This is a genomic window from Desulfogranum japonicum DSM 18378 (assembly GCF_000429945.1).
Classification (GTDB): domain Bacteria; phylum Desulfobacterota; class Desulfobulbia; order Desulfobulbales; family Desulfobulbaceae; genus Desulfogranum; species Desulfogranum japonicum.
This window is the reverse complement of the sequence record NZ_AUCV01000019.1, coordinates 57672-115342: the sequence shown is the minus strand read 5'-3', so window position 1 is coordinate 115342 and position 57671 is coordinate 57672. Positions and strand designations below refer to the sequence as shown.

The window sequence follows — 57671 nt, the reverse complement described above, 5'->3', positions numbered from 1 at the left end:
CTCAGAAACGGCATCTGGAAAGTTGTTAATCGAGCCAAGCTTTGGAGCCTACTGGGAACACGCATCTTTGATCAGAACCTCGATACGTTTAAATCGCTTGCTGTTTCTGTACTAAAAGAACCAGACCCCGCTTTTGAACTGCCCGCCGAAGAACGTTATGCGGCAAACATTCATGGTAAGGTGCTGAATTGTTCACACGTGTTGCGAAAAGGTATTGCCGAGGGCTTGGCCATTCTGGGTAGCCAACCGGAGGCGTGTGCTAACTGCTCGCAAGGAAAAGCTGAAGCAACCTGCATATTGGTGATACGTGAACTTCTGACCGATGCTGACTGGATTTTGTGGGGCAGCCTGAACGGTTTGCTGCCTACTCTGGCCGAAGCTGCCCTAGGTGAATTTCTTGATGCTGTCGAGAAAGCGATGCGTCTGACACCCTGTCCTTTTGATGAGCTTTTCTCCCAGGAAGGCAACGGCATCACCGGAGGCAATTATTTAACCGGCCTGCTCTGGGCGTTGGAAGGGCTGGCTTGGGATGAACAATATCTGGTTCGTGTCTGTGTTGCGCTTGGTGAACTTGCCAGCCATGACCCCGGCGGTCAGTGGGCAAATCGTCCATCCAATTCGCTTGCAACCATTTTGCTGCCCTGGCTTCCGCAAACGCTGGCATCTATTGACAAACGTAAGGTGGCGGTGCGGACGATACTTAATGAATGGCCGGATATCGCCTGGAATCTGATCATTCAACTGCTGCCCGGTCAACACCAGATCTCCTCTGGATCGCACAAACCAAGCTGGCGCAAAACCATCCCCGATGATTGGGAAAAAGGGGTTACTCATCAAGAATACTGGCAGCAGGCATCTTTTTACGCGGAACTTGCGGTGGTTGCCGCTGGTCAAGATCCCGCTCGGCTTTCCGCATTGATTGATCATTTTGATAACCTGCCAGAACCCTCTTTTGATCAGCTTCTCCAGGCTCTTGCCTCCCAACCCATTATTGAACTATCAGAAGAGCAACGACTTTCGATTTGGGACCATCTCACGAAATTCACAAATAGGCACCGACGATTCTCCGATGCGAATTGGGCCTTGCCCGACGAACTGATTACCCGCATTGAACAAGTTGCCGAGCAACTCGCCCCAACTAACCCGTTCAATTTATATCAGCACCTTTTTTCAGATCGTGACTTTGAACTCTACGAAGAGAACGGCGACTGGGAGGAGCAGCGAAAGAAACTCGACACCCGGCGCGAAACAGCCATTTCGGAAATCTTTCAGCGAGATGGCGCAGAAGGTGTTGTCCGATTTGCCGAATCTGTTGCTTCACCCGGTCAGGTTGGGCAGGCGCTTGGCGTTCTTGCCGATTCAGTCATTGAGCAAACCCTTTTGCCTCCATTCCTGGATTCAGCGGACAATAAGCACAAAGCATTGGTGAGTGGTTTTATCTGGCGGCGTTACCATCTCGAAGGCTGGGAGTGGAGTGACAACCTGGATAAATCAGATTGGACGCCCGAGCAAGTAGGACAATTCCTGGTTTGTTTGCCTTTTGCAAAAGAAACATGGGATCGCGCTTCCCAATGGCTTCAGGCGCACGAGAATGAATATTGGACCCGCACCGGCGCGAATGCCTATCAGGCCGATGGCGATCTTGCCATTGCGATTGAGAAACTAATTGAACATGGCAGACCACACGCGGCAATTAACTGCCTGGACAGGATGCGCCATGCCAAGCAGCCAATTGATAGTGATCAATGCGTTCGAGCGTTGCTTGCCGCGCTTTCCTCGAGTGAGCCCAGCTACGCCATGGACGGGTACCACATGGTCGAACTGATCAAGTTTCTTCAGGAAGAGCCTTCGGTGAATCAGGACGACCTTTTTAGAGTCGAGTGGGCTTATGTTCCCTTGCTTGATCGTCATAGAGGTGCCGCCCCCCAACTCCTTGAAAGCAGACTGGCCAATGACCCAGAGTTCTTTTGCGAGGCAATTCGACTGATCTACCGATCCAAAAACGAAGATCAGCCGTCTAGAGAGCCAACCGAGGAATCAAAGGCAATCGCAACAAATGCCTGGCGGCTCCTGTATGAGTGGAAGACACCGCCGGGAACACAAAAAGATGGAAAGTTCAGTGAAGAGCACTTCAGTGAATGGCTCCAAAAGGTAAAGGAAATATGTTCTGAATCCGGCCACCTGGAAGTTGCACTCATCAATATTGGCGAAGTATTGATTCATACCCCAACCGATCCAGGCGGCTTATGGATACACCGCACTGTCGCTGCCGCACTGAATGACCGCGAAGCTGATGACATGCGCGACGGTTTCAGGACAGGGACATACAACTCGCGGGGAATTCATGTCGTTGACCCAACCGGAAAACCGGAGAGAGAACTGGCTGAACAGTTCCGAAATAAAGCCGAGGAAGTAGAGAACGCAGGGTTTCAACGATTTGCCGTTACCTTGAGAGGTTTAGCGGACAGCTACGACCGCGAGGCTGAACGGATAATTAACGATCACAAAGACCGGGAAGACTAGTAATCTAAACGTCTAACAACCGCATAAACTCGGACTGGCTATTTCGCTGCGCTCCATTGCCAGCCGGTTATGCGAAGCGTTGTCGACTCCGCTGCGCGGACTCGACAATGGCCGAGCTGAGCGGAATCCGCTCAAGCGCTTGGTAATCGCTTCGCTGCGCTACGCGACAACCAATCACTCGAGCGGACGATTTTACCGTGATAATCAGTCCGCAAGCGGCCCATTATCACGGCAAAATCGCCGCTCAGCTCGGCCATTAGTGCGTCAGGCGCAGCTTGGCGCTTCTTGCAGGGTGACCTGCTATAAAGCAGGAAGTCCCTGTCGGGCAAATCCTAGCCAGCAGCCCGTACCGAGTGTTGCGCGACTCGCGGAGCCATTTGGCGAACAACAGTCGTGAAGCGTACACAGGGAACATTGCAGGCCGCATGGGAGACGTACCTCCCTTAAGCAATTCAGCCTCGTCAGAGTAAAATGCAGTTGGCGACGATTTTAACGTATCGGAAGCCAGAACAAAGGAATCGTTACGGCAAGATTCTGGAGGAACTGCCGGGGTCATAGAGCGTGGCATGTAATGAGAGAAGTGTCAGGAACCCGGAGTTTACGCTTACCTGGGAGGCCCTTTTATCTCCTCTCAAAACTGAGGTAAGATGTATCAACCACAAGAAGAGCATCTGATGGGTAAAAGGGAGTCAGATCATTCCATAGTACTCTGAGACGGTAGGGCCGATCACATGGGGAAGGGAATGACAGTAGTATGTAGCCCGCATAAGGAAACATATGCAGATAAGATTTGCGAGAGGATGGTCGGGTAACTGGCCGTTCTACCTCGATTCCTTTTTGAAAACATATCCATGCCCTTCCATTGACTTTTAGACAGAAAATGACTAGACTGACTAGTGTAAAGTCAAAATAGGAGGTGTTATGAATACATCATGGAAATTACAGGATGCAAAAGCAAAATTCAGCCAAGTCGTAGATGATGCTTTAAAGGTTGGTCCTCAATATGTAACCCGCAGAGGGCAAGAAGCTGTAGTCATACTATCCGTAAAGGAATACAAAAAAATTACGTCAAAGAAACCACCTCTCAAAGAGTTTCTCCTAAACTGTCCAAAAATCGACAGTGACTTTGAATTTAAAAGGCAAAGAGATTACTCAAAAGGTGTTGAATTTTGAACTACTTATTAGATACTTGCGTTATATCAGAACTTGTTCGGCCTACCCCAGATGAAAATGTTATAAATTGGTTAAACCAAACGCCCAGTGAAAGATTATTTTTATCAGTCATCACTATTGGAGAAATACGTAAAGGAATTACAAAACTTCCTGACTCCCAAAAGAAGAATCAACTCATTGATTGGCTAAACACTCTACTCGAAAATTATGAATCACGAATCTTCCCAATCAATTTAATCGTTGCAGAAACTTGGGGAAATATACAAGGCCACGCTGAAACAAGAGGGACACCTCTTGCTTCCGTGGATAGTTTAATTGCAGCTATTGCTCTTACAAATAACCTCATAATTGTAACAAGAAATGAAAGTGATTTTACTGCAAGTAATGCCACCATTTTAAATCCCTGGAAGATTATAGGGTAACCAGGCGCTCAACAACGCTCCGTTGCACTACGCTCGGACCCGGCAAACAATGCCGGGCCGGTTAGCTCTACGTTGGTGCGCCAGGCGTAGCTTGGCGCTTTTTGCAGGGTGCCCCTATAAGTGTGAAATCCCTTGTCGGGCAAAGCCTAGCCAGCAGCCCGTACCGAGTGTTGCGCGACTCGCGGAGCCATTTGGCGAATAAAGATCGTGAAGCGTACACAGGGAACATTGCAGGCCGCAGGGGAGACGTACCTCCCCCTTAAGCAATTCAGCCTCGTCAGAGTATAATGCAGTTGGCGACTATGTTAACGTATCTGAAGCCAGAACAAAGGAATCGTAGTGGCAAGATTCCCAGGATCTGCCGGGGGCCAAGAGAGTGGCATGTAGTGAGAGAAGCATTAAGAACTGGGGAGACTCTTCCACCTCCTCGATAGTCAGGGGTAGGGCAGTACAATCGCCAAAAGGCTGTCCAACGGGTAAATGAAGTGAAGGGAGTCAGATCATCTCATAGTACTCTGAGACGGTAACGCCGATTACATGGGGAAGGGGATGACGGTATTGCGTAGCCCTCAAAGGAAATTTGTACGGATAAGAAAGGCCGAATACTGCAAGCAAACCTCACTGAGGGGAACAGCAAAGAGAGTGTATATATACTCTTGTACGAAGCGAGCAATATCGAGGAGCCTTGTGCGGGAAAACCGCACGCAGGGATCTATAAGGGGGGTGGTCGAGTAACTGGCCGTCCTACCTCGATGCCCTCGTCCTCGTAACGTTTGGCTATTTTGCTGTTCCCGTGAAACCTTATCGCAGAAAGAAGCATGATGAGCCGTGGCCACCTTTGTTCGTGCGCCTTGAGTGTCTGGCGGTAGATGACAAATTTCCCAGGGCGCACCGGCAGCGGAACGAGTGTATTTACCGCACCACGAAAGCGCATTTCGGTCGCGCTTCACGCCACCTATTTCGTTCCCATGTCACTCTGTGGGAGGATGTTTTCTTGATGATCTTGTCGTAATTCAATCAAATGGCTCCGATGATCTCCATTTTTTCTATCCTATGTTCATAAAAAGATGAGCCCCAAAATTACACACGTAAAACTTGACACGATATGGCATCTCTGGGGTATGATCACGAGATGTGAATTGGGATTTTTGGTGAAATGTTGAACACAGAACAGAGGTCCACGTTTGTAAAGGTAATCTCTGGCTGAAGCTAAACGAGGAGGAAAGGATGGCACACAGGACACACTCGGAAAACGTTCCGGCAGCGATGCGTGATATCTATACGCAAATTGTCGGATTAACCGATACGTTTTCGTCGGAGTATCTCACACCGGAATACGCGCAACTTATCCGATACGCGACAGCAGCCTTGTGTCGAAAACGGCCGTCACCTCTTCTGAAGGGCAAGGCCAATACCTGGGCGTGTGGCATTACGCATGCGATAGGATTCGTGAATTTTCTGTTTGATCGGAGCCAAGAGCCATCAATGAGCGCCACCGATCTCTACGCAGCCTTTGGTGTTGGTAAAAGTACCGGAGGAGCCAAATCAAAAATTGTACGTGACCTGCTCGATATGTATCAGCTTGACCCAAATTGGTGCCTCCCAAGCAAGCTTGATGAGAATTCAAGAGCATGGATGATTACGGTGAATGGATTCATTCTTGATGCCCGCTCTGCTCCGCGTAACATCCAGGAAGCCGCGTATGCCAAAGGACTTATCCCGTACATCCCCGAGTAAATCTCTGATGTATGGAAGATATGATGGAATGGGTTAATTCACGATGATACGATTTGTTAATCATAGTTATTACAGGAAGTTATGGCGATTTGAGGGCTAATAAAAAAATGGTGCCGCCCCTACCCGCGCTCGCGAATTTTAGTATAATTGCCCGCCATAAACGTTTCGTGGCAATTCGGGCTTCATCCTGCCGCTCAGGGCGTGGGTGGGCCGCACATATTGGGCGTTAACTGTAAAAAAATATGATCGTCAAACTTGTCAAAAATATTTCAGAAGAGGATCGATTTATAATTAAAGATCTGAAAATAGGAAAAGACTATGAAGTGATTGGAATCGAAGCAGACGATTATAGGATAATTTGTGATACTGATAAAGAACCTTACCTGTATCCTTTTGATTGTTTTAAAATTGTAGATGATACAAAACCCTCTTTCTGGGTCACAGAGTTCGGTGAAGATGGAGAAGAATATTCTTGCCCTATAAAATGGAATCAGGTTGGTTTCTTTGAAGATTACTTCGATGAAGTTAAAGAGGTAAAAGAACAATTCTGGGCCGATTATAAAAAATTCTACAATAATAACAGCAATTAACAAACGTTCATCGTTCCGGGATAAATCCGAAACCATGGGATGTGACTAATCACTGAAATTGGTTGTTGTTACCTAGCGGGTGAGGGAGGTAACTCCCAAATCCCGCCTGTCCAAAGCTGAGCCGGCAGAACAGTAGTGAAACCTGAGGGCCAACCCGGTAACGGGAGTTCGAAGCCAGGTGAATCAAGAATACAGGGTCTGTATTGAGCCCCGAAACATGTATAGTTGTGGTCCTGAGGATAAGTCATTATTCTTCACACAGTGCTTGATGATTGGTTTGGGAAGGAGGTGCAGCCGAGGTTGAGCCGGCGCAGCTTTATAGTGCTTTCTGTCGATGATTTCATCATTGGCAGCAATCCTTACCTTGCAGGCTTACAGGTATCCTCAAGTTGTACTTTGCGGGAAAACTCTCATCGTGGTCTATGTAGTTCAACTCCACGTTCATGTCGACGTCGTTGCCATGAATCGCGGTGCTGACTGCGTCAAGCACAGTGAACACCGCAACCAAGCTACGTTTGCTTGCACTCTACGGCGCTGGTCAGCACCACGATTAGGTACCAAAAATATTAGGAAGATATAGATGCAAACAGATTCTAAAAAACACGGCTCCTCGCTTTATCAATGATCCCTGAGTTCAGGTATCAATCTGAAAATTCAGGATAATGCTTAGTGATGCAATCCGGGCAAATACTGTGACTAAAATTGGCATCTGAATGGTTTTGAATATAGACTTCGACTTGATTCCAATATCCTTCGTCGTCTCGAATTTTCTTGCAGAATGAGCATATTGGAAAGATTCCTCTAAGAACGGTAACTTCTCTTAGAGCTTGCTGAAGGGTATCTATGGTTTGTTTAAGTTCAATCAGAATCGGATTGGTGACTCTAAAAAAAAGACTCACCCCAAATACGATAAAAATCATGGCTAGCAAACCAGTAATGCCTGCAGCTCTATAAAACGGAGTTCTTACTTCTGATAGATCTATTTTTGCTACAATCCCAAGGTTTAGTTCATTTACAGGTTCATGAGCTGCAATAACTGTCTCTCCTCTATAATCAAGACCAATTACCACACCTGATTTACCAGATAGTGCCAAGCGCATAGGCTCAGCGAATGTAGATTTCCAGGGAACAGGTTTAGGGTTATCAAGATCATAATGACGATGGTTGAGCAAAAAAACAATTTGTTGTTTTTGTTTTTCCGCAAGAGTAAATTCTCCGGTGATTCCAAACCCTTGGTAATTAGAGTGAGCGTTCTTAATCTGTTGAAGCGTAGCCTGTTTGGGGCCAAGCGGGTAGGCATTGCTATATTTTTTGTCAAAGTTGGCGACTGCTTCGATTAATCGTGCCTGGCTTTTAGCCGTTTCAGAAAGTCTTATAGTTTCCTCTTTGATGGCAGTTCTATACAATATACCTATAGATGTCATCGTGGTAACAATAACCAAAAACGACATTATTGTGATCAATAATAAAACTCTCTTTTTTGGATTCAATTCATTCTCTCCTTCTTAAGGGAATGCGTAACTACTGGAGGCACGGGTGAATTTATACTTATTGCCAGTTGGTTATGAGTGTTTCCGGTGAGTTGCAAATACATTCAACGGCTTCATTGAAGTCTACGCAACTCGTGGGTTAGAGTATAATAATGGGAAGGGAAATTCCCCCTACTATCCATATAAAAGCTGCAAACACGGAGAATTTGAAGATATATGTGCTTATCTGGATTGCATCATGCTCTTTATGTTCATGATGTTTATAATCAGTATTTTTTTTTGTCGACCACCAGATCCAGGAAAGAAACGCCGAAATACCGAGAAACAATATGTTAAGATAAAACCCATAGTTAATCGCAAAATGATTTCGATTGACCAACGTGTCCGTTCCTGTCGGGTGTGGTAATATATTAAGCCCGGCAAGGGAATAGTGCAGGAGCAGGGAAACTATAATCAAGCCACTGAGAAGCATAGCAAGTATATAAAAGGCCATTTTCCATCCATAATATTTTGCATTGATTCGCAGCACGGGGAACACTACGAGATCGGAAAAAATAAAGGCCATTACACCGGCAAAACTGACTCCATTGTCATAGAGGAGCGCAGCCAGCGGGATATTGCCCATTGATCCGATAAAGGTGAAAAATGCCACAACTGGACCGATCAAAGCCTGGAAAAAGATAGCCCCGAAGCTTGGATTTTCTGCTTGGCTGCCTCCTGTCCCGATAAAAAGGTGTGTGAAAAAAGTATCAGGAACAAAAGCAGCTATAATGCCGGCAATAGTGAACCCGATCAAGACGTCTTTCCAGACCATCTGCCACTCCATCACATAGGTTGTTCCGATTTCACTCCATCCGGACCAACTTGACACTTTTTCTTTCCAGTCCTCTCCTTTATTATCAGTGGATGTATGCTCGCTATCCAGTTTTTCTCTTGCATTTTGTATAAGCGTATTTGGATAAAAAAATCGTATGAAGAGCCAGGCAAACAAAATTAGGAGGATTCCTCCAAGATACTCACCTACAACAAATTGCCAACTCAGAAAAAGGGCAATGATTATCCCTAATTCTATTACCAGGTTCGTAGATGCCAGCATGAATGCCATAGCAGGTGCCAGACCGGCACCTTTTTGAAAAAGTGCCCGTGTGGTTGAAAGGGCAGCAAAACTGCATGAAGAAGACACGAACCCAAAAAAGGCGCCAAGGATCATACTTTTGGGGCCGGCTATTCCCATCATTCGCTGCATTCTTTGCTTGGTAACAAGCACCTGTATCAGGCTTGAAACAAAGTATCCAAGAGCAAAAGCCCACAATGCCATCCAAAAAAGACCTAGACTTATCATAGACGCATGGTGCCACAATTCAAAAAAGATTTTCATGTTTCACCTGTATGTTTAGTGGATTGTTATTGCTGTTTTAATATTTGTACCTGTCACTATTCACGTAAGTCAACATAGATTGCTCTCTTGCTATCAATTGCATTGTCCTAAAAAAGTACGCAGAAGGCTGCTTAAACAGATAGTACATCACCCTAATGAATAAAAACATGCAGTTTTTATTCCCGGATAGAATGCGTAGAGGTATTATTTTTTTCTTTTAGGGAAAAAAATAGGTGGGCTTGTGTAAGAACGGTATGATATTTGCTTTTTGTGTAATAGAGGATGTCTATTTTCTGTTAATAGCAAGTAAGAGGTACGATTATGCATGACAAGCAAGAATTATGTGAAAAAATTATTGCATTATATCCTGAAATTGGTCAATGCGGCATAGATGTCAACGTGAGTTTTGATCATAGTAAGAATGTTTGGATTGTTGACCTGAAAAAAGATAAGCATGAACTCAAGCACTATCTTGAAATACCTGATGCTGACCAGTGTATGAATGGTAAACAGTGTGTTTCTTTAGGGCTTGAAATTGTGCAATTAAAGAAAAATGTCCAAGGAAAACAGTTCTAAATACATGCTTTTATATATCCTAAATATAGTAGCTAGCTCTATTAGAGCGTAGCACACTCTTTAACAGGTAATATGTTGTCATTCTATATGGTTAATGAAAATATACACTGGGATGGAGGGGTAATGGATAGATCAAAAGAAATTTTGTATGATACTTTTAGAAATATTGACTCTATGATTCGAAACAAAAGAAGAAGCATCGATGCAGATACATCAGAGACTGATAAGGGAGCTTCTTATCAGAAGTTTGAAAAAGAAGCAAATATTCATACGGATAGAAAAAATAATGAAATAGATCAACATCTGTAGCCCGCTTTATCCATTATTTTTTAAATAACTGTTACCACACTGAATTCAAATGGTTTGTCAGACCCGTTTACAAAATCTTTTTTTAGAAACATTCGCATACGGCCTCTTTGATGGGCAAGCAAATTTTACAGCATCTGCTTTGCTGCCCGACAGTTGCAGTCGGTCACTCTGACTGCAACTGTCTGGTGGCTTGAATATGATGCAAAATAATCCCTAAGAAATGTAGGTTAGTGGACAGGCAAGATAGGGGCACGTTCTAAGGGGTCTCAGAAAACATGTTACAAGGAGTACTTTGAACAGCTATGTTGCTAGAAGACTTCCGGCAAAGTTGGATTTGTCCAGTTTTGTTGGTTCGTAACCTTGTAAGACATGATGCTGCTTCGCAACTATGTAAAGCATGTCTTACGCGTAACATATTGTAAATATATCATATTGTATTGTTTTTGGTAAGAAAAGGTTATGCAATCTCATAATGTAGTGGTTGGCTGAGAGGTGACCACAAATGATATGCCGCTCGCATCTGCCTTCTTTACTGTCGCTTTTTGCTTGGATGCTTTATTTTGGCGGCAAAATTTGCAGTACACTCAGGGCAGACAGTACTCCCAGAATTTGTTTGTATGGTACGCTGATACAATTCGTCAATATGTATCCAACTCTTTTCAGCAGTTTGTATTTTTTTACAGCTTACGCAGGCATTCAAAACTGTTTCCAACCTATTAATGTGTTCAAGTGCCAGGGTGAGACCATTTAACAGATCTTCTTTGCTTTGTAAGATAGCAACTCTTTCTACGGAATGGGTAATAGATTTACAGAGAAAAGAAGGAGAAATATTTTTCCATTCTATATAGTCTTGGGCTCCAAGCCGAACACATTGAAGTGCAACTCCCTCATCCATATCATCGGAAATGACGATTATTGCCGATTGTGGCGATGCTCGATGTAGCTGCCGAATTGTATTTAATCCTTTAGAGTCAGGCAAAAAAAGCCCAGCCAGTACCACATCAAAATCGTACGTGTCCAACAAAGATAATGCATCTTGCAAAGTGCCTGCCTCTTGTATTCCGTCATTTTTTACCTTTTTCTGTAAGAGGCTATTTTTTATCAGGAGGAGTTCATCGGCTTGATCTACTGCAATTAATATTGATAATGCATGCATGCATAACCTATTCGTATGGAATTGACAGGTAAGAATCGAAAAAATAATATCCGATCTTGTACATCTATCGGCTCATCCGCCTCGACGAACCATTGAGGCAGCCGATGTGGTTGAGGGGATATACTATGTGTCTTTTTCTCGCGATTATTTTTCGCGTCCCTCAATTGTATTTCCAATAAACACCCATGCAAAAAATATTCTCAAATTCCTGAGAAATATCCTTTCTCCTCTTTACAGCCCTATTGCTATTGAACATTCAGCTGCCAGTCTTTGTACCAGATAATTTCATTTGTGCAGAGCTGATAGCTCATGTACGGGTATACCTTGCAACTGCTACCTCTTTTTTTATCCTGGAATGTTGTATAGACTCTGGTAGTAGATATATATTTGTGGTAAAATTTTTTCCATGCTTGAAATTTAATCAAGCATGGAACCATTGGCGCCATTCACCCAACTACACCAATATCCTCGCTATGTTGGGAAGTGTATTATTTTTTACAATCCTAAGTGCCTTTGCATGTCAAAATTCCACGGTTAATACTACGGATATATGGCAAACACTCAACCGCTTGCATCTGTGCTGCTAATCGATAGCGACCAGCAACTGTCTACATCTCTTCTAGACAGTCTGGAGAGTAGCAGCCTCACCACCACACACGTATTAACTTTACAGGAAGGGGTTGTAGAAAACAGTACTAATGGATATGAAATCGTAATACTACGGGACCGTCTCTCTGATGGTTTGGCCAGCGAAGCCATTGCGGACCTGCAGGCATGTGAAAACGCACCAGAGCTTATTATATTTACCACAAGTGGAGATCCCAAGGAAGCTGCGAAAGCTCTCAAAGCAGGAGTCTGGGATTACATCATCGATCCTTTTCCAGATAAAACACTGCCAAGCATTGCACATAGAGCTCTACGTTACCGTAATAATAAGGTTGAATCTACAGTGCAACGTCTTACAGCTATGAGCTCTGACCTACGGCGTAATGGGATTATTGGTGGAAGCAAGATAATGCAAAACTGTGTCGATCTTACCGTGCGTATCGCAGAGTCGGATGCAAACGTTTTGATCGATGGTGAATCAGGGACCGGCAAAGAGCTCTTTGCTGCAACTATCCATAATTTGAGCGCGCGGGCCGAAAATAACTTCGCTATTGTGGACTGCGCTGCGCTTCCATCCGCTCTCGCGGAAAGTATTCTCTTCGGCCATTCCAAAGGGGCTTTTACCGGCGCAGATAAAGAACAGCCTGGACTCATACCACAAGCACACCGTGGTACTCTTTTTCTTGATGAGATCGGCGAACTGCCACTTGATATACAAAAAAAATTCCTGCGCATTATTCAGGAGCGTACTTATTTACCAATTGGAACAACCAAAGAGAAAAAAATCGATTTCAGATTGATAGCCGCAACGAATAAAGATTTACAGGCAATGATAGACGAAGGTACCTTCAGAGAAGATCTGCTTTTTCGAATTAAAACATTCCATCTGGCTCTTCCTTCCCTGAGGAGTAGAGTGGCAGATATTGCAGAGCTTGCTTACCATTGTCGAGACAAGTTCTGCAAACGTGAAAAAATAAAGAAAAAAACATTCTCTCCTGATTACTTGCTCGTACTCACTCGCTACGATTGGCCAGGAAACGTGAGGGAGCTCTTTCAGGCAGTTGAGCGCTCGATTATCGATGCGCGCGAGAGCTCGATATTGTATCCTATACACCTTCCCCCTGCTATACGAATACAGGTTGCCCATAAAAAGCTCTGGCAGAACCAGAAAGAGGAAACTCCTCAAAAACGGAAGGTTAGAGGGCAGAAAACTGAAGATGCTTTGCCCAGTCTAAAACAATCGCGCGAAAAAGCGGTTTTTTCACAAGAGAAAATCTACCTTAAAAAGCTACTCTCCCTTACAAATGGAGATATTAAGAAATGCTGCCATATTGCAGCAGTTTCCAGATCTCGGTTGTATGGTCTTTTAAAAAAACATGAGCTCTCTGCAAGAGACTACGCACCGGGGGATGATATTTGTCGCAAAAGATGACTCTTGGGAGACTTTCACTGTTGCTTTTTTAGCCCTCAAGAAATAAATGTGCCTGAGTGGTATTGGGTACAATATTCTAATAGGTGGAATAACGTATTTGTATCTTTGGAAATCCTATTTGAGAAAACGGGATACCGCTGAGTCCAGAGCTGTATTCATGGCTTCCCACGCCAAATCAATACCGTTTTTCATATCTTCCCAGGCGTCTTCACTACTATTACTCAGCTCATGGATTTGCTTTTCAATGTTAGCCCGCTTTTGTTTCAGCATATCAATCTGTTGCTGCAACTTTATCCGGGAATCCGCTTCGATTTTGTTTGCTTCCATAGTCAGCCGGTCAATTTCGAGATTCCACTCGTCGATTTTGTTATGCAGTGCTTGGGTGTATTCCTGACGTGATTTCATGTGTTTTATTCCTTATCATGTAAACTGGTTGCTTTAATTTTTATAAAAAGTACTGTGCTATTAATGTAGCTATCAGATGCAACAGGTGGTTCGTTATGTTATTTCTTTGCAGATTGTGGATCAGCATTTGACAATTTTGTATTGAGTCGCTAAACAGTTTTTACCTGCATATTCCGCTGAAGACGACAGTTACAGCGAATAATCTGAATGCACTTGGCCGATAGGGAAATAACTTTGAATCAGCGCAACAAACACACCCAAAATGGGTGTGTTTGTCACATCATATCAATGCAACTCAGTTACACTGTTTCATTTAGCCCCCAAAAGATATGACTAAAAGGTGCAACGGCCTTTGTCGTTCATCGGCACCTACCTGTTCTCGACTTGGCTGTCGTGCAAAGATAGGCTATGCCTTGGTAGGCAATGTATGCACATATGAAGTGCTGGTCCCGTGGCTCTACGCCTTCCATAATCCGTGCATATTGCAATACTCCCGTGCTGAGACATTGCTTGCCTCAATACAGAAAAGAGCCTCCGGAGTTTCGCCTGGCATAAGAAATTGAAAATAACTTTTATTATCGGCAATCAGTTCTATCCACTCAATGTAATGTTTTTCTTCCATGGGATGAGGGGTGCTGCCAACAGAAACTTTGTACCCGTTCGATACTTTTTCAATAACCGGAACATGTTTTTCAGTGGCGGCATCAACAGTGTTTTCAGATAGCATAACCATATTTTCACCACAACAGACCAAATCGCCGTCACCACCATGAAGAACAGTAACAATGTTACCACATGCTTTACATTTATAAATTTCCGATTGCTTTGCCATGAAACCTCCTAAATAGAATAGTTTAAAAGAAATGCATCTACAAAAAACAGCCATAAAATAAAAAACTGTTTTACAGAGAGACAATCGAAATGGGATAATTCATTTTTTCTGCGACTAGAAACTGTCTATGCAATACTCGATCCAGGAACATGAAGTCTGGCTGATAACCGTTTACCAGCACTACATCTGCATACGATTTAGCTTTCATTCAACGATATAATAGCTTGCCAGCAGGTCCTGTGCGAAGAAGCCTTGATAAGCGGATTCAAGGTTAAAGGGAATGATCAGCGTTATCATTTTCACAGAAGCGTGTTTCCAATAAAGCTGGAAATGTCCTATTATATTGGACGTCACAGCTGGTTAACCACCTGGTTCCTTTCAAACTGTGATTTACAGGATAAGGAGCCGGGACCAGCGGTTAAAGGAACGGAATTTTAGGGTCGCGGAAAATATCAATAGTGTGGCGAAGGTTTGTGGTATGATACGCCATGGATTGGATCTCTCTGTTATGGTAATGTTTTTTTTGAAATTATTTTTTACAGTGGAGAGTCCTTTGGGGCTTATTTGTTTCGATCTATTTGCGGTTTTATGAGACAGCAGAGAGACGGTATTGCATGAGTGAATAAAATTTTAAAGAGTAAGCCTCTCATTATGGAGGTATCCTGTAAGGTTGGCTGCAATGATGGAAAAAGTTTTTTGTATTGGCGATATCCACGGTTGTTTTGATCGATTGAAAGCCCTGTTTGAGCTGTTGCCGGTGGATCGGGAAAGAGATACTCTCGTTTTCCTGGGGGATTATATTAACAGGGGGCCGGATTCTGCAAAAGTTTTGGATTTTCTATTGGAACTGGAACACACCCACGCGCAGGTAGTTTTCCTCAGGGGAAATCATGAACAGGCACTGCTGGAATATGCCGAATCTGCAGATGTGGAATTGCTGCCCAGTCTACGTGTAATGGGCATAGAGGCGACCATTGCGAGTTATGGAGCAGGTATGCATACTTTGCAGAGTCTCTCCTGTTTTCCGGAGAGGCATAAAGCGTTTCTCTCTTCCCTGCTTTTTGCATGGTTTTGGAATGGATATATTTTTACCCATGCTGATATAAGCAATGCATTGATTGAGCGGTATGTGGATGGAGACGAACCTGATGAGGCAAGTCTTCAGCAGGAAGCGTCGTTGCTGTCCAGCAGGAGATTTTGGGAAAGAGAAGAATACAGCAGGGATATAACCGTAGTTTTCGGACATACGCCGTTTCTTTCCCCGCTTGTCAGACCCCGGCAGATCTGTATTGATACCGGCGCAGTGTATGGGAACGTGTTAACCGCCTTGGAACTGCCGACCCGGCGGTTTTATCACGCCTGAATCTCTCTCTGGTGTTTTTTTCAGGAAGTTGACCTCTACTCAAATTCTCTGGTGTTGTATTTTCCCTCCAGAAAAGCGCGGGCAAATATTTCCGGGGACTTTTCGTCGTGCATAACCCCATCCAGAAATCGGCTGTAACCGAAAAGTCTGCCCAGCATAATCAACTGCTTATATACCCTGTCTCTCGATGCTCCCGTTAATGAGGCAGTTATCAGGTCACCGACAACGGTGGTGAAAAAACCGTTTTCTTCAAGAACTTTTTGTAGAAATATTGCCCGTCTATGACCTCGCTCCAACCCAGCTCCGCCTCCTTTGAAACGGAAACGTATGTAATTGGCACGGGTATTTCGGCCACAGATGGCATCGAGCATGGCAAAGTGATATTCAACTTTGGCATTCAGGTTAATGTAATCACGGGCAACCAAGGCATAATTGAATGACCCGGCAGGACGTTTTCCCCGTTTGTCCAGCAATGTACGGGATAAGATACCTGACATTGCTCCGGCATCAGGTGCAGAATGGTATGAAAGGTTTGGTGTCAGGAGCCCTTTGCAAAGTGCCTGGAGCGGAATGCAGAGAATATCGTTCAGGTCGAGAGGTTTGTGTAGAGCTAACTGTTTACGTAAAAAACTTTCATGGGAACGCCGAATACCTCCCCCAACGTCTATGAGCAGAAAGGAAATGGGGACCCCGATATCCAGCTGGCGCAACAGGCTGCCTGCAAAATCCATGATCGCATCCCCTGTGGAAAACATGGCAAGGACAGCCATTTCATGTGCATAACGGATGATATCATGGATAGATCGGCATTCGAGGATGGAGAATGTTGAGCCATACGCGTCGGTGAGGTTAAGGGGGAGCAGAAGCTTGCGTAATGCTTCCCGTTCAGCAGCAATGGTACCTGAACGAAATTTGGTGAGCGGATCAGCTGTTGCCGGACTGGTTTTGTTTTTTTGTTGATCGTTAAATGCTTTTATTGCAGCCGACGAGACCACTTCCGAGGCTGTAAACACCGAGCCATTATCAGCGTCCAGGATAATCCATTGCCCGTCTGTGAGAGTGGTTAATGCTTCCTGACAGTCTGTCAGCATGGGCATGCCCAACTCTCTGGCAATACAAGAGAGGTGGTCTGTGGGATTGCCTGTATCAATGATGGCTCCTCGGCACAGGGGCAGCAGATTCGAGGCTTCGACAATGCTCTGGGGAAGAACAACAATGGTTGGTAGGCTACGGAGTTTAGATTGTTCTGAACCCAAGGCAATAAGATCGTTTATGGAGTGGGCTTTCCGGACGCAGCCAACGACTTTACCCGATGAAGCGCATATACCTTGTAGAAGCCGATCAGTTGTGTCGTGTTGAGGTTTGCGGCCTGATTTTGCCGCCAGCCGGAGTGGACGTGCCTGGAGCAGAGATAAACCATGTTCCGCCGAGTATGCCCATTCGATATCCTGGGGCATGCCCCACAGGTTTTCCAGAAGCATGCCAAAGTACATCAGGCGAGCAATAACCCAGGAGTTGAGGAGCGGCATATTGCCTCTAAGTGGGTCAACCTGTTCTATGCGTGTGCCTCCATCAGGCAGGGGGATTTCCCGCATGGTTTTTGTATTGATCTGAGAACCATCCAGAAGCATGTCTGCCTGCCTTGAAGTCTTGGGACCTATCTGGCAGGAGAATTCATCTTCCATTCCAGGTAATGCGCCTTCCATTGCTGAACGGGGAGGGCGATACAGGTCAGCTGGAGACGTCCCCCCCACAGCCAGAGTGCCGAGACCGGGAACCGCACTGATTAACATTCTGCCATTCTCCGGTTCCACAGCATCTACCGTAAAAAGGACGCCTGCACAGTCCACCGGAGCCATAATTTGACAAAGAACAGCGAGATCAAAGTCCAGAGGGGGGAGCCCTGCATTCAGTCTGTAAGAAATAGCGCGTGCACTGAAACCGCTTGCTATAACTTCTTTGAACGCCACAAACAGGGAGGGAACTCCCACAACATTCAATACAGAGGAAAATTGTCCCGCAAAGGAGTATTCAACACCGTCCTCAGCTACGCCGCTGCTACGGACCGAAATCGGCAGAGATGCCTCCGGATCGCCAAGCCCCTGTTTTGCCAGGAGCTGATACTGGTTTTCCAGCGATCTGGCCAGTTCATCCGGGAGTGGCGCATCCATTATTTTGGTGGTGATCCGGTTCGCTCCTCTGTTCAGTTCCAGTCGCCCCTGGGTAATGTCACGTAAGATGCGCTGAATATCAGCCGCCAGTGTTCCCATTTTTAAAAATCTTTTGGTTGCATACACTGTACATATGAAACCGTCAGGAACAGGCAGAGCCAGACGTTTGAGCCTTGCAATGTTTGCTGCTTTTTTTCCTGCCAGACGTTCCCCATTTCTTGGAAGTTGACTTAAGGGGATACAGAAATCACGAGCATCCTCATCTTTAATGGTGTCCTGGATGGCAAAGATCTGTTCGCTCATACGACCATGGAAGCCATATAACTGGACATGCCCATAGTTGGAGAGAATATTCAATCCATCAACCAGTTCCGTGGTCACGCTGATCAGATCTGCTACCAGTTTTTTAATTTCATCACTGTCCCCTCGAATCAGCAGGGAATCCAGTTTGGCAAGGAGTTCCAGGGCGGTGCCGTTATTCTCAAGGAAGATCCTGAATGCATGGTAACGGGCCTTGAGTTCTTCAAGGGCTATGGCTTCCTGTTCCTGCTGCCGGGATTGAAGTTTTTCCAGAAAGGAGGTGACCAAAGGAATATTCATGGTTATTTCCCTCCTGACATGGAGAATTCTTCTGCTTTATTAATGGAAGATGAATGGGAATCCTCGGTTGATGATTTTTTTCCATAGGGCAGCAGAAATGTTGCTGCAAAGTTGCGGAAAAATTGTTCGCTTTGCCGTTGGTTATCCAGCAGTATGTCCTGCTGTCGTGTACATGTTGTTAATGCCCCTAATACAAAAATGGCACGGCGCAGAGTGTCCTGATGTTCAAATTTTATCCTGCCGACAACAAGATCTCCGTTGAGTTCCACCTTGAAATCCATGGTGGCCAGCACATCTGCTATGAATTGAGCCCGTCTTTCCCGTTTAGCTGCTTCAGCCATACCCCCAATAAACCGAAAATAGATGTAATTTTTATTTCGGTCAGCTGAAAAATGTGCATCTATAACACTGAAATGATATCCCAGCCTTAAGCTGAGATTCATATATTTGCGGCCGATAATTGCCAGATTCCCGGTGAGTAATTCCGGCTGGCTGTTCATTTGGGACAGGGTTTTCGGGATAGCGTTCAAGATATTCCGTACTCCCAGGGATGGAGTCTCATTACCGCCTGCCAAGGGATGGAGTAACCCGTCCAGGAAGACTGCAAACGGTATGGAGCTGATATCGGCAAGGGTGATCTCCTGGTTGGTGGTCGCATGGAGCCCGTTTCCAATATCCAGGAGATTGATATCCATAGCGATTGGGAGTCGCAGTTGGGAATTTTTCAGCCCATGCAGTTCAGGACGACGTTCCTGGAAATGGGCAAGTTCATCAACCGCTGCCTCATGGCAGTAATGGATGATATCATGATAGGTGCGGCATTGTTGCGCGGAAAAATCAGGAGATTCTGTGTCGACAAGGTTCAGAGGGCTGATAAAACGCAATAACCGTCGGAGGATACGGTATTCTGTATCAACCGGCGAGAATGCCATCTCGCTGTTTCCCAGTTGAACCAGACTTTTAACAACCCCCTTGAAGACACAGCGCATACCACTGTCAAGGGTGATCTCCTGCCCAGGGTGCAGATCGTTGACAATCCCAGGTATACCGAAAAGTGCCGGCAGGTTGAGTTCTCTGGCAACCGTGGCCAGATGGCCGATGGTTTTACCCTGTTCCGTCAGAAGGGCAGAGGCTCTGTGGAGAAATGGTGTCAATTGCGGGGTAGCTGCCGGAGCCACGGCTATGGCGCCTAGAGGAAAATCTTCCGGGTTCATCTGATCTGTTATATGGACCACAATGCCTGCCGCCACTCCGGATTGGACAACTCTGCCTCCTTCAGCAAGGATAACCGCATTGTCCATTTCTTCGGATAGCTCTGCGGCGGTGGGTTCTTCCGGTTTTTCCAGAAAAGGAAAGAGCCTGGTGATAATGAAATCTCCATTAAGCGTCAATTCCCATTGAACGGTAACCGGCACGCCCATAATGCGCTCCAGGGTCATTGCTGTTTCCGCCAGAGCTGTCAACTCTGCAGGTTTGAGAAGAGATGAACCTCGCATGAACCTGCCGTCTTCAAGCCTCCGGTCAGCCTGTTCTTCACCCGGGAATTGATAAGAGACGGGTTTTATAGAGAGGTTTGATGAGATGATGTTAAAAGGAAAAAGACGTTTAAGCCAATATCGGTCCCTGGTATTCTGCTGTTGTGACGGGTGGGCTGTTATGCGTAACAGTGGAACCGGACCGGTCAGCCGGGTTCTGGTGGTAACTGTTCCAGAAAGTAAAGGAGGCAAGGCTCGCCGAATAAAAAGGGCAAAGGTGGGCTCAACGGAATCTGCAGTTTTGTGAAGTCTTGAGTGTACAACGCGTGAAACTCGTTGAATACCATTGAGATACTTCTCCAGGGTGGTGGCTCCTTGGGTGCGCTCATCGGGGATAACCTGGAAATTCTTTTGTTCAGTTTGCTCCAGTGGGGTATGGCCTGAAGAAATTTCTGAAAGGGTTTCTCTTAGAACGATATCTGCCCCATCCTCTGTAGGTGTGAGGGAAAATTCTCCGAGATCTCTTGTCTCTCCCACATCCTCGTCTATCTGGCTGGAGGTTACGACAAGGGGATTGCTCTTGTTTTTTTTTGGGTGGTCCTGCAAGAATGTTGAGAGGGCATCAGCCACTTTTTGTCGGCTGATTTCCGGTCCATTGCTTACGTATTCCGGCTGTCCGGCAAGGGAAGTCGCCGCACCGCTGGTAAGTACAATTCCAGTTGCCGCCTGGATGCCCTGGTGATGCTGCAGTTCCGCCAGGCAGATAAGGTTGATGCCCACCAGAGGCTCAAGTTCCCAGCTTAAGGTATGCAGAGGCATGACAGGCGGGCAATACAGAGCCTTGTAATTGCCTACCAGTATATCATCCAGGATACTTCTGATTTCCTGGTATTTGTCGTATATAGGTATGTGAGCGTTTTCAGTAAGGGCGTTCAGGCTGTAGGTTACATGATGAACATGGGAGGAAATCGTTCGTACCGATTCTTCCAGATAATTTTTGTCAAAAACATATTCTCCTCCAAGAGTCCTATCCATTTCAGCAATGGTTTCAAAGACGATGGTGTTAAGTTCGAGAATTTTTCTGAAATTATTAAAAATCGCTCGAATGCGATAAATGTCAGTGCTTTTGGGGTGCTCTGTTGTTATCTGCTCTATTGCTCGGTTTTTTCGCCACCACATGGCTCTGTGTATTCCTCTTCACGCACAACATTGGTCTGTATGCTGGTTGGATCAATCATGGAAGCATACCACTAAGCAGTGCTTCATGCGATGCCTTTGAAGAAATATCAGGAGAAGGCTCCGTGGCCATATTCTTCGTCACAAGAAAAACCTCACAGTGAATTTTCCGATGTGGTATCGTCTGCCTCTGTACAGAACATGTGGATTTTACAGATTGTTGGCAAGGAGCTCTCCTGAATCTGTTATGGTTTGCAGCCTGATATCTAAAAATATCCGGTGAACCCAATACTCCTGCTCAAGTAATATGAAATTATAATGGCAAGATGATGGAAGGATTACGCAAAAAATTAATAGTGGTATGTGGGCTGGCAGCAATCTCTCTGGTGATTCAACTCGCTGCCTATATCTATGGCACTTACGAGTTTCAGGACGATTTCACCAATCTTCAGGAGATTCATACTTTTATGGAAAATGTCCTGGAGCTTCGGCGTTATGAGAAGAATTTCGTCTACGAGATCGCCCCAGGCGATCTGAATGAAATGCTGGTGTTTATAGATAAACTGCAAACAGGTCTGGAAAGTGTACGCCAATCTTCGGTGGTAGGAAAATACGAAGATGATATAGATCAATTTCAAAAATACTTATCCACTTATAAGCAGTATACTCTGGACGCAAAAAACGGACATGAGGTTGATCCTGATATCATGCGAGAGTATGGGCAAAAACTGCTTCTTTTTTCCAAAAAAGTACTGGCCCAGAATCAGGTTTATATACATAGAAGTTTAAAAAAGATACTGGTTGTCCCTGCCACGGTCATGTTTCTTTTCAGTGGAGGTTTGATTGTTGCACTGTTGTTTCTGACAATTGCGACCCTGAAACAGATTAAATTTGTGACCAGCACCACCCGACGGATTGCCCAGGGTGATTTTCGACCGGTCAGTCCCTCTGAAACCGGATACCATACATACCCGATGATTATCAAGGCCTTTAATCGAATGATTAAAGAGCTTGATTATCGTCATGAACAAATTGTTCAATCAAGAAAATTGGCCGCTGTCGGCATCCTTGCCTCGGGTATAGCCCATGAGGTGAACAATCCATTGAATAATATCTCGTTGACCGCAGAAGCCCTCTTGGAGGAGAAAGGGCTTTTGAGCCCAGAGGACGAGAAAGAGATGATTCTTGATATCATCAGCGAGGTGAGCCGTGCGAGCAAGGTTGTCAATAATCTGCTCGATTTTTCCAGAGCCCATGGGAAGATGTTTTTTGAACAGGTTGAAGTGACGACCATATTGAGAACCACGCTGAAATTAATCCGAAATCAGATCATGATCGCCAAAGTGACCCTGAAGACTGTATTTCCAGACCAGGAGTGCTGGATCAAGGGAGATGTTGACAGCCTTAAACAGGTTTTTATCAATCTCTGTCTTAATGCTATCCAGGCCATGCCCAGTGGCGGCACACTTTCCCTGTCCGTTGTTGACCGCCAAGAGGATATGGTAACCATTGAGGTGGAAGATACAGGAGCTGGCATGTCTCCCGAGGTGATTGAAAAAATCTTCGTACCGTTCTATACGACGAAAAGCACCGGTCAGGGAACTGGGCTGGGCTTGTCTGTGGTTTATGGGATTGTTCAAAAACACAGGGGGTTTATTGAAGTGAGTTCAAATGTGGAACAAGGTACAACCTTTGCCGTAAGCTTTCCTCGTCTACCTCAATCAGAGAGTGAGGAAAAAGAGAGCATAAATGATGCAGCATAACAGGAGAGAACGCATAACCACGATTGTTGCAGATGATGATCTGATCTTCTGCAAGCAGGTTCAACGGATTCTTCAACAGGTGGTGGATCGTCTTTTCGTCTGCCATACTGGTCAGGAAGTATTTGAAACGGTCACCCATCATACAGTGGACATTGTTTTGCTTGATCTGCAGTTGCCGGACATGGATGGGTTGAAAATTCTTGACGCGTTGAAAAGAACGACTCCTGACATTGAGGTCATTATTATAACAGGACATTCCAGTATCGATTCGGCGGTAGATGCCATCAGAACTGGTGCCTGCCACTATTTGCGGAAGCCCGTTAAACGCCATGATTTGCTATTGGCTGTCCAGGCTATCCAGGAGAAGGTTCTTCTCAAGCGTGAAAACGACTGGCTTCGTCAGCAATTGGAATGCAGTGAAGGCGATTGTGGTATCCTTGGACAGTCTCCACCAATGGAGACGTTGATCGCAACCATTAAAACAATTGCGCCCTTAGACTGCAATGTCTTGATTCAAGGAGAAACCGGCACCGGAAAACAGCTGGTTGCCAAAGCCGTACATCAGTTGAGTCACCGAAACGAGCAACCTTTTATTGCATTTAATTGTGGCGCCTTTGCCGAGGAACTGGTGGCAAATGAGCTTTTTGGCCATGAAAAAGGTGCATATACCGGAGCAACTACGAATAAAATCGGGCTGCTTGAGGCTGGGAACAACGGCACTGTATTTCTGGATGAGATAGGAGAGATGGACCTTTCCATGCAAGTCAAGCTTCTGCATGTGTTGGAAGAAAAAAGGATTTTGCGGATAGGCGGCACCACTCCTGTGGATTTGAATATCAGAATTATTGCGGCTACAAATCGTGATCTTAAAGAAATGGTCAGTCAGGGTACATTCAGGGAAGATCTGTTTTTTCGTTTGAATGTTGTGGTGCTGGAACTTCCTGCGCTGAGCGATAGAAAAGAAGATCTTCCACTGCTGATCAGCCATTTTCTTGCGAAATATAATAGAAAATTTAATAAGGCTGTTCAGAAGATTTCACAGAATGCCATGGAAATACTGGCCCATTATGATTACCCCGGTAACATTCGAGAACTTGAAAATATTATTCAACGGGCTGTGGCTCTTGGTGCAGGGGATACAGTTGAGGTGGAGCATTTGCCCCTGGATATTCAACATTGTAGTTTTGAAACAGCCGATAGCCAAATACTGAAATCGCTTGCTGAAGTAGAAAAAGAGCATATTTCCAGGGTATTGCGTTTTACAAGGGGTGACAGGAAAATGGCGGCAGCCATCCTGGGGTTACCTCGCACAACCTTGTGGAGAAGGATCAAGCAGCACAAGTTAGATGATGAAGACAATTAGATTGCATCTTTAGTGCCTGTAAAAGTATTGCATCCAGGGATGGTAGGTTATAACCGTAATACATTATATTGAGGTTTTTGGTTTCATTTTGAAACAAGAGCTCAAATTCTTCGCAGTTACGTTCTTCAGGGCTATAGAGATGCTACTTCTGAAAAGAGATTTCCTCGTCCATTTATACCGGCATCTTGCTCTATTTCCCCACGGAAGATCAGTTATCTTGATAGTGCCCTATACAAACCAACAGGAACAACGAAAGATATCTTTTGTTTCTGATAGACTTTTTGATATGCTCATTTTCTTATAGCGTCAGAGTGTTTTATTCTTACCTATGTTTCAAAATGAACAGCTGCACCCATGTTCTTCTCTCCTGTGATATCTGGCTGGTTATGAAACCAAAGTAACAGCCATCTGTTGTATTTTTCTCGCATCAAGGCACCCTGTGGTGCTGTTTCTTTTTTCCAGCTTCACCCGAGCTTCAGGAAGATTATGATACTTCATTTTCCTGCATGCTTTTTCTGTTTCAAATTGAAACGCGTATTACTTCTTATTCCTCTTTTCCTACCCTTGTTTTTCTTTAAAACCATATAAAAACAGTAGTTTAATTGAAAGGCACGTTTTGTGCTATGAAAGAAATATGGAAAAAATTTTAGTGCCTGTAGTCGCAGGCGAAAAGAATATCTGGGCGGTCATCCATGGGTTGCAACTTGCCAGACGTGTTCAGGGAACCGTAACGATCCTTGAGATTGATGTATCTGGTGAGCAGGAACAGGCTTCAGCCCGCATTCCTCCTATTAATCGAAATATCATACATCAGCGTTGGAGAGAGCAGGCAGAACAAAAGGAGGTCAGCTATGAATACGTACAGGTAAAAGGATCCTTTTGCAGAGAGATCCGTCGATTTTGTTATCGCAATTCTCATTCGACACTGATTCTTGAAATGTCGGTTAATGGGAAAAAAACGACACCCGAAGCCATGCTGAAAATGGCTCGAACTCTGCAAACTGAAAAAATTTGCAAGGTGGAACTGCTCATGAACTCGTGAAGGGAGCAGCCCTTTCACCAGGAAAGCAACCGATCCACTCTTGAAAAGGAGATCGTTACGAGTGTATTGCATTTTGCTTGAGAAATTCAACCAGAGGAATCTATTCAATGTTTCACATGTATCTTCCCATTGCAGGGAACAGCGTTAATATTGCTGTCATTCTGGGGTTAGGTGGCGTAGTTGGGCTGCTCTCCGGAATTTTTGGAGTAGGCGGAGGGTTTTTAATGACTCCCTTGCTGATTATGTTTGGTATTCCACCAACGGTTGCTGCGGCATCGGATTCCAATCAGATAGTGGGGGCCTCAACTTCAGGAACCCTGGCACATTATCGATTTGGCAATGTGGATATGAAAATGGGTTTCCTGCTGCTGATTGGCGGAATTGGTGGCGGCGCCATTGGGGTTCAGCTCATCAAAATCCTTCGGGCAATGGGAAATGCGGACTTTTTGATCAATATCACCTACGTTATCATGCTCGGTGGTGTTGGTGGTTATATGTTTGTGGAAAGCCTGCAGTCTTTGAAAAAAGATAAAGATGACCCCGCAGCTGCCGTAGCTGTCTCTGTTGAAAAGAAGCCTTCGGCAATTGGAACAATGATGGCTGGTTTGCCCTTTCAGACCGAGTTTACAAAATCAGGGGTAACCATGTCAGCGTTGACGCCATTGGTTCTGGGTGCTTTTGTAGGGGTTCTGGCAGCTATTATGGGTGTTGGCGGGGGCTTTATTATGGTTCCGGTCATGGTGTATCTGTTGCGGATGCCTATGCATGTTGTCGTAGGTACCAGCCTTTTTCAAATTCTCTTTACCTGTATCAATGTTACTGTGATGCAGGCGCAGACCAACCACACTGTAGATTTTGTTCTTGCCTTGCTTCTCTTGCTCGGTTCAACCATTGGGGCGCAATTCGGGACAAGGATCAGTAGAAAGCTGAAGGGCGATCAGTTGAAAATCATCCTGGCATGTCTTGTTCTGCTGGTCATGGTGAAAATGTTGTTCAGTTTACTGATGGAGCCATCGGTAGTACTGTCCTATGCTGGAGGCCACTGACCATGAAGATGAAAATATGCATGATTCTGCTGATGGGCCTGCTTATGTTTTTTTCTTCCCAGGCCATGGCAATTCAGATTTCTCCTGAACAGGTTAATATTACCGCCACCTACAACGGGCAAGATGTTGTAGTAAAGGGTGCTTTGCAAAAGGATGAACAGGCTGTCGTTCAGATTATTGGTAATGGGGCAGAGGTGGAATTAAAGCAACAGGGGAAGGTCGGTGGGTTTTTATGGATGACTGTGGGCCATATTTCCATCGCTAACGCACCAAGTGCTTACCTGCTGTGTCTGCCTGAATCCATTAATACGTGGCGGGAAAATCAGGATCCTCGATGGAAAACACTGAACCTGGGATTTTCATCCCTCTTGCCACAGGTGGATATTGAACCGAAGCCTTCCAATAAGGAAGAGGTCTTCAGGAATTTTGTTGAACTCAAACAAAGTGACTCTCTTTACAGCATCATTGCAGATGGCATGCAATATAGCGACAATGCTGAAGGTGGCAAAGAGTTTTCGGCAACAATTCATATTCCAGCCAAAATGCCTGTGGCCGAGTACACTGTCAAGATGCTTCGTGTGAATAAGGATGGAGCCATTGACGGCCAGGAGACTGCTCGACTGCAGCTCGTGGAGACGGGTTTTCCGAAATTTATCAGCTCCATGGCTTTCAACAGAGGGTTGCTGTATGGCGTACTTTCCGTTGGTATAGCGATTATGGCAGGTCTGTTTATGGGGATAGTATTCAAGGATAGAGGAGGAGCCCATTAATCCTCATTTCCCATGATTTTTTTTTAAAATGGCAACTCCTTACAGGAAATTCGAATAAAATTATAAATCTTCTGTAGTTATAAGTGCTTGCAAGTCGTCTGAGGTTCTGGCAATCAACCTGGACTACGTATTGGATCATACGTAAGCCAGGTTGATTGCGGAAAGATCATGTGAACTGTGAACAGTTATCTCAGGTCGTATATGGGAAGAGAGCAAAAGAATGAAATACACAACAGGCCTGCAGCGTTTCTGGAACAAATTACAGTTTATGGAGCGGCGTTCCACCCTGCCTTTTCCCCATACGTTTGAGCATTTTCGCAAATTGATCAAAGAAAATAACCGTGCACTCGAAATCATGGCTGATATGGGAGCAAAAATGGGCGGAGAGTTTGTTTTTGACCGCACCTATATTGCCTCAAGTACTGAAAAGGTTGCCGAATCTGTTTATACAATGATCTATCATCTCGACTGTATGGTTCCGGGTAAGTTTCATTCCCTCTTTCCAGTCTATAACAGGATACGAGCGGATCTTGACAGTGAGTTAAGTGGGGAATTGGTGATTCCGGAAGGCGATGATATCATTGGGTATGAACATATCGATGATACCCTGGCAACACTTGTCGGCGGCAAGAATGGAAACCTTGGAGTGCTCACTAGCCTCTTCGATATCCGTGTGCCCCGCGGTTTTGCTATTACAACCCATTGTTTTGATAAGCTTCTTCGCCAGGGTGAAAATGGTGAACGGGTACGGAATATTTTGCAGCAGTGGGAAGAGGGCAGACCTACCGTTGATGCTTCCCGGGAACTGGAGCAATTTATTTGTGGCGTGACCCTCCCCAGATCCATTAGTAAAAGTATCTCCAGGGCAGTTGCGGCTATTTCCTCACATTCCCACCGGAAAGAGGATTTGCGGTTTGTCGTTCGTTCCAGTGCCATCGGTGAGGATAGTGAGCATTCTTTTGCAGGGCAATATGAAAGCCTGCTTAATGTCACACCTTCAGAAGTATGTGACGCCTACCTGCAGGTTGTGGCCAGTCTGTATTCACCTCGTGCCATGGAATACCGCAGGCGGAACAATATCCGTGAGTCAGAGGCTGTCATGGCCGTTGGCGTACAGGAGATGATAGCAGCGCGTGTCAGTGGCGTTGTATACTCCCTCAATGCGTTTGAACCCAAGAAGGATCAATTGCTTATAGCCTCTACCTTTGGTCTTGGAGCCGATCTTGTGGGAGGAAAACAGCCAGCTGACCAATTCCATGTCTCACGAAAACCACCGTATGAGATTGTTGGCATGGACCTTGTTCATAAGAGTACAATCATCAAGAGACGTAAAAACGGTAACGGCGTAAGAACGCTCGCTCTCAATTCGCGGCTGCGTGATCGTCCCAGCCTTCAGGTAGCAGAGATACGGAAAATTGTCGATACAGCCATGCGGTTGGAAAAGTACTTTCGTCACCCACAGGATATTGAATTCGCCATTGATGAAAATAACAGCCTGGTTATTTTGCAAAGCCGTCTATTGAACATTGAGCAGAGCGCTCCCACGTTAATTTGTGATTTTTCAGAACTGGGCGAGGGGTTCCCTTTGTTACTCGATGGGGTCGGAGATGTGGTCCATGAAGGTGTGGGCATCGGGATTGTACATAATGTCCGTTCAGAGGAGGAACTGGACGTTACTCCCCAGGGGGCGATTCTGGTAGCCCATTTTTCTTCACCGAGCTTTGCCAGGGTGCTGCAACGCGTGAACGGAGTGATTACAGATATCGGCTCTCCCATCGGCCACCTTTCGACCATTGCCAGGGAATATCGAATTCCCATGCTTATAAATACCCAACAGGCTACCAAGATTCTGAAAACAGGTATGGAAATTACCCTGGACGCCAAGGAACGAAGGGTCTACGGAGGGTTGCTCTCTGAATTGTGTTACTATCAATTTGTGGAGGAGCCATTCGAGCAAACCTATGAGTTTCGTGTCCTGCGCAGATTATTAAAGAAAATCAATCCGCTTACCCTGGTCGACCCCGCTGCCTCGTCATTTAAGCCTGAATCCTGCAAGACATTGCACGATCTTATCCGTTTTGTGCATGAAAAATCAGTTGAAGTGCTTGTTGAAAGTAATTTTGCCAATGACGGTTTTTTAAAGACACATTCAAGAACGTTACAGCTGGATATTCCCCTTGATCTGACAGTTATTGATTTTGGTTTATGCCGCGGGAAAGGCTGTTCAGGGCCATTGACGCTGGAGAGCGTGAAAAGTGCTCCTCTCCAGGCTTTTGCAAAGGGAATGTGTATCGAGGGATTATGGGAGAGAACCCCGGTGGAAGTTGATATGAAGAGTTTTATGTCTAGCATGACAAAAACGTTTACCACCAACGCGGCTGATCCTCGCTTTGTGGGACAGAACCTGGCTGTCACCGCTGGAGATTATATGAATGTGAGCCTGAGATTGGGGTATCATTTTTCTATGATCGACAGTATCTGTTCGGAGAGAGCAATGGAAAATTACGTGTATTTTAGATTCTTCGGCGGTGTGACTGATCCCAAAAGACGATCACGTCGCGGACGCATGATCAGGCAGATACTGATAGCCCACGATTTCATGGTGGCCAGTAAAGGTGATTTGGTCGTCGGACGTATAAAAGGCGCTTCTCTGCATGCTACCCTGGAAAAAATAGGTATCCTCGGAGCATTGGTCAGCTTTACCAGGCAGCTGGATGTGAAACTGGTTAACGAGGCACTGGTGAGTCAGTATGTTGAGCGGTTTGCACAAATCAAGGCGCAGTCTAGCCCGGCAGAGGAGGTAGCATATGGAAAGCAATGAACAGTTGCGGATTCTGGTACTTGACGATGAACCCATTGTGACCAAACGTCTCAAGCCGATTCTCATGCAAAAAGGATATTATGTTGAAACTTTTGTGAAAAGCAGCGAAGCGCTGGAAAGGTTTCGTACACATCCCTTTGATCTGGTTATCACCGATCTCAAGATGGAAGGCATAGATGGGATGGAGTTTCTCTCTGAGGTGAAAGATATGAAGCCGGAAACCGAGGTTATCGTCATAACGGGTTTTGCTACCATGGAGACAGCGAAAGAATCCTTTCGTAAAGGTGTTCTGGATTTCCTTGCCAAACCGTTTACCTTTGGAGAGCTCTTGGCTGCTGTTGCAAAGGCCGAAGAGCGAAGAGGCATTGGAGGAGCATAGCTTCCGGCATACCCCTCCAAATAACTCGAAGCAAGATTCGCAGGTTCAGATTACCTTGGATTGAAAAGAGAGCAATGGTATATAGTCACTGTTCATCCGGTCTTTGAGAGCAACTCCTGAGTGTTTTAAAGTAAAAGCCTCTTCAACCAGGTAGGCTATTTTTCGTACAGCTTCCCCGGTTGACATGCCTCCTTTCCTGATATTGGAGATACAGTTTCTCGATTCATCGGTAAGTCCCGGCAATGGTGCATAGGTGAGATACGCACCAAGGGAGTTGGGAGAACTGAGACCGGGACGCTCTCCAATGAGAAGAACAACCATTCTGGCCTGCAGCAGGTGGCCTATCTGGTCGCCTATGGCTACACGACCATTGGTGACCATACAGACCGGAGAGGCTGTTAAGGTTGACTGACGAACAATGTTGAGAAAATGTATGGTCACGTCAAGGGCGCTCTCGTGGATGGCAGGAGCGGATAGACCATCACAGATAACAACGCAGATATCATAGCCAGTCTGTTCATGTGTGAGGAGATCAACAGAATTCTGGCTTAAACTCCTGCCTTTGTCCGGTCGGGTCAAGTATTCGCTGCGATCCTGAACACTTGAGTGCAGAACCAGAGGTGTAAATCCGTTTTGCTGTAGTTTGCTGGCCATAGCCTCCGTCTGCACAGGTTGATGGACAGCATCCCGCGCTTGAGCATGGGAGAGTTTGAACTTCAAGACTTCTTCCGTCGGCATACTGGTGCCACACCGGCCAAGTCCGATGCGCGCATCGGTGAACTGTTGTAATTTTGCCCACGGATCACTGACTATATAGGGTTTACTGCTCTGGTTCATGATATTTTTTTTGCTGAGAGTTCAAGGAGTCTGTTGGATTTCAGAATGGGTTGCAGGCTCCCGGTCTTTGAGTGGATGGACATGGACTGCAGCCAGTTTTCAAATTCAGGTGCTGCGCGCAATCCCAGGAGCTTGCGTATGTAGGCGGCATCGTGAAAGGAGGTGGACTGGTAATTGAGCATGATATCGTCAGCACCCGGAACACCCATGATGAACGTGCATCCTGCTGTTCCGAGCAGGGTGAGCAAGGTGTCCATGTCGTCCTGATCTGCCTCGGCGTGGTTGGTATAGCAGATATCAACTCCCATGGGCAGCCCGAGAAGTTTGCCGCAGAAGTGGTCCTCCAGACCTGCCCGCTGGATCTGTTTACCGTCATAGAGATACTCCGGTCCGATAAATCCCACCACTGTATTGACCAGCAGGGGACTGAATTTCCTGGCAACTGCATAAGCCCGTGCCTCAAGAGTCTGTTGATCTACTCCGTGATGGGCATTCGCAGATAATGCACTTCCCTGGCCGGTTTCAAAATACATGACATTGGTGCCAACCGTGCCGCGATTGAGTGCCAGGGTGGCCTCGTGGGCCTGTTGCAGAAGGGCCAGGTTAATGCCGAAGCCGGTATTTGCCTTCTGGGTACCGGCGATGGATTGAAAACAGAGATCAACAGGTGCACCTCTTTCTATGGCTTCTAAAGTGGTGGTCACATGGGTTAGTACACAGCTTTGAGTGGGGATAGAGTAGTTCTCTATCAGGTCGCTGAGCATGTGAAGCAGGTTGCAGATATTGTCTATGTTGTCTGTGGCAGGGTTAATGCCGATTACGGCATCTCCGCATCCGTAACACAGGCCATCAAGGGTGGATGCAGCAATCCCAGTGAGATCGTCGGTGGGGTGGTTGGGCTGCAGGCGTACTGAAAATGTACCCGGTGTTCCTATGGTATTCCGAAATTTCGTTGTTATTCTGCATTTCGATGCCACCAGAATAAGGTCCTGCAGCCGCATCAGCTTGGACACCGCAGCAGCCATTTCGGGAGTAATGGCAGGGGCAAGCTTTGCAAGCGTTACACTGTCGGCCACATCGGAAAGCAGCCAGTTTCGAAAGTCACCCACCGTAAGACTGCTAATAGGGGCAAAGGCTTCCTGGTCATGTTCATCCAGAATCAGGCGGGTAACCTCGTCTTCTTCATACGGGATAACCGGTTCTTCAAGAAATCTTTTGAGCGGTACTTCTGCAAGCGTCATTTGCGCCCGGACACGTTTTTCTTCGTTTTCCGCAGCAATGCCAGCAAGTACATCGCCGGATCGTAAGGGGGAGGCCAAAGCAAGGAGTTTTTTCAGTGATGTGTGTTTCATTACAACATGGATGATTTGAGATGGGTTTAGAACAATTTTGTGCTGTATAGTTATGTTTTATTTCAAAAATGGAATTTTTTCTGCGTAATTGTTGGGTTGCGTGTTAATGGATGTACATAAAAACAATAGGTTGTTACAAGGCATATTGTGTCAGGTAAATAGACATGCAAAAAAAATGCACAAAACCTGTTGTTTTTAGGAAAAAAATATTTATGCTCGATGAGGAGAACCTCTTTGAAAAAACCACAAAAAAATCTTGGTAATACAGGAACCTTGCTGTTCCTGGCACTGATAAGCGCCTTTCCTCCACTTTCAACCGATCTATATTTGCCAGCTATGCCGCAGATGGTCGAAGCGTTGGCTACCAGTCATTCCAAGGTGAATATGACACTGAGTATGTTTTTTGTTTTTTATGCAGGGGGCTTGCTTTTCTGGGGGCCTCTTAGTGAGAAATTTGGTCGTAAACCCATTTTGCTGGCAGGTATCGGTGGGTACATTATCGCCAGTATTTTCTGTGCCTCCTCCCTGAATATCGAGCAGCTTATTGTATCACGTATTCTGCAGGCATTCGGTGGAAGCGCTATTACTGTGGTGGCAACGGCAATTGTTAAAGATCTCTATGATGGTCGCGAACGTGAGAAAGTCATGGCAACGGTGATGTCCATGGTGATTATCGCTCCCATGGTAGCTCCGGTACTTGGTGCCTTTCTCTTGAAAATAGCATCCTGGCGGATGGTGTTTCTGGTTCTTTCCGGTATTGGTGCAGTAGCGGCTTTGATTACCTTTTTGTTCCAGGAAACGTTGGACGAAAAATATTCAGGTTCTATTGTTTGTTCCTGGGGGCGTTTGGCTGTGGTACTGAAGAATCCTGGATTTATATTTCTGCTGGTCATCTTCTGCCTGGTTCCCATGGCCATGATGGCCTTTTTGGCATCATCATCATTTATTTATATCTCCGGATTTGGATTGAGCCCGCAGAGATTTAGTTTTTTCTTTGCTTTTAATGCACTTTTTGCGATGGTAGGGCCAATGCTTTATATGAAGTTGTCAAAGCATCTTCAAACTAAGGTCATTATTTCGGGCTGTTTTGTGTTGTTGATGTGTTGTGGTATTGTTGTCGGTACCCTTGGGCATCTGTCTCCGTGGCTCTTTGCTCTGGCTCTTGCTCCTGCAACCCTGGCAGTTATTACCATGCGGGTGCCAGGGGTAAATCTTATGCTCGACCAGCAGGATCACGACACGGGGTCCGCCTCGGCGCTGATTAACTTTTTCAGCATGATCATGGGCAGCTTAGGTATGTTTCTGGTTTCACTCTGCCCCCATCATCTTATCGAGTCCCTTGGAGCTATCCAGTTTATGGTGGGATTGATCGGGGGGTTCCTGTGGCTTCTGGTTCGTAATCGAAAATTTGCCCTTTATAGGGTATAGAAAGGGGCGTGAAAAAGAGAATGTCCAGACTGAAAATGTGTATATTGGTTCGACTTGAAAAAATTTTATAAGGGGGAATAGCGTGGCTAAATGTTTGACCTGTGAATCCCGGAAGGGAAAACGGAAATGTCAAGCCAATGGGGCGTGGATATGCAGTAAATGCTGCGGTGAGATTCGTGATGCTGCAACATGCACGGGGTGTAGTTTTTTTAGCGGCAGTGCTGAGAAAAAGAATTACCGCAAAGTCCCCTTTTACGGGACTGAGCAGATGTCTACGTCAATAGAACTGCAAAGTGTAGGTCAAGTGGTTGAGTCGATATTTTGTACCTTTGACGTTGAAACGCAAGGAAATTTTACAGATAGAACAGCCCTGCAGTTGCTGGAGGCGTTCTTTGATGTCCATCATTTTGAGGGGGCCGGGCATTCTTTAACCGACCCTGCTTTAAGGGAACACTATGAGAAAATGAGCAGTATAATCGAGGAGGAATTGAGAGATGTTCCCTGGGAGCAGATTGTTAAAGTCATGGCGTCTGTCTATCGATCAATTCAGCGTCGTACCAATGGTGGGCGTGAATATCTAAGCTTTGTGCAGCGATTTGTCGGCCCACTCATGGATTCTGGTACATGATTATTTTCTTCATAATCGTTTTTCCCTGACAGGCATTCGTTCATGTGGGTGGGGTGAGACCTGTCCACATGAACGAGTTCCAAATGTTTCTGAGTAAGAGCCTGGGGGGTTGTCGGAGAACATACTTTTTCCCTATACTTGATTTCCTGAAAAGGCCTTAATCTGGGGAAAAAATGCGATTTGCCGATAGACTCCTAGCAGATAAAGATTGTTACCCGGTTGGAGTGATGACATCCATTGGGTTTACTTTATCAAGCTGCCTCCATTTTGGTTCACCCAGACGGTGATAGGGTAAAATATCCAATCCTTCGGCCGTCGTCAGTGATTGTACAAAAATGCCGTTTCTTCAATACGTTCCTGGTTGTTGTTGGTCTCCAGGAATAAGGAGCAGAAGACTTAGGGTCGCGGAAAATAATAAATATCCAAACATTGCGTAGGATATCGGTTTGGTAACGTTGTCGCGTCAATGGTTCCATACTGGCCGTATTGAGTCATTGACGAGGCGACGTTACCGAGTTGAGAGACGAGCAAGATTGGATGATTTATTTTTTCCGTAGCCCCTAGAGAGGGATTCCTTCCCGGGCCAGTGGTGCATTTTTGGAGAGGACCAGATCATTCCCAATATAGGTCAATTTTGTATACCTCGAAGAGCACATGTGCTTGATAGCACAAGTATCTAGTCCAAATGGGGTGGCAGGGTCTCATAGGTTTGCCAGGGTGTCTGATCACAGGTTTCCATGGCCGTATCCATGTCTTTGGCTACCTTGATGGGGTATCAATATCAGAAATTCTTCGATGACGGATTGCCCCATATTTGTTAAAAGGGGCGGTTCAGTATACTTGATTTAACAATGGCGTGAGGAGAACTATGAAAAAGGTTGTGTTGATTGCTGGAATGCTGGCACTGATATGTTCGTCAGCATGGGCTAAGGCTATCAAAGTTGGTATCGTGGACTGCTATTCAGGCCCGGCCAGCACCTATACCAATGATGTGCGCGACGGCTTTAAGCTGTATGTGGATCAGGTGAATGGTGCCGGCGGAGTATTGGGCACACCCATCGAATTCACTACCAGGGACAGTAAGTTTAAAGTAGATCTGGGCCTTCGGGAAGCCAAGGAACTGATCATGCGGGAAGGTGTGGACATTCTGATGGGTACCATCAACTCAGCCCTGGCCCTGGCCCTGGCTGATCTGTCCGCCAAGGAAAAAATACCATTTTTTTCCACCTTTTCCAAAAGCGCTAAGATTACCGGAGAGAAGGGCAACCGTTATGTCTTCGGCATGAATGAGAACACTACCATGGCCGGAAAAGCGGCGGCTGTTGGACTTGCTCAAAAGCCCTATGTCAAATACTGGATCGCCGGGGATGATTATGAATACGGCCATGCCATTGCCGAAGGTGTCTGGGACAACCTCAAAAAGCTCAAGCCGGAAGTTGAACTCCTTGGGCAATCCTGGTGGAAGGTGGGAGAGCCTGATTTCACTCCATATATTACAGCTATGCTGGCTGCCAAGCCCGACGCGGTGATTATTGCCACAGGTGGCCGGGATTGCGTACCCTTTCTGAAGGCAGCCCAGGCTACGGGATTCAATCAGAAAGTTCCGTTTTTCATGCATACAGCAACAGAATTGTCCACCCTCATGCCTTTGGGACAGGAGGCTCCGGAAAATGTTATCGGTACCTCCAATTATTTTTTCTACTATCCTGAAACCGCAGAAAATAAATCATTTGTGGAAAGCTTCCAGTCCGCCTATGGCCGGCCACCCAAAGTGGGAGCCATGTATGGGTATGTCACTGCCAAGTTTATCGTCGAAGGGTATAAAAAGGCGGGAAAGGTGGATACGGAAAAGCTCATTGATGCTCTGGAGGACATGACTGTCGATTCACCGGTGGGACCTCTCACCATGCGAGGAGGTGACCATCAGGTGATGTTTCCCATGTTCATGGGCATTACCCAAAAAGTACCTGAATACGACTTCCTCAAAGCCTCAGACATCGTAACCATTCCTGGCGATCAAGTGATGCCTAGCATGGATGAGATCAAGGCAGCTCGCGGGCAATAACCCATGGATTTTGCCGCGAATTTGACACTGAGCGCCCTGGGGCAGCAGATTCTGGTGGGACTGAGCCGGACAACGATTTTGTTTATTGTGGCCTCTGGACTCAGCCTGGTACTGGGAGTGTTGCGCATTCCAAACCTTGCCCATGGCTCCTTATATATGATAGGTGCTTTTGTCACCTATAGCGTGGCTATGGCCCTGGGAGGCGGGGCATTTGGCTTCTGGCTTGCTTTGATTGTGGCCCCTGTTCTTGTTGCTGCCGTCAGCTTTGCAGTAGAGCGGGGTATTTTCCGGCACCTGTATGACCGGGAACACCTGATGTTGCTATTGTTCACCTTTTCTCTGACATTGGTGTTCAATGACATGGTTAAACTGATTTGGGGGGCAGATTACCGTTCTTTGTCTCCACCTGAGGTTCTTAAGGGGTTTGTAACCATATTTGGGCTGCCTTTTCCTCGATACAATCTTTTTCTGCTGATGCTTGGACCGGTGGTGGCTCTGGGGTTGTGGTGGCTGACCAACCGGACAAAGATAGGTAAAATTGCCCGTGCAGCGGCTGTGGACAGGGAAATGGTAGGCGCTGTGGGAATCAATGTCAGTCGTGTTTTTTCCAGTGTCTTCGTCATTGGCTGTTTTCTAGCCGGCTTGGGAGGAGCTCTGGTTGCCCCTACCCAGAACATTACCCAGGGCATGGATCATGCCATTATCATTGAAACCTTTCTTATCATTATAGTGGGTGGACTTGGTAATATCTGGGGGGCACTCCTGGGAGCCCTGATTTTTGGACTGACCGATTCCGTCGGTATCCTGATTTGTCCTCAGTTTGCCATAGTGTTCCCGTATGCGGCTGTGGTAACAGTGTTGCTCGTTCGGCCCAAGGGACTGCTCAAATCCACATGGTAAGGTTTATGACTCAATCCCGTTTTCAAGCTCTGGTGATCCCTGCAGTACTGTTGTTGGCCTTGGCGTTTCTGCCGCAGTTCGGCACACGTTTTTATATCTACCTGGTCTCCCTCATACTCATACAGGGGCTTCTTGCCACCAGTCTCAACCTGCTGCTGGGATTTGGGGGCATGTATCAGTTCCACCATGCCGTGTTTTATGGCACCGGAGCATATGCCACTGCCCTGGTACTGACCAAAACCGGGTCCCCTGCCTGGGTGGCTTTCGCTGCTGCTCCCCTTGCCGGAGGTATCCTGAGTTTACTTATTGGGGTGGTGTGTGTGCGCCTTTCGAAACTCTATTTCGGTATGCTGCAGATTTCCCTGGGCTCTCTGGTCTGGACCATCGTTTACCGCTGGTATAATTTTACCGGAGGTGATGACGGCATCCACGGTATTCCCGTACCGGATGCGATCTCTTCAGGGGTCGGGGCGTACTATTTTACCCTGGCTGTCACAGTGGTTTCTCTGTTCATTCTCTACCGGATTATCCGTTCCCCCTTTGGTATGACTTTTCAGGCCGTTCGGGACAATCCTGTCCGGTGCGAGGCCATTGGTGTCAATGTCCGCGTTCACCAGCTTATAGGCATGGTCATTGCGGGAGCCTTTGCCGGAATCGCAGGAAGTCTGTTTGTTACGGTGGAAGGTTCGGTTTTCCCGGAACTGATGTTCTGGACCCTTTCCCTGGAGATTCTGATCATGTGTCTGTTGGGGGGCTGGTTCACCTTTTTCGGCCCCATGCTGGGAGCTGCGGTTATTGTGTCCCTTCAGACCTTTGTAGGGATCTACACCGAGTACTGGACCATGGTGCTGGGAATTGTGCTCATGATGCTCATCCTGTTGCTGCCCCAGGGGGTACTTGGATTTTTTATGGAACGATGGATAAAGATTTCCCGTTCGGAGGAGAACTGACAATGCTGCAGGTTACAGCACTTCAGAAATCATTTGACGGGTTCATGGCGGTGAGTGATGCCCATCTTCATGCCGCTCAGGGAGAGATTACTGCTGTTATTGGGCCCAACGGTGCAGGCAAAACAACCCTGTTTCATTTGATCACCGGTCAGATTACGCCGGATCGTGGCAGCATCCGGTTCAAGGATAAGGATATTGTCAGCCTGCCTCCGTATGCTATTTGCCGGTTGGGTATCAGCCGGTCGTATCAGGTGGTAAATGTGTTTGACCGTCTGGATGTTTTTGAAAATGTACGCGTGGCGGTTCTGTCCCGGCAGCGCCGGTCCTTTAATCTGTTTGCCAATGCTCGGCGCATGGCGGTAAAGGAAACCAGGGAAATCCTGCAAACTGTAGGACTTGGCGATAAGGCCGGACGTATCAGCGGCACCCTGTCGCACGGTGACCGCAAGGTCCTAGAAATTGCTGTGGCTTTGGGCAATCGGCCTGAGTTGCTGATCCTGGATGAGCCAACTGCAGGCATGTCCCCTGAAGAAACTGAAATTGTCCTGCAACTGATGCGTCGGCTCAGGAGCGAGATGGGAATCACTCTTGTTTTCTGCGAGCATGATATGGAGATGGTTTTTACCCTGGCCGACCAGATAATGGTCATGCAGCACGGCAGAACCCTGATCCAGGACCGGCCCGATGCTGTGCGGAATCATCCCGAAGTCAGGGCCGCATATCTTGGAGATGATGAATGCTGAAGGTTGAAGGAATCCATGTTTATTACGGTTTGAGCCACATTCTATTCGAGGTGTCCCTGGAGGTTCATCCCGGGGAAGTTGTATGCCTTCTAGGGCGAAATGGGGCTGGAAAAAGCACTACCATGCGAGGTATTATGGGCCTCAATCCGCCCAGACAAGGGAAAGTCCTTTTTGAAGATCAAGACCTCAGCGGTAAAAAGCCCTTTGAGATCGCCCGCCTCGGACTTGGCTACGTGCCTGACGATCGCCGGGTGTTTGCTGATCTCACGGTGGCTGAAAATCTGGATATCGTAGAAGGTGTCTCCAAACGAAAACCGCAATGGACCCGTGACCGGCTATTTGAGTTTTTCCCGCCATTGGCTCCTATAGCTCACCGTAAAGCTGGCCTCCTTTCCGGAGGCGAACAGCAGATGCTCACCATTGCCCGTGCGCTCATGACCAATCCAAAGCTCCTTCTTCTGGATGAGCCCACTGAGGGGCTGGCTCCCCTTGTGGTGAAAACGCTGGAAGAGCAGATCTCTTCTCTCAAGGAAGCCGGCCTTACCGTACTCCTGGCCGAACAGAATCAGAAGATGGCCTTACGGCTCTCTGACCGCGCTTACGTGATCGACAACGGTAGCATCAGATATCATGGAACCATTCAGGAACTTCGTGAAAATGACGAGGTGCGCAGGAAATACCTGTTGGTTTGATAACCTGCGCCTTCCCTGTAGATCCAATTGGGCAATATTTATTCTTTTTCAACTTACCTGGAGTTCATCCAACCGCGTAGTTCAGCGGTTCAGGGGTAACGAGTGATTAAATTTTTTCTTCATAATAATCATTTATTACTTTTGCTCCTGGCATCAAGCTTAAAATAAGCCAAAATATAGCAGAGCCTATAACGGGAACTAAGTTAATCAAAATCCACCATCCAGATTTATCTAAATCATGTAATCGCTTTACAGATATAGCTAAAAATGGCCAAATAATAAGTAAGTTGATAATTTGGAAAAAATTTGATTCTAATGTGATAGCACGTCTTGCCAAGAAGTAATCTATAATTGCTAATACAAGAAAAGGCATATTCCAATAAATCCAATATCCTTTCAAAGGAAGCGTTCCTTTAAAGCTTAAGTAAATATATGCAAATTTTGGTTTCATCGATATTTTGTTTTTGTCCTATTTAAGGATTCTTTTTTAGAAATCAAAATTATTTTTTCTTTACTTTAACGTATTATAGCAAGTGTAGAAAAAACGAAAACGCCCGTTAGGACCTACTATGGAACGTAATAGATTTCATCAGCCGTTTCACCGGAATTCTGTTATTTTCTCCTCGCCCTCTTCTCTATAGCTTCGTTGGCAGGATATACGTATTACTGATCATGACGTACATAAGCCACAAGACCGGCAATGGTGATCAGGATACCAAGCAGTCCCGTCACTCCTGGTGTAGGGGCGCCAAGAAAGAGTATTTCTCCCACTAGAGCAAAAAGTACTTCACTGGCCTGGGTTGCGTCAGCTGCTGCAAGCTGACCGGCATTGTGTGCCATATGGCGGGCATTAAGAAAGAGGGTAGTTGCGATGATACCGGAGAACAACGCTACCAGGGCAACACCTGCGGCTTGTTCTGTACTGGGCAATGGCGGGCGAATAAGGCAATAGAGGAGCAACCAGAACGGCATACTTCCTGTGGTGAGCAGCAGAACTTTACGAAAACCACTTCTAAGTACTTCCTGGTCAACTTTTGGTAGCCTGGGGTTTCTGTTTTGAGCCTCCCAGACAAGCTGGTTTCCCAGTGGATAACAGAAGGCTGCACCCAATACGGGCAACGTTCCCATAAGAATGGTCTGCCACTGCATATTTTCAGCCTGGCTCAAGTTTACCAGGGCTACGCCAAAAAATACTGCGAGAGAGTATCCCCACACTTTTGCTGAAAAAGTTTTACCAAAACCCCTGAGTACAACAAGGCTGGCCAGGATGGTAAGTTGCCAGGTTGTGGCTACAACCCAGCCTGGGGTATGCTCTGCAGCCAGGCAGAGCAGTGCATAGAACCCCCCAAAACCAACACTTCCGCTGAGTGTCCAGAATTTCCAGTGATGCATATATTCCCTGAATAATGCCTGTAACTGGCCCCGGCATGCAACAGACAATCCCAGTACAAGAAAAATGAACATATATAAATAGCGCAGCGATGCAGACCAGAACCAGTGACCGCCTTCAAGGCTCATGGCACGGTTTAAGATAAAAGTGGTGCTGAAAAACAGGGCAGCGCAAAAACCTGTGAGCATGACACGAATCATTTGCGATTGACTCTACAGTGGAAATTGTATTAACCCGGAGAACGCCATAAGTGTGCATGGAATAACAACTCTTCGGAGTAACATGGTAATGATCTAACTGATCAGCCTATGAGTTTAAGCATTTCAAGTATCTGGTGTTCATTGGTGTAGTGTTTGAAAGCCAGAGTGGCGGCATTAACTGCCATGGCAACGATAAGGCCGGAGAGAACCAACCCCGTAAAAGCTATAATAATGGACAAGAGGCGAGTTGTGGACCTCTGTGGCCGAATGTCCCCATAACCCACAGTGGTGGCAGTTACAAAGGCCCAGTACAGGGATTCGGTTTTTTCCCATCCTTCCTGTTTGCCGACCCATAAGCCAAGAGTTACTATCAACAAGCCTAAAAAAGCGAGTAAAGGAGCAGCAAGCCAGGTGGACAGGAGAAACACCTTTATAAAATAGATGGTAAAATCCATACTACCTCCGTGGTGTCAGCATGTCTTAATGCCTCGATGCTATAAATATCTATTTTTCAGATGATTGAGGAGGGATCTGGCGTCTGTTTTCATCCCTGTAGCCCCCTTGATAATATCCTGGGAGGACTGTCCACTGGCCTTTGACCAGACCTTATTTTGTAACCATTCTCGCAGGTCTGCCGTATTTCCAGTTGCAAAAGCTTCCTGCCAGTCAGTTGTTTCTTTGGTAAAGGCCTGGAAGATCTGCGCAGCATTTACCGCACCCATGGTGTAGGAAGGGAAATATCCAAACGAACCATCGGCCCAGTGGATATCCTGGAGGCAGCCATCTTTATAGTTGCCGTGGGTATCAAGGCCAAAATGTTGCTGCATCTTGTCATCCCAGAGTTCAGGAATGTCTTTTGCCTCAATCTTGCCGTTAATCAAGTCTCGTTCGATTTCAAAACGTAAAATCACATGCAGCGGATATGTGGCTTCGTCAGCTTCAACCCTGATCAGACTCGGTTCTACATGGGTACAGGCCGCATAGAGTGTGGACTCATGCATATCACGGGTTGTTGGCAGATATTTATGCATTTTCGTGACAAAAAAGTGAAAAAAAGGTTTGGCAAGAAAGAGATGTTTTTCAAAGAGCAGGCTCTGACTTTCGTGAATGCACATATTGCGGGCCTCACCAATGGGAAGGCCATGCCAATTTTTCGGCAGGCCTGCTTCATATTTGGCATGACCAGTTTCGTGGGCTGTCGCCAAAAGTGCCTCAAGGAATTCACTGTCACGAAAACGGGTTGTTATACGTTGGTCATCCATATCTCCTGTACTGAAAGGGTGCAGGGAAACATCAATCCGACCTGCCTCAAAATCAAAGCCGAGACAGCTCATCAATGATCGGCAAAGTTTTTTCTGTTGCTCTATGGGAAAGGGACCCTGCATATGCGGTTTTGCCTTTTGTTGTTCACATATTCTGCCGATTAGTTGAGGCAGCTCCTGTTGCAGAACAGTAAAAACTGTTTCTATTTCTTCTGTGGTGTCGCCCGTACAGTATAGGTCGAGCATGGCGTCGTAAGGGCTGGAGACTGAGCCATTGGCGGCAAGCCGTGCTTGTGCCTCTTCACGGGCCAGCATCACCACCTCCTGAAAATTCTTTAGAAAACCCTGCCAATCATTATTTTCCCGCTGTGTTCGCCAACCCTGTTCGCAGAGAGAGCCAGCCAGTGACTTCTTTTTTACAAGATCTTGGGGGAGACACACTGCCTCGTGATAGACACGCTCCATTTCGTGTAGAGATGTTCTGTCTATTTCTGTCAGGTCCTCTTCTTTTGCCTGTAACAGGAGATCCCTGATCGTAGGGGAGGTGAGATGCTCATGGTGCAGGGAGGTGAGCTCTGCTATGGATGATGCCCTTGCTGCGTTACCGCCAGGAGGCATCATTACTAACTGGTCCCAATGCAGGAAGGTCAGAGCGTGGCCAATGTTACTGAGTTTTTGGAAATATCCGGTGAGCTGTGTGTATGCTTCCTGGTTCATTGTTCATCCATTACTGATTGTTGCAGGTGCATTTTGCAGAATCCTTTGTGGGTACCATGGAAGAGAAAAGTACCCACTGGACACAATACTAGTAACTGATCACAGTCTTTGGAAGAACTATTTTTCCTGTATAACCATCTCTTTTTCCTAATCATAACCTGTTCAAAGGTTGGGCAGGTAAAAGTTTAGGCGTCATTGGTCTATCTGGTTGCAGTTATATATTTACGCCTTTCATACCTTCAACTGTGTATCGAGCCCCGCTGACAATGGAACTATCCAGGATTTTATTTATGTGAAGCAGGTCAGTCTCTGTCAGTACCAGCTGGTTCGCAGCTGTGTTGGACTCCAGATTTTTGATTTTAGTGGTGCCTGGGATTGGAACAATGTGTCGTCCTTGTGCCATAACCCAGGCAAGAGAGAGCTGGGCCAGGCTGCAGTGTTTGTCTTCAGCTATTTTCGACAGCTCATGGGCAATCTGTTGATTGTTGTCGTAGGCGTCACTCTGAAAACGGGGAAAAAATGCTCGAACATCCTTGGGATCATTGTTTTTCACTGTACTGCTGCTTAACAGCCCCCTGCAGATGGGACTGTAAGCTACAAAGGTTATGTTGAAATCTCTGGTAATTTGTAAGATATCTTGTTCCGGATCACGGGTAAACATTGAGTATTCTGATTGAACAGCTGAAAGAGGATGCTCCTGGTGTGCTCTTTGAATAGTTTGAGCTGAGGCTTCACAGATTCCAATCGCCCGGATTTTTCCTTCGTCCACAAGCCTCGCCATTTCTCCAACTGTGTCCTCAATGGGAGTGTCCGCATCGATTCGATGAATATAATAGAGATCGATATAATCTGTCTCAAGCCTGCGTAAACTTTCGTGGCACGCTTTTCTCACATATTCAGGGGAGCCGTTTATTTTGCGTGCATAGTTTGCGCCTTCCCTGACGATACCAAACTTGGTGGCAATGGTGGCCTGTTCTCTTTTGCCTTTAAGGGCTGATGCCAGCAACTGTTCGTTATGGCCATTTCCATACATATCGGCAGTATCAAAAAACGTGACCCCCAGGTCAAGGGCATGATGTATTAAACGAATCCCCTCAGCTTTCTGTACCGGCTCTCCATAGAATTCGCTCAGCCCCATACATCCCAGTCCCTGCCTTGAGAGTGTGATTGAACTGTTTCCGAGCGCTACTGTACTGATGGTATTTACCATGTTGATTCTCCATTGGAAGTATTTTTGACTTTCCAGAACAATATGGCTATATTTTTGATATGTAAAATATATTTAAAATATAACTGTAATACTTTTTTCGTCTTAATTGTGGATACAAAACAGCTTAAATATTTCGTTGCCGTGGCAGAAGAATTACATTTTGGTAGAGCTGCAAAACGGCTGAACATGTCCCAGCCTCCTCTGAGTCAGCAAATCATGAAGTTTGAAGAGGAGCTTGGGGTCAGTTTGTTTCAGAGGAACAATCGATCAGTTTCACTCACCCCGGAAGGTCGACTTTTGCTTGAAGAAGCAAAGGCTATATTGTCTTCCATTGATCGGGCGAGAGACCACGTACGGGCAGTGGCCGCAGGAAAAGAAGGACATCTTTCCTTAGGCTATATAGGGCCGGCCCTGGATACTCCTCTGGCAGAGATTATAAAAGAATTTAAACAGACCTATCCGAAGGTGCGTTTTGAATTGATGGAGATGCCCACGAACGTTCAGCTTGAGGCCGTGCAGAATGGCGGTATTGATGCAGGTGTTGTTCGGTTGTTTAAACATGATACAGAAGGTCTTGTTTGTATCAAGTATCATGAAGAGTCGTACGCTTTAGCACTTCCATCAGGGCACAGATTAGAACACAGGAAGCAGATTGCTATAGAAGAACTTTCTCAGGAGGATTTTATCTTTTTCCCACGTGCATCTCAGCCTCATCTTTATGATGAATGGATGAGCATTTTTTCAGAGTATGGAGTCAACCCTAAAATTGTACAGGAAGCATTCACAAAAGCAGCTTCTCTTTCATTGGTGGCCGCCTCCATTGGGATCGCAATAGTACCCGAAAGTATCGCTCGAAGAGCTCCGAAACAGGTAAGGTTCAAAAGGCTGGTGGGAAAGCAGCCGCGCCTTGAAATGCATATGGTTTTTAAAAAGAATACCCATCACCCTGTGCGGGAAAAATTGTTATCAATCATCCATAAGGTAACCGGATATCCTTATATGGGGGACAATCCTGCATAGGGGCAATGGATATTTTTTGTAAGGGGCGCGAGAAATAATAGCTATCCTGCAAATGCTCGGGATGTCGAAACATATCGCCCCTTTTCGGACCAGAAAACCTACATCCTTATCACCTCTGCAAAAGAGCACGTTCCTATGGAACTGTTAACGTTGTCCCTGCCGTCCGTTATACACGGGCTGACCACTTTCCGCGAACCGTTCAAACTGTTCCACAGCTAACTGATGCAGGATATTTTCCTGAAGGCTGATGCCACGTTTGCGGAGTTCTTCTTTCCACTCAGGAGGCATGGGGCCTTCATCGAAACCGGTTATCTGCTCCAGTTTTTTGCCTGCCCCGGCAATGACCAGTGAGCGAATCCCTGACCACAGTACCGCACCAAAACACATGGCGCAGGGACACCAGTTGACCACCAGTTGGTGCGCGGGCATGTCTTCTCCTCCAAGGTCATACGTATCCAAGGTTTGCTGTGCAAGGGACAGGGCCATAATTTCTGCATGGGCCGATGAGCAGTTGGATGGAACCACCCGGTTAACTCCCATGGCGACAAGTTTGCCTGAATCCTGTTCAAAAACTCCGGCTGCAAAAGGACCGCCTGATTCATGATTGATATTTTCTTCGGCAAAGTCGAGCACGATTTGCATACGTTCTTCTATGGTGGCATACCGTAGAGGCGATTGAGCCAGTTTTTGTGCTGCCCAGGCAGGCAATGTGAGTTGAAAATGAGTCTTTTGCATGATCTTTTTTTGTAAGGGGTTATCGCTTGCTTATTGTCTTAACAGTAAAACAGGTGCTGACATATTTTTTGATCCGTTTTACACTCAGTATATACTGCTGTCTCAATGAACCTGTTTTCTCTTTTCCGAGGCTGAATCATGAAATCCGATGATCAATCCCTGGCTATTCAGTCAGATGCTCTGAAGGCAAATCTGCAGGAAACTGCGCAGGAAGTCGAAATAGATCCCAAGTATATCCCTTTACAGGAAATTGTACAGAATTATCAGGGACTCTCAACCAAGTTGGAAGGCTTGCTCTACGAGATCAGTCATCCATTTCGTAACTGGAAAATGATTCTTCCTGAGCTTCGTGCCTATGTGCTCAAAAATATTCCTCATTTTGTTAAGCATGAGCAGGGGCCACATGCCTTCACTTTACTGACCTCCATTTTTTTTGAGGCCCTGCATGATTCGATAAAAAATGAGCAGCTTGTATCGCGGATCATTGAGGCTATGCTTGCCTATGCTGATAAGCTTGTCAAATCGCTTTCTCCGGAAGGTCTGGTTCGCTACCACACAGAGCTGAATTGTTTTTTTCGCAAGCTGCACGGACTGAATGACACCATGCCCGCCGTTATGATGATGATCGTGCAGGGACATCATCCCGTGCGCAGGCTGGTCAAGCAGGTAGTGCAGCTACATAAGCAGCTTCCGGAACAGGAGTTTGAGTTGCTTGATCTCGCCAAATTGATGCAGCGCATTCTACAGAAAAATTATGAATATTGGCTTGGGGAAGAAGATCCTCTGCCCTGGTTTGAAGAGCAATGCGGTGAGTATTGTAACAACTGGCATGCAGGTGATAAATTGATCGCTATTTCCCATGGAGTTATCCGGGAACATCTGGAGTATGTCAGTGTCGTGGATATGCACAAGGATACGCTCAGTGGTCTGGAAACTATCCTGGCTTTACCCAACCATATGGATATTGTTCGTTTGTATAGGGCCATTCCCACCCAACTGGTCGGAGATAAGGATAATCCTGATGAAGCGCAGTTTCTGGAGAATCGTAAATTACTCTTTCTCTTTCGGATTATGGATACCGGGGGCTTGTACCTGATTCACGAGGAGACGCTGCGGGAAATCAACCGTTCCCTGGTGCACCTGATCCGCAGCCAGAGTTTTGAAGATATAGAACAGTTTTTTATTACAACATTTCACTTGCTGAAAGCCAATGTGCGTAGATATCCCCACACATCGCTGCAATGCATACAGGTGATCGGCAACGAGGTGTTTAAAAGGGGAAATTCCCGTCTGGTGGAAGCCTTTTTGTGGGAAGCAGTCCGTTTTGGCTTTCAGTATGCCAATTTTCGAGGAGTGGATGAAGACTGGCAACCCATAGCCAATCCTGCCCATTTGAGTAATATCAGAATCTGGCTGAATTTGATTCAGCAGGAACCGAAATGGTGTTCCACGCTTTTTTCTGCACTTATTATCAATATTCGCCTCACCGGGATTTGTGTAAAAGACACAGATCTTTTTCAACGGGATATTACGGCGCTGCTCAATCACCCCATTGAGCCAATATACAATCTCGCAAAACAGTTCACCAAATTAATGCCGGTCTTTTTTAACGAGATTGGGGCAGAGGGCGAGTTGCGGGATGTTTCCACGGAAATTGATGAAATTCACAAACGCAAAGATGTTTTGATTCATTTTCTCCGTAAACAGGCGCATGTGGAATCGAGCAATCTCATTGTTGGTTTTATAGAGGCTATTTTCACCTTCTGGATAACTTTAGAAAAAGAATACTTAAAGGATTATCTGCCCGAGGAAGTACTCAAGCAGGTGGCTACCAGCGGTCCTTTTGTGGATGATCAGCACACCCTTGCCCAGCGTATAAAGGGTGAGCTGCGTTTTACCCGTATGGACCAGATCCTGGAATGGGCAGAGGAGGAAAGACACAGATTTCTGGACAGGCAGGATGATCTTGATGAAAGGGAGATAAAACGGTTCGACCTGCTGGTGAAAATGTATAAATTACTGCACCAAAAATACAACCTGAGTCTACCTGAACTGCGTATGCAACTCCAGCATGCCATGTATAACGGTTTTCCTGAGTTGGAGAGATTGCTGCATGTGCTGGAGAAGAACGACCCTTTCCGGTGTCTGGAGGAACTCCTGAAACAGTTGGAGCACCTGCACCAGATCATTCTCAGTGATCAGCAGTTTGAGCCCAAGGAAGAAATATATTACAAGCGGCATATTGCGGTGGATATCCCTTCTGTCTATGGGCGCTATTCAGAACGAAAGTTTGATGCCCTGGGACTTACCTTTCGAATGGAAAGCCTGGCAAATATTTACCTTGAGCGGTTGTTTGAGACGGTAAATCTCTCTTTTATTACCCAGGCAACCTTTATTCACATTCTACGTTGTCTGCGGCTTTTTTCGCGTGCCTTGCAGATAGATGGTATTACCAGTCGTAAACTGGATACCTATATCAGTCTTCTCGGATCATCCATCGGTATTAAGCGGTTTTCATACACGCAACATCTTGATATTATTCGAGGTTTTTCAGAGTCTGTCAAGGACATCATATATGCGTATTATACCAATATTCATCAAAACAACCTTTCCATCATTATCCCACAGGTCGGTAAGGACAATCTGCTGAATAAATACCATTGTCTGTTTGATGAAAAGAATATTCCTGAATCAGTGTTGCGGATATCGGAGAGCTTTTTCCGGGAACTGATCTCCACTGCCTTTGGCCTGCAGCACCTGGATAATTTTATCAGTAAAATTATCCAAACCTTGGAGGCCCAGAAAGATTTGCTGGATGAACAGACCCTGGATCTGCTCATGACCTATAATCCGGAAAAAGCCATCAGTGCGTTACATGATGAAAACATGCGTACCCACAATCTGATTCATCTGGGAAACAAAGGCTTTAACCTGGTGATACTGGCCCGGGATGAAAAGCCGGTACCGCCAGCGTTCATCATAACTTCGGAGATTTTTCGTTGCTATACTGCGGTTCGCAAGTTTGACAGGGCCCGGGATGAGTTTATGCAGCAGGTTAGGGCTTCCATTACCAAGATTGAGCAGTTAACAGGTACGGTGTTCGGGTCTCCGCACAAGCCTCTTTTACTTTCGGTTCGATCCGGATCAGCCATTTCCATGCCCGGCATGATGACCACCATTCATAATGTGGGAACCAACCAGGAACTTGTTGATGAGTTTGTCGCTGCATACCCTGATAAAAGCTATTTTGTGTGGGATAATTTCCGACGCTTCTTACAGTCCTGGGGTATGTCCCACGGCATGGATCGTGAAGATTTCCAGGAATTGATGAATGAGCACAAACAGACCCACCAGGTGCATCTTAAACGGGATTTTACCCCTGCGGCCATGCGTGAACTGGCTTTGCTGTATCAGAGGGCTGTGCGAAATCGTGGTTATGGCATGCCGGAAGATCCCTGGCTGCAGCTCATCGGTGCTGTGGAAATCGTTTTGGATTCCTGGAACGCCCACAAAGCTCGGGAGTATCGACGACTCATGGATGTCTCCGATGACTGGGGGACTGCAGTGATTGTCCAGGCCATGGTCTATGGCAATCTGACCCAGGAGGCCGGCAGTGGTGTGTTATTCACCGCACACCCCTATCGTAAAGTGCGAAGGGTTGCCCTCTGGGGTGATTATGCTCCCGGAGATCAGGGAGAAGATATCGTTTCCGGTCTGGTCACCAGTTATCCGGTATCTGTGGAACAATCTGAATTGGATGGGCGTGATGCCGCTAACAGTCTGGAATTAAAGTTCCCCCAAATATATGCCCGCCTACTGGAGATAAGCCGTAATCTTGTTTATGACAAGGGCTGGAATCCCCAGGAGATTGAATTCACCTTTGAAGGTCCGGAACCTGAGGATTTGTATATTCTCCAGACCAGAGACATGATCACGATCAAGAAAAAAGAACACCTCAATGTCTTTGTTGACAGTGACCAGGCCCATCGACATATCATGACCAAGGGCATTGGCGTTTCAGGGTCAGCCCTTTCCGGCAAAGCGGTGTTTACGGTAAAAAATATTCGTCAGTTACGGGAAAAAGAACCGGATAGTGTGCTGATTCTTCTTCGCCAGGATACTGTTCCTGAGGATATACGTGAAATTTCCATGGCCGATGGGTTGATAACCTCCAGAGGAGGGCAGACCAGTCATGCCTCTGTGGTTGCCACCCGTCTTGAAAAGACCTGTGTTGTGGGCTGTCGTGATTTGCAGGTCTATGAGACAGAAGAATATGCAGAGGTCCATGGACACCGGATTAATTTTGGTGATCCCATATGCATTGATGGGCGTCAGGGGTTACTTATTGAGGGCAATTATCCTCTGCAGGAGGAAATTCATATTCTCCCATTGTAAAAAAGAATCTTGCGTCGTCATTGGGAATGATTATTGATTATGCGGGTAGTGAACGAAAATTATTTATAAAAAAATACATATGTCTAATGAAAAGGAATACCTTATCCGTGTCACGGATATGAGTTGTGAGCATTGTGTTCTTGCAGTCAAGGAAGCAGCAGGTAGCGTCCCTGGCGTCTCCGAGGTGCAGGTCGATCTTGAAGCCAAAGAAGTGCATGTGCATGGAGGTGATCCGGAGGTGGTTGTTGCAGCCCTGCGTGAGGCTGGCTATCAGCCCGAATACGAGTGCGATTCGTCAGCTCCAGGGCAGGGCGGTGGTGGGCAACTTCCTGTGCTTCCCTATTTGATTGATGTGGAAGACATGCATTGTGCTGGTTGTGTGGCAAATGTTGAACAGGCAGCTCAGGCCGTAGCCGGTGTTGTCCGTGCAGAAGTGAACCTGGTTGATAAAAATGCCCTGATTGAAGGCGGTGACCCGCTGGAGGTCGTTGCAGCAATCAGGAAGAAAGGATACGAAGCCCGTCTGGAATCGCAGGGCGAGATTCCGCAGAATGATCTGTATGAGATTGAGGTGCAGGATATGACCTGCGCCTCCTGTGTGCGTAAAGTAGAGAAGGCTATTCTGGATGTTGCTGGTGTGAAGAAGGCAGATGTCAACCTGGTGGAGGGAAAAGCCGTCGTCCAGGGAGGTAATCCAGAGTCCGTGGCAGAGGCTGTCAGCGTGAAAGGGTATCCTGCCACGGTGGTCAGGGAGGTGAATCAGGATACCTTTTTCTTCGTACTTGACTCAGCACTTACTGATGAGGATTTCACCCAGATCAAAGAAATCATCTCTGCCCGTGACGAACTTGCCGAAGTAATACAAGAGCAGGGGCGGGTACGGATAACCACCTGCGAACACCCTGCAGATGTTTTATTGCGAATTAACGATCTTGGTTTGACCGGTATTATCGCAGAAGTATACGAATCACCCCATGTAAAAAAGAAACGGGAAACCAAACAGCAAATTCGGCAGGCCTGGCAGCGCGCCCTGGTTGCCGGTGTTGTCGGCATGGGGCTGATGGTAGGTAACATGGGTGGATTCTTTCCCACTTTAGGGGAGAATCGTCTGTTTTGGATGGGCGTTGCAGTTCTCTGCCTGGTGACCATGTTGTATAGTGGTCGAAGATACTATATCACTGCCTGGAAACAGGCCCGTCACCTCTCTGCCAACATGGATACCCTGGTGGCCATGGGAACCGCGGCGGCCTGGCTGTCCTCCTTGCTTGTTACTTTGCATCCGAATCTGTTGAGTGGAGAGCCCCATCTGTATTTTGATGCCTCGGTAATGATCCTTGCTTTTCTGCAATTTGGCCATGCGCTTGAAGTTCGGGCTAAACAGAAAACCAGTGAAGCTGTAGGCTCTTTGGTGGGAATGCAGGCCAAGGTCGGAATGGTTCAGCGTAATGGCGGGCAGGTTGCTGTCCCGGTTTCTCTGCTCAGGCCAAAGGATGTCATACTGGTTAAGCCGGGCGAAAAAATACCCATTGATGGTGTTATCACCAAAGGCAGGTCAACTGTTGATGAATCCATGCTTACCGGAGAACCTGTTGCCGTGCCAAAAGAGCCTGGCGATGAGGTCACAGGAGGAACGATTAATAAAAAAGGTTCTTTTGCCTTTGAGGTGAGCCGCACAAGTAAACAAACAACATTGTCTGCTATCATCGCAATGGTGAAAAATGCACAAACATCAAAACCTGCCATTGGCAGGCTGGTGGATAAGGTCGCAGCTGTTTTCGTTCCTGCGGTCATTGTCATTGCTGTGGCAACCTTTGGTATCTGGTTTTTTTTCGCGGATCAGGGAAATGTCGCTTTTGCTCTGACGACTGCCATTGCTGTGTTGGTAATTGCCTGTCCCTGTTCCCTTGGACTGGCAACACCCATTGCAATTATGGTGGGTATGAGCCGAGCTGCTGAGTGTAATGTACTGATTAAAAATTCCGATGGCCTGCAAACTGCGGCTACCCTTGATTACCTGGTGGTGGATAAAACTGGAACATTGACCCTGGGTAAGCCAACTGTTACCCGAATTGTGGCTGATTCAGGGCAGGATGAACAAAAAATTCTGCAATTGGCAGCAAGCCTTGAGCAGCATTCTGAACATCCTCTGGCAGGTGCTGTTGTTGATGCCTTTGCCGAAAAAGATGCGGAATTACTGGAAGTGGAGGCCTTTCAATCGCATACCGGTATGGGCGTAGAGGCTGTATGGAGAGAAACGGCGTATCTTTTAGGAAATCAGCGGTTGCTCCACGAAAAAGGGGTTGCAACTCCTGCATACCTTCTTGAACTGGCAACGCAGGAGGCGGAACAGGGGGGGACTCCGGTGTGGCTCGCAGACCACACAACGTGTCTCGGTTTTCTGGTTCTCAAGGATCCTGTTCGCCAAGACTCTGCTCAAGCTGTACGGCAGCTCCAGGAACAAGGTATCACAGTGGTCATGTGCACAGGAGATACCCGTAAGACCGCAGAGGCCGTTGCCTCACAACTTGATATTGCGGTCGTGCACAGTGAGGTTATGCCTGAAGACAAGCTGCAGGTGATTCGTGATCTCCAGGCAGATGGTGCAAAAGTCGGCATGGTCGGTGATGGCGTCAATGATGCACCCGCCCTGGTCCAGGCCGATACCGGGTTCGCCATTGGCAGCGGTACGGATGTGGCCATCGAACATGCAGATATTACTCTGACCGGTAATTCCCTTATCCATGTTTCCACAGCCATACGCCTGTCATCTGCAACCATGCGCAATATTCGCCAGAATCTGTTTGGCGCATTTATTTACAATGTTATCGGTATTCCACTGGCCGCCGGCCTGTTCTATCCTCTGACTGGTTGGTTGCTCCAGCCCATGTTCGCCAGTGCAGCCATGGCATTGTCATCGGTGACCGTGGTGAGCAATGCCAACCGTCTACGTTTCTTTAAACCCTGATTTTTTTTTTCGTTGTTTTATGAATATACAGATGAATAGCTTTTATGAGAGGATCACCTATATTTTTGATCCGTTACACAATTTTTATGAGCATGAACGGCTGCACAGAAAACTCTCTGCCGCTTTGGTCGTATTTTTTATTTGCAGTTTGGTCCTGATAGAATTCAACCGTCAACACTGGCTGCCTGCAGGGCTCAAGACCTTGGTTCCCATGAACCATTTTTCTGCAGTTGAGATGGCCTTTTCCATCATTCTGGTTTTAGAGGTTATCAGCCTGATTTTTGTGTTGCCCTGTTCTTTTTCAAAGTCCCTGGGGAAGCAGTTTGAGATTTTATCTCTGATTCTTGTTCGGAATGCATTCAAGGAGCTGAGTTATTTTCCCGAACCCATTACAATGGCTGATAATGTGGATAAGGTGTTCCACATCATTGCCAATGGGTTTGGTGCCATAGTGGTATTCGGGTTACTTGGTCTTTATTATAAATTGCAAAAACGGGCAGAAGATGGAATCAGGTCCAGGGATTTGTATGGGTTTGTGGCTGCTAAAAAAGCCATAGCACTTTTTTTGCTGATCGCTTTTTTCAGTATGGGGCTGATGACTGTGGCAGATACAATCAATGGTGCCAAACATGGTGAATTTTTTCATGATTTTTATACACTGCTGATTCTTACGGATATTTTAATCGTCCTGGTCTCCCAGATTTTTAACCCGTCTTCCAAATTCGTTTTTCGAAATTCAGGATATGCGCTGTCCACATTGATGATTCGAATCGCCCTGGTAGCACCTGTCTATTATAATGTGGTTTTAGGCATTACAGCTATTGGCTTTGCCATCTTGTTGACGCTGGTCAGCAATTATCTGTTTACCAATGATCACTCCTGGAAGTAAAAAAATACTGAGTATTACATATTGAGGGGATGACATGCTTTGAAACAAGCAAGTATTTGATTTGGGCGTCAATTCACCCTGAATGAGTAATACTCATATCGTTGTGTGTCCATACATGAGAATTTTTGTCCGATACCAAGGCCTCTCCAAACATTTGCTCTGTAAAATCCGAAAACGGTAAAACAACATGCTGGATTAGAAAATCCATCCTAACCATGGAATGGTGGTCTGTATAACGGTTGTTTACAGAACTTTTTGATTTCTTCCCTTCTTGGAGGCTTTTAGAAAGTTCCTTCTGTGGTCTATGAGTCTGTCCGTTCATGAGGATTCTTGCTCAAGTTGAGGTAAGGGCCACGGAAAAAATACATTATCCAATCTTGCTTGTCTCTCAATTCGGTAGCGTCGTCTCGTCAAAGACTCAATACGGCCAGTATGAAACTATTGACGCGACGACGTTACCAAACCGATATCCTACGCAATTTTGGATATTTATTATTTTCCGCGACCCTAGGCGCATAATCTGTAAAAAAAATAACTGGTTGAGGACAAGGCTGTATGGGCAGCAATAGGTCTATTGAAATTGTGCAACGTAATACATGAACCAATACTATTTCTGAGCCACTTACTGTTGATTACACCAATTAATAGCATTCATTAGGATAAGGTTTATGTTTGCTGAGGGGAAAAAATTTAGGTTGCTGTTCAGGGATCGTATCGGGATTGTTTTTGATATCACGCGACTCATGCTTGAACATGGGATAAACATCATCAGCATGGAGGTGGAGCAGGAAGAAGGCTATGCTAAAATTTCACTGGAAATAAGCGGTGATAAAGCCGAGTATCCTGGTGAAATGCTTGCCCTGTTTCGAACCTTACCGGGTATTGAAAGCCACGATATCGTAACAAAACTGCCCCAGGAAAAGAGGGATCACTGGTTTCGCACTCTTTTTGATGGCATAAGTGAAGGGATTATCTCGGTCAACTCCAAGGGCATCATCAATACAGCGAACAAGGTAGCTTGTCATATCCTCAACACTCCATATGAAGACCTTGTCAATACCTATGTTGGCGAAATAACACCGAAGAACAACCTGCTGATGGAGTGTATGCAGAAAAAAATCCCCATCAGCAGAAGAAAATCCGTGGTTACCGGTACAGGCAGGGTTGATTTTTACGGTTCGGCAAAGCCTATTTATGATTCGCAGGGACAGTTTGTCGGAGCTGTCCTGCTCATGAAGGACCTTAAAGAGGTCAAAGCCATGGTTGACGCAGTGCTGACTCCCATTGAGGTGAAGCTTGACGATTTTATCGGTGAGAGCAAGACTGTAAGAAACCTGATAACCTTTGCCAGAAGGATAGCCGCTCTGGATACCATTGTCTCTATCACTGGGGAGAGCGGCACAGGCAAGGAGCTGTTTGCACGCGGTATTCATTACGAGAGTGGGAAAAGCGGCCCCTTTATTCCCGTTAACTGCGCAGCTCTTCCTGAGCAATTGATAGAAAGTGAACTGTTCGGCTATGTTGACGGCGCTTTTACCGGGGCAAAAAAGAGGGGAAAACCGGGACTTTTTGAAGCGGCACAAAATGGGACGATTTTCTTGGACGAAATCGGTGATATGCCACCTGGACCCCAGGCAAAGATTCTGCGGGTACTGCAGGACGGTTTTGTCAGGAGGATCGGTGGTGTTGAGGAAATTCCTGTCAATGCAAGGGTCATTACCGCAACCAATAAAAATCTTGGTGACATGGTTGCGACTAGCAACTTCCGTGAAGACCTTTTTTATCGTATTAACGTGCTGAACATCCACATCCCCCCCTTGCGGAAACGAATTCCCGATATTGCGATTATGGCAACCACCTTTCTCAATCGGTTCAACCGCAAGCTGGAAAAAACCGAGCAGACCATTAGCCCGGCAGCACTTGAAAAGCTCACCCGTTACAGCTGGCCCGGTAATGTCCGGGAACTGCAGAATGTGATAGAGCGAGCTTCCATTATCAGTGATTCGTACGAGATTCCGGCCCAGGCTATCCATGTTGAAGAAAACAAATTTTCCGAGGTGCCATTTACGGATGCCGCAGAAAAGGTTTCGTTAAAAACAATGGTCGGGAACTATGAAAAAAACAAGCTTTTAGAAGCACTGAACTCCACCCCCACTATCCGCCAAGCAGCCCAACATCTTAAGATATCCCATACTGCTCTCATTAGGAAAATTGACAAATATATGCTGTGTCACGACACCACTACTTCTCTTTGGAGCACCATCGGTACAGATAAGTAACCACTTGTCGTGTTTCATTCACGCAGGTGGAAACAATCAGCACCGTTTTTGGAACGAAAATGCACCATAAATAAATTGCTGCATATTCAACAGGATAGAGGCCTTTCTCTTTTGAAGTGGAAACAAAACGCACCGCAACTCTTCATTTTGGATTCTTCTGCATAGTTGCCTTTTATAATCTCTTTTTTTATAATAACTTGATTTTATTAGATTTTATCTGGAGATATCCGAAAGAGATTAACTCCGTCTCTTATGGAACACCCCTTGCTATGTGTGAACCACGCAAGGAGCTCAGATGCTCGATACAATAGCCCTGAAATACTTTAAGGGGTGTTTTTTAACCAACCTGGAGATTTTAAAATGAAAGTTGGAATACTAAAAGAGATCAAAGCTGAAGAAAACAGAGTTTCCATGAC

At 46.2% G+C, this 57671-nt stretch carries 44 protein-coding genes (2 of these 44 cut by a window edge); 29 read left to right on the top strand and 15 right to left on the bottom strand.

The features are described 5' to 3' along the window. The 5 genes from G493_RS0110435 to G493_RS33825 all read left to right on the top strand — a co-directional run. Positions 1-2523: the 3' portion of a hypothetical protein gene (locus G493_RS0110435; RefSeq protein ID WP_028580335.1), read on the top strand. It extends 1017 nt beyond the left edge of the window; 2523 of the gene's 3540 nt are visible here — the last part of the coding sequence; its start codon lies beyond the left edge, outside the window; it ends in the stop codon at positions 2521-2523. 921 nt (positions 2524-3444) lie between these two features. Further along, positions 3445-3696 (top strand): type II toxin-antitoxin system Phd/YefM family antitoxin, encoded by a 252-nt coding sequence (locus G493_RS0110430; protein WP_028580334.1) that lies wholly within the window; start codon positions 3445-3447, stop codon positions 3694-3696. Next, positions 3693-4118, top strand: a complete 426-nt coding sequence (locus G493_RS0110425) for a type II toxin-antitoxin system VapC family toxin (protein ID WP_028580333.1) — start codon at positions 3693-3695, stop codon at positions 4116-4118. The genes G493_RS0110430 and G493_RS0110425 overlap by 4 nt, the downstream gene beginning before the upstream one ends. A gap of 1227 nt (positions 4119-5345) precedes the next feature. Continuing rightward, positions 5346-5855 carry a DUF6398 domain-containing protein gene (locus tag G493_RS0110420; RefSeq protein WP_028580332.1) on the top strand — a complete coding sequence of 170 codons (510 nt, stop codon included), beginning with the start codon at positions 5346-5348 and terminating at the stop codon, positions 5853-5855. Positions 5856-6097: 242 nt separating this feature from the next. Beyond that, a complete protein-coding gene (locus G493_RS33825) occupies positions 6098-6445 on the top strand; it encodes a hypothetical protein (RefSeq protein WP_028580331.1) in 348 nt (115 codons plus the stop codon). Positions 6446-7086: 641 nt separating this feature from the next. On the opposite strand, the gene G493_RS0110405 is transcribed toward G493_RS33825, so the two are convergent. Beyond that, a complete protein-coding gene (locus tag G493_RS0110405) occupies positions 7087-7935 on the bottom strand; it encodes a hypothetical protein (protein ID WP_028580330.1) in 849 nt (282 codons plus the stop codon). A 139-nt stretch (positions 7936-8074) separates the two neighbouring features. Beyond that, complete coding sequence (locus G493_RS0110400) at positions 8075-9313, bottom strand: permease (RefSeq protein ID WP_028580329.1); 1239 nt, start codon at positions 9311-9313, stop codon at positions 8075-8077. A 321-nt stretch (positions 9314-9634) separates the two neighbouring features. Here G493_RS0110400 and G493_RS0110395 point away from each other — a divergent pair, with 321 nt between their 5' ends. After that, a complete protein-coding gene (locus tag G493_RS0110395) occupies positions 9635-9889 on the top strand; it encodes a hypothetical protein (RefSeq protein WP_028580328.1) in 255 nt (84 codons plus the stop codon). Positions 9890-10012: 123 nt separating this feature from the next. After that, positions 10013-10198 carry a hypothetical protein gene (locus G493_RS0110390; RefSeq protein ID WP_153306476.1) on the top strand — a complete coding sequence of 62 codons (186 nt, stop codon included), beginning with the start codon at positions 10013-10015 and terminating at the stop codon, positions 10196-10198. Positions 10199-10727: 529 nt separating this feature from the next. Here G493_RS0110390 and G493_RS0110385 read toward each other — a convergent pair. Then, positions 10728-11354, bottom strand: coding sequence for a response regulator (locus tag G493_RS0110385; RefSeq protein ID WP_028580326.1), 627 nt, complete (start codon positions 11352-11354; stop codon positions 10728-10730). 550 nt (positions 11355-11904) lie between these two features. On the opposite strand from G493_RS0110385, the gene G493_RS28785 reads away from it, so the two are divergent. Then, positions 11905-13392, top strand: coding sequence for a sigma-54-dependent transcriptional regulator (locus G493_RS28785; RefSeq protein WP_051309208.1), 1488 nt, complete (start codon positions 11905-11907; stop codon positions 13390-13392). Positions 13393-13506: 114 nt separating this feature from the next. Here the strand turns inward: G493_RS28785 and G493_RS0110370 are convergent, their stop codons facing one another. Both G493_RS0110370 and G493_RS0110365 read right to left on the bottom strand, forming a co-directional pair. Next, on the bottom strand, positions 13507-13797 hold the full coding sequence (locus tag G493_RS0110370) for a sll1863 family stress response protein (RefSeq protein ID WP_028580325.1): 291 nt from the start codon (positions 13795-13797) through the stop codon (positions 13507-13509). Positions 13798-14254: 457 nt separating this feature from the next. Then, on the bottom strand, positions 14255-14629 hold the full coding sequence (locus G493_RS0110365; RefSeq protein ID WP_028580324.1) for a desulfoferrodoxin: 375 nt from the start codon (positions 14627-14629) through the stop codon (positions 14255-14257). Positions 14630-15308: 679 nt separating this feature from the next. On the opposite strand from G493_RS0110365, the gene G493_RS0110355 reads away from it, so the two are divergent. Further along, positions 15309-15992 carry a metallophosphoesterase gene (locus G493_RS0110355; RefSeq protein ID WP_035274180.1) on the top strand — a complete coding sequence of 228 codons (684 nt, stop codon included), beginning with the start codon at positions 15309-15311 and terminating at the stop codon, positions 15990-15992. A gap of 35 nt (positions 15993-16027) precedes the next feature. On the opposite strand, the gene G493_RS0110350 is transcribed toward G493_RS0110355, so the two are convergent. Together G493_RS0110350 and G493_RS0110345 are read right to left on the bottom strand one after the other, a co-directional pair. Next, positions 16028-18763 carry a PEP/pyruvate-binding domain-containing protein gene (locus tag G493_RS0110350; protein WP_028580321.1) on the bottom strand — a complete coding sequence of 912 codons (2736 nt, stop codon included), beginning with the start codon at positions 18761-18763 and terminating at the stop codon, positions 16028-16030. 2 nt (positions 18764-18765) lie between these two features. Then, positions 18766-21417, bottom strand: coding sequence for a PEP-utilizing enzyme (locus G493_RS0110345; protein ID WP_028580320.1), 2652 nt, complete (start codon positions 21415-21417; stop codon positions 18766-18768). Positions 21418-21740: 323 nt separating this feature from the next. Here G493_RS0110345 and G493_RS0110335 point away from each other — a divergent pair, with 323 nt between their 5' ends. The 7 genes from G493_RS0110335 to G493_RS0110300 all read left to right on the top strand — a co-directional run bounded on the left by G493_RS0110335 (position 21741) and on the right by G493_RS0110300 (position 30598). Continuing rightward, complete coding sequence (locus G493_RS0110335) at positions 21741-23177, top strand: sensor histidine kinase (protein ID WP_028580319.1); 1437 nt, start codon at positions 21741-21743, stop codon at positions 23175-23177. Then, complete coding sequence (locus G493_RS0110330) at positions 23164-24540, top strand: sigma-54-dependent transcriptional regulator (RefSeq protein ID WP_205623667.1); 1377 nt, start codon at positions 23164-23166, stop codon at positions 24538-24540. The genes G493_RS0110335 and G493_RS0110330 overlap by 14 nt, the downstream gene beginning before the upstream one ends. Before the next feature lie 634 nt (positions 24541-25174). Further along, positions 25175-25582 (top strand): hypothetical protein, encoded by a 408-nt coding sequence (locus G493_RS0110320; RefSeq protein ID WP_028580317.1) that lies wholly within the window; start codon positions 25175-25177, stop codon positions 25580-25582. Positions 25583-25689: 107 nt separating this feature from the next. Further along, complete coding sequence (locus tag G493_RS0110315; RefSeq protein WP_028580316.1) at positions 25690-26628, top strand: sulfite exporter TauE/SafE family protein; 939 nt, start codon at positions 25690-25692, stop codon at positions 26626-26628. Between the two features lie 2 nt (positions 26629-26630). Then, complete coding sequence (locus G493_RS0110310) at positions 26631-27398, top strand: TIGR02186 family protein (protein ID WP_028580315.1); 768 nt, start codon at positions 26631-26633, stop codon at positions 27396-27398. A gap of 220 nt (positions 27399-27618) precedes the next feature. Continuing rightward, positions 27619-30219, top strand: coding sequence for a PEP/pyruvate-binding domain-containing protein (locus G493_RS28780; protein ID WP_051309207.1), 2601 nt, complete (start codon positions 27619-27621; stop codon positions 30217-30219). Continuing rightward, entirely contained in the window at positions 30206-30598 is a 393-nt protein-coding gene (locus G493_RS0110300; protein WP_028580314.1) for a response regulator, read from the top strand. Before G493_RS28780 ends, G493_RS0110300 begins: the two co-directional genes overlap by 14 nt. A gap of 45 nt (positions 30599-30643) precedes the next feature. Here the strand turns inward: G493_RS0110300 and eutC are convergent, their stop codons facing one another. Next, the gene (gene eutC, locus G493_RS0110295) at positions 30644-31435 is read right to left on the bottom strand and encodes an ethanolamine ammonia-lyase subunit EutC (protein ID WP_028580313.1); all 792 of its coding nucleotides are present in this window, start codon (positions 31433-31435) and stop codon (positions 30644-30646) included. Next, positions 31432-32787, bottom strand: a complete 1356-nt coding sequence (locus G493_RS0110290; RefSeq protein ID WP_028580312.1) for an ethanolamine ammonia-lyase subunit EutB — start codon at positions 32785-32787, stop codon at positions 31432-31434. The genes eutC and G493_RS0110290 overlap by 4 nt, the downstream gene beginning before the upstream one ends. A gap of 234 nt (positions 32788-33021) precedes the next feature. Here G493_RS0110290 and G493_RS0110285 point away from each other — a divergent pair, with 234 nt between their 5' ends. The 7 genes from G493_RS0110285 to G493_RS0110255 all read left to right on the top strand — a co-directional run bounded on the left by G493_RS0110285 (position 33022) and on the right by G493_RS0110255 (position 40193). Beyond that, on the top strand, positions 33022-34215 hold the full coding sequence (locus G493_RS0110285; RefSeq protein ID WP_205623666.1) for a multidrug effflux MFS transporter: 1194 nt from the start codon (positions 33022-33024) through the stop codon (positions 34213-34215). Positions 34216-34297: 82 nt separating this feature from the next. Further along, a complete protein-coding gene (locus G493_RS0110280) occupies positions 34298-34843 on the top strand; it encodes a hypothetical protein (RefSeq protein WP_028580310.1) in 546 nt (181 codons plus the stop codon). Positions 34844-35711: 868 nt separating this feature from the next. Further along, on the top strand, positions 35712-36908 hold the full coding sequence (locus tag G493_RS0110275) for an ABC transporter substrate-binding protein (protein ID WP_153306475.1): 1197 nt from the start codon (positions 35712-35714) through the stop codon (positions 36906-36908). A gap of 3 nt (positions 36909-36911) precedes the next feature. After that, positions 36912-37808, top strand: a complete 897-nt coding sequence (locus tag G493_RS0110270) for a branched-chain amino acid ABC transporter permease (protein WP_028580308.1) — start codon at positions 36912-36914, stop codon at positions 37806-37808. A 5-nt stretch (positions 37809-37813) separates the two neighbouring features. Further along, entirely contained in the window at positions 37814-38758 is a 945-nt protein-coding gene (locus tag G493_RS28775) for a branched-chain amino acid ABC transporter permease (protein WP_153306474.1), read from the top strand. Positions 38759-38760: 2 nt separating this feature from the next. Further along, on the top strand, positions 38761-39501 hold the full coding sequence (locus G493_RS0110260) for an ABC transporter ATP-binding protein (protein ID WP_028580307.1): 741 nt from the start codon (positions 38761-38763) through the stop codon (positions 39499-39501). Continuing rightward, positions 39495-40193, top strand: coding sequence for an ABC transporter ATP-binding protein (locus G493_RS0110255; protein WP_028580306.1), 699 nt, complete (start codon positions 39495-39497; stop codon positions 40191-40193). The genes G493_RS0110260 and G493_RS0110255 overlap by 7 nt, the downstream gene beginning before the upstream one ends. Positions 40194-40299: 106 nt before the next feature. Here G493_RS0110255 and G493_RS28770 read toward each other — a convergent pair whose 3' ends face one another. The 5 genes from G493_RS28770 to G493_RS0110230 form a co-directional block, all read right to left on the bottom strand. Next, positions 40300-40644: a DUF805 domain-containing protein gene (locus tag G493_RS28770; protein ID WP_051309204.1), complete on the bottom strand. Its 345-nt coding sequence runs from the start codon at positions 40642-40644 to the stop codon at positions 40300-40302. Between the two features lie 212 nt (positions 40645-40856). Beyond that, a complete protein-coding gene (locus G493_RS0110245) occupies positions 40857-41783 on the bottom strand; it encodes a DMT family transporter (RefSeq protein WP_028580305.1) in 927 nt (308 codons plus the stop codon). 101 nt (positions 41784-41884) lie between these two features. After that, a complete protein-coding gene (locus tag G493_RS0110240) occupies positions 41885-42238 on the bottom strand; it encodes a potassium channel family protein (RefSeq protein ID WP_028580304.1) in 354 nt (117 codons plus the stop codon). 39 nt (positions 42239-42277) lie between these two features. After that, positions 42278-43762 (bottom strand): carboxypeptidase M32, encoded by a 1485-nt coding sequence (locus G493_RS0110235; protein ID WP_028580303.1) that lies wholly within the window; start codon positions 43760-43762, stop codon positions 42278-42280. 214 nt (positions 43763-43976) lie between these two features. Further along, the gene (locus tag G493_RS0110230) at positions 43977-44972 is read right to left on the bottom strand and encodes an aldo/keto reductase (RefSeq protein ID WP_153306473.1); all 996 of its coding nucleotides are present in this window, start codon (positions 44970-44972) and stop codon (positions 43977-43979) included. A gap of 108 nt (positions 44973-45080) precedes the next feature. Between G493_RS0110230 and G493_RS0110225 the strand changes: the two genes are divergently transcribed. Next, positions 45081-45992, top strand: coding sequence for a LysR family transcriptional regulator (locus G493_RS0110225; protein ID WP_028580301.1), 912 nt, complete (start codon positions 45081-45083; stop codon positions 45990-45992). Positions 45993-46136: 144 nt separating this feature from the next. On the opposite strand, the gene G493_RS0110220 is transcribed toward G493_RS0110225, so the two are convergent. Further along, entirely contained in the window at positions 46137-46727 is a 591-nt protein-coding gene (locus G493_RS0110220) for a nucleoside deaminase (protein WP_028580300.1), read from the bottom strand. 138 nt (positions 46728-46865) lie between these two features. Between G493_RS0110220 and G493_RS0110215 the strand changes: the two genes are divergently transcribed. The 5 genes from G493_RS0110215 to ald form a co-directional block, all read left to right on the top strand. Then, the gene (locus G493_RS0110215) at positions 46866-51122 is read left to right on the top strand and encodes a PEP/pyruvate-binding domain-containing protein (protein WP_028580299.1); all 4257 of its coding nucleotides are present in this window, start codon (positions 46866-46868) and stop codon (positions 51120-51122) included. Positions 51123-51201: 79 nt separating this feature from the next. Beyond that, on the top strand, positions 51202-54087 hold the full coding sequence (locus G493_RS0110210) for a heavy metal translocating P-type ATPase (protein WP_035274177.1): 2886 nt from the start codon (positions 51202-51204) through the stop codon (positions 54085-54087). A 31-nt stretch (positions 54088-54118) separates the two neighbouring features. Beyond that, entirely contained in the window at positions 54119-54976 is an 858-nt protein-coding gene (locus tag G493_RS0110205; RefSeq protein ID WP_028580297.1) for a hypothetical protein, read from the top strand. A gap of 668 nt (positions 54977-55644) precedes the next feature. Further along, positions 55645-57255, top strand: a complete 1611-nt coding sequence (locus tag G493_RS28765; RefSeq protein ID WP_051309202.1) for a sigma 54-interacting transcriptional regulator — start codon at positions 55645-55647, stop codon at positions 57253-57255. A gap of 360 nt (positions 57256-57615) precedes the next feature. After that, on the top strand, positions 57616-57671 hold the beginning of the coding sequence (gene ald, locus G493_RS0110185; protein WP_028580294.1) for an alanine dehydrogenase. The gene runs 1057 nt beyond the window's last position; 56 of the gene's 1113 nt are visible here — the first part of the coding sequence; its start codon is at positions 57616-57618; the stop codon falls past the right edge of the window.

What these genes read in the sequence shown, in the direction of transcription:
- G493_RS0110240 (WP_028580304.1), bottom strand. Translation starts at nt 42,238, where the DNA reads ATGGATTTTACCATCTATTTTATAAAGGTGTTTCTCCTGTCCACCTGG.
- G493_RS0110430 (WP_028580334.1), top strand. Translation starts at nt 3,445, where the DNA reads ATGAATACATCATGGAAATTACAGGATGCAAAAGCAAAATTCAGCCAA.
- G493_RS0110400 (WP_028580329.1), bottom strand. Translation starts at nt 9,313, where the DNA reads ATGAAAATCTTTTTTGAATTGTGGCACCATGCGTCTATGATAAGTCTA.
- G493_RS0110385 (WP_028580326.1), bottom strand. Translation starts at nt 11,354, where the DNA reads ATGCATGCATTATCAATATTAATTGCAGTAGATCAAGCCGATGAACTC.
- G493_RS0110245 (WP_028580305.1), bottom strand. Translation starts at nt 41,783, where the DNA reads ATGATTCGTGTCATGCTCACAGGTTTTTGCGCTGCCCTGTTTTTCAGC.
- G493_RS0110205 (WP_028580297.1), top strand. Translation starts at nt 54,119, where the DNA reads ATGAATAGCTTTTATGAGAGGATCACCTATATTTTTGATCCGTTACAC.
- G493_RS0110335 (WP_028580319.1), top strand. Translation starts at nt 21,741, where the DNA reads ATGATGGAAGGATTACGCAAAAAATTAATAGTGGTATGTGGGCTGGCA.
- G493_RS28765 (WP_051309202.1), top strand. Translation starts at nt 55,645, where the DNA reads ATGTTTGCTGAGGGGAAAAAATTTAGGTTGCTGTTCAGGGATCGTATC.
- G493_RS0110275 (WP_153306475.1), top strand. Translation starts at nt 35,712, where the DNA reads ATGAAAAAGGTTGTGTTGATTGCTGGAATGCTGGCACTGATATGTTCG.
- G493_RS28770 (WP_051309204.1), bottom strand. Translation starts at nt 40,644, where the DNA reads ATGAAACCAAAATTTGCATATATTTACTTAAGCTTTAAAGGAACGCTT.
- G493_RS0110330 (WP_205623667.1), top strand. Translation starts at nt 23,164, where the DNA reads ATGATGCAGCATAACAGGAGAGAACGCATAACCACGATTGTTGCAGAT.
- G493_RS28780 (WP_051309207.1), top strand. Translation starts at nt 27,619, where the DNA reads ATGAAATACACAACAGGCCTGCAGCGTTTCTGGAACAAATTACAGTTT.
- G493_RS28775 (WP_153306474.1), top strand. Translation starts at nt 37,814, where the DNA reads ATGACTCAATCCCGTTTTCAAGCTCTGGTGATCCCTGCAGTACTGTTG.
- G493_RS0110310 (WP_028580315.1), top strand. Translation starts at nt 26,631, where the DNA reads ATGAAGATGAAAATATGCATGATTCTGCTGATGGGCCTGCTTATGTTT.
- G493_RS0110230 (WP_153306473.1), bottom strand. Translation starts at nt 44,972, where the DNA reads ATGGTAAATACCATCAGTACAGTAGCGCTCGGAAACAGTTCAATCACA.
- G493_RS0110395 (WP_028580328.1), top strand. Translation starts at nt 9,635, where the DNA reads ATGCATGACAAGCAAGAATTATGTGAAAAAATTATTGCATTATATCCT.
- G493_RS0110255 (WP_028580306.1), top strand. Translation starts at nt 39,495, where the DNA reads ATGCTGAAGGTTGAAGGAATCCATGTTTATTACGGTTTGAGCCACATT.
- G493_RS0110420 (WP_028580332.1), top strand. Translation starts at nt 5,346, where the DNA reads ATGGCACACAGGACACACTCGGAAAACGTTCCGGCAGCGATGCGTGAT.
- G493_RS0110315 (WP_028580316.1), top strand. Translation starts at nt 25,690, where the DNA reads ATGTTTCACATGTATCTTCCCATTGCAGGGAACAGCGTTAATATTGCT.
- G493_RS0110365 (WP_028580324.1), bottom strand. Translation starts at nt 14,629, where the DNA reads ATGGCAAAGCAATCGGAAATTTATAAATGTAAAGCATGTGGTAACATT.
- G493_RS0110320 (WP_028580317.1), top strand. Translation starts at nt 25,175, where the DNA reads ATGGAAAAAATTTTAGTGCCTGTAGTCGCAGGCGAAAAGAATATCTGG.
- G493_RS0110350 (WP_028580321.1), bottom strand. Translation starts at nt 18,763, where the DNA reads ATGAATATTCCTTTGGTCACCTCCTTTCTGGAAAAACTTCAATCCCGG.
- G493_RS0110300 (WP_028580314.1), top strand. Translation starts at nt 30,206, where the DNA reads ATGGAAAGCAATGAACAGTTGCGGATTCTGGTACTTGACGATGAACCC.
- G493_RS0110355 (WP_035274180.1), top strand. Translation starts at nt 15,309, where the DNA reads ATGATGGAAAAAGTTTTTTGTATTGGCGATATCCACGGTTGTTTTGAT.
- G493_RS0110215 (WP_028580299.1), top strand. Translation starts at nt 46,866, where the DNA reads ATGAAATCCGATGATCAATCCCTGGCTATTCAGTCAGATGCTCTGAAG.
- G493_RS0110260 (WP_028580307.1), top strand. Translation starts at nt 38,761, where the DNA reads ATGCTGCAGGTTACAGCACTTCAGAAATCATTTGACGGGTTCATGGCG.
- G493_RS33825 (WP_028580331.1), top strand. Translation starts at nt 6,098, where the DNA reads ATGATCGTCAAACTTGTCAAAAATATTTCAGAAGAGGATCGATTTATA.
- G493_RS0110210 (WP_035274177.1), top strand. Translation starts at nt 51,202, where the DNA reads ATGTCTAATGAAAAGGAATACCTTATCCGTGTCACGGATATGAGTTGT.
- G493_RS0110370 (WP_028580325.1), bottom strand. Translation starts at nt 13,797, where the DNA reads ATGAAATCACGTCAGGAATACACCCAAGCACTGCATAACAAAATCGAC.
- G493_RS0110290 (WP_028580312.1), bottom strand. Translation starts at nt 32,787, where the DNA reads ATGAAACACACATCACTGAAAAAACTCCTTGCTTTGGCCTCCCCCTTA.
- eutC (WP_028580313.1), bottom strand. Translation starts at nt 31,435, where the DNA reads ATGAACCAGAGCAGTAAACCCTATATAGTCAGTGATCCGTGGGCAAAA.
- G493_RS0110390 (WP_153306476.1), top strand. Translation starts at nt 10,013, where the DNA reads ATGGATAGATCAAAAGAAATTTTGTATGATACTTTTAGAAATATTGAC.
- G493_RS0110270 (WP_028580308.1), top strand. Translation starts at nt 36,912, where the DNA reads ATGGATTTTGCCGCGAATTTGACACTGAGCGCCCTGGGGCAGCAGATT.
- G493_RS0110235 (WP_028580303.1), bottom strand. Translation starts at nt 43,762, where the DNA reads ATGAACCAGGAAGCATACACACAGCTCACCGGATATTTCCAAAAACTC.
- G493_RS0110345 (WP_028580320.1), bottom strand. Translation starts at nt 21,417, where the DNA reads ATGTGGTGGCGAAAAAACCGAGCAATAGAGCAGATAACAACAGAGCAC.
- G493_RS28785 (WP_051309208.1), top strand. Translation starts at nt 11,905, where the DNA reads ATGGCAAACACTCAACCGCTTGCATCTGTGCTGCTAATCGATAGCGAC.
- G493_RS0110220 (WP_028580300.1), bottom strand. Translation starts at nt 46,727, where the DNA reads ATGCAAAAGACTCATTTTCAACTCACATTGCCTGCCTGGGCAGCACAA.